The following is a 57,671-nucleotide window of genomic DNA, read 5'->3' as shown; positions in this document are numbered from 1 at the left end:
GCCATTGCCGGTACGATGATGTTCGTCGGCATATGGCCGGTCGCGCACATGTTCCCGCCGCTGGCCCCGTCCATGCCCGCTGCGGAAGTGGCCGCCTATTATCGCAGCCACCAGATCGGCATATTGGCGGGCGCCATCCTGATCGCCTCCTCCTCCGTGCTGTTCTTCCCCTTTCTGGCAGCGGTCGCCACCTTCATGAAGAAGATCGAAGGCCCGGTATCGCCTTTGACCTGGGCCTTTGTGATGGTCGTGGCCTTTGGCTTCGTCACTCTATTCTTCGCCGGGCTGATCTTCACGGCGGCCGCCTATCGGCCCGACCGGCCGGACGCCGTCGTCGGTGCGCTGAGTGATATCGCCTTTCTGCTGTTCGTCATGCCGGCGGTGCCCGCCTTCGTGCAGAATCTGCTGACCGGCTTCGTCATTCTGGGCGACCGCCGCGCACGGCCCATCCTGCCACGCTGGCTCGGTTATATGAACCTGTGGACCGGCGTGCTGCTGCTGCCCGGATTGGCGATCGGCCTGTTCAAGACCGGCCCCTTTGCCTGGAACGGTGCCCTGGCTTTCTGGATGCCCGCCGTCGTGTTCGGCATCTGGTTCAACCTGATGATCTTCGCCATGCTCGGCGCGATCAAGCGCGACGCGCTGGGCGGCGAATAATGGCTGCTTCGCAAGCCGCCGCTTCGCCTCCGCGCGGCCATGTGCCGGGAGAGGAAGGCGTATGGGTGTTCATCGGCGGCGATCTTGTCGTCTTTGCCGTCTTCTTCATCACCTATGCGCTCGCCCGGCAGCAGGAACTGGCGCTGTTCGAAAGCTCGCAGGCGCTGCTCGACCGGAGCCTTGGCCTTCTCAACACGCTTTTGCTGCTGACCAGCAGTCTCCTTGTCGCACAGGCCGTCGCGGCGGTTCGCCGGGACGACGACAAGGCGCGACCGCTGCTGCTGGGCGCGATCCTGCTCGGCAGCGGCTTCGTCATCGTCAAGGCGTTCGAATATTCAGCGAAGATCGCACAGGGCTTCACGCTCAACAGCAACAGTTTTTCGATCTATTATTATATGTTTACCGGCATCCATCTGGTGCATGTGCTGATCGGATTGGGGGTGCTGTGCTTTACCCTGTCGCGCTTCGACCGGACCGGCCGGATGCAGGGCGGCGTCGCCCTGATCGAGGGGAGCGGTGCCTTCTGGCATCTGGTGGACCTGCTCTGGATCATCCTCTTCGCCCTGCTCTATCTGCTTTAGGGAATCCGTTTCATGGCCATGATCTGGCGTAGCCGCATCACACTGGTCTGGGCGACGTTGATCGCCGCGACCTTTCTGTCGTTCGAGACGATGGCATTGGGCAACGCCTTTCTGCTTCGTTCCGTGATCCTCGTCATCGCCTTCACGAAGGTTCTGCTCGTCGGGCGCGAGTTCATGGAGTTGCGGCACGCGCCGCACTGGCTGCTCTGGGGATTTCAGGCTTGGGCGGTCCTGACCTGCGCGGTCCTGATCGCCCTGTTCCATGCCTGACGCGAGATTGCAGCGGGGAGACGCAATCAGGCCGGCACTTCCGTCCCGCCTGCCGCGGCTTCGTCTATGCCCATCTTGCGCGTAAGGTCCGCCATATCGAGATATTCGCGCCAGCGTGAAATCAGCCCGGCACCGTCAAACTCATAGATGGCGACCATCTGATGCGGACAGGGCCGTCCCATGATGATGGCGGTATCGGACCTCTCCTGCATCACCATCCGATCGCTGGAGAGGATGTTCACCTCGTTGCATTTATTGTTGGTGGCGAAGGCCATTTGCCGCTCAATCTCTGCGCGCAACGCCGCCTTGCCCTTCACGACGGGACCGCCGGGAACCCAGAGCTGCCATTCGGCATCCTCCGCCATCATCGACAGGATCTTCTCGACGTCCGGTCTGCTGGCATCGCTGCCGTCGCCCCAGGCATCGCAAAATTCCCGTACCTTCTGTTCCAGTTCGACGCCCATCATCCTCTCCTCTTCTGTTTTCCTCAAATCTGGGATTGCTGCATTCAGCCTCGGGAAAGCGCCCGCGTCACGCTGATGAACGGCACGGTGCAGCTCTGACCGCCATCGACAGGATACAGCATGCCGTTGACGTAGCGGGACTCGTCGGACGCAAGGAAAAGCGCCATGGCCGCAATGTCTTCCGGCTCGCCGATAAAGGGGGTGTTGAGTACCTCCAGAAACAGTCGGTCCATTTCCGGCGTGGACCATTGCAGTTTGGCGGGCGTCTGCGTCGGACCGGGAAGGATCGCATTGCTGCGGATGCCCTGTTTGCCATAGGTGGCGGCGATCGCCTGCACGAACCAGTTGAGTGCGGCTTTGGACGATCCATAGCTGTAGGCGGTAATATCCCCACCCATGGAACTGCCGGACGAGGTGGAGATGATCGACCCCACCCCGCGCTCCAGCATGTGCGGAATGACGAGCTTGCTCGCCAGAACCGCGCCCAATACGTTGACCCGCACATTGGCAAGGAAGATGTCGGGGTCGAAAGCCAGGAAATCCATGTCACGCATGGCGTGGTCCTGATTGACATAAAGGGCATTGTTGAAGAGCACGTCGATGCGGCCGAAGTCCGCGACGGTCTGGCCGATCATATGTTCCAGATCGGCCTGTTCGCTGACGTCAACGGTCATCGCGCGCGCCAATCCGCCGGCGTCGACAATGGCCTGCGCGGTCGCCTCAGACGCTTCGGCACGAATGTCCGCGACGATCACCGTCGCGCCTTCCCGTGCGAACATCAACGCGCTGGCTCGTCCGATGCCGCTCCCGCTTCCGGTGATGATGCAAATCTTTTCTGCAAGGCGGGCCATGCTGCTTCCTCTCCCTTTTGGTTCATTGCCGATGCCGCGGACCGGGCGCCCCGCTCAGCGGAGATCGCGTTTCAAGCCGGCTTCCTGATGGACAGGATCAGGATGAAGGCACGGCTACGCTGCGGATCTGCCTCGACCCGATCCGCCACACGCTGCACCAGACTGGCCAGCAACGCTGCCTGATCGCGGGACGCATCGACGCGTGCAAGGAAGTTGGGGCCGTTGGCCGCGCCCATCATGGCCGCCCACTGCCGCCCCAGTTCGGCCGCATCGCCGGTCTGTTGATAGCCCTCCCAATAGGGATCGGGGGACGGGATCGCGGCCAGATGCTCCAGCACCAGATCGGGCACCAGCCCGGCATCGAAAGGCGCCCTCACCTGATCCAGCGAGCGGCCCGCCGAGGGCGCTGTCATCTTCAGCGTTTCGTCGGCGCTGAGCAGTCCTTCGCCTTCCATGTCGACGATCGATTGCCAGAAATTCCCGGCCATCCATTCGAATCCGTGGCTGTCGGGTCCCCGGCCCATGAACTGGCAGATCAGGCGCCCCCCCGGCCGCAACTCGATGGCGCGCGCCTTCAGGAAGGAAAGCCAGTCCTCCGCCAGCACCGCGTCGACGGCGGCACGCGCCTGCGCGGACCGGCTGAAGATCGCCCAGCCATGATCCGCGACGTCGACCGGATTGCGGCTCATCCAGTGCAGCGCATTGGAAGACCAACTCAGATCCACGCTGCCGGGTGGCAGAATCGCATCGAAATAGGATCGGCCTATGGCGGAAGGAAAGACGCCCTGCCGGCCGTTAAGATAGCTGGCCGGGTCCTGATCCAGCAAGCCGAACAGCGACGTGAAATCGTTGGAGGGCAGGTCCGTATGCACGATCTGAACCGGCCGCTGCGCATTTTTCGCACGAACCAGATCGATGGCCGTCGCCATCGGCGCCATCGAATTACGTCCCTGCGATGCGCCATAGTCGACAATAGTGACAGGACCGGCGGAGGCATCGCCAATGGCCCGCGCCGCCTCCTCCAGCAGGGGGAGCGCGGATTGCAGATTGGCCTGTTGCAGGCCCGAATGCCGGTTGTAAAGCCCGCCCCCCGCCATGGCCGCGACAGCGGTGGAATCAGCCATAAAATGTCTCCGCTATACGCTGCGTGTAGATCGCGCTTTTTTCGGGCGACAGGCCATAATGAGGGATGACCGGCGTAATCGCGTCGGCCAGCGCGGCGCGCCGCGCAACCCGGACCCGCACTTCATCGGCCGTTCCGACCACGGCGATGCTTTCCACCATGGCGTCGGTGCAGGCAGCCGCCATCCCCGCCATGTCCCCCTGCGCGAAGGCGGCCTGAATCGCCGATGCCTCGCGGCCGAAACCGATTTCCTCGAAATAGCGCAGATATTGGGGCGACTGGCTGTAATAAGCCACAGTCCCCCGGCAATCCTCGATCGCCTCTCGCCTGTCGTCAGAAATCGCCGTGAATATCGAAATGTTGAGCGAGAAGTCCTTGCGCGCCCGGCCGGCCCGATCCAGCCCAGCCTTCATATGGGCGGCCACTTCCCGCTCAATCCAGGCATCGTTCCACAGGGGGTGCCCAAGCAGCCCGTCGGCAATTTCCGCCGCCTGCGCGCAGGCCTTCTGGAACACCGCCGGCAGCACGATGGGAATGTCGCCGCGCACCGGCTTGTGCAGCAAGCGGAAGTGCGAAAGGTCGAGACGGTGATAGTCTCCCGCCAGTTCGGTCAGCTCGCCTGTATGCCCGCGGGCCACGACAGCGCGGATCATGCCCACGATCTCGCGCATATGGGCGAGCGGCTTGCCATAGGCGCTGCCGAATGATCCCTCGATCTGGCTCTGCGCGCTCGACCCCAGCCCCAGCACCATCCGGCCGTTGCTGATGAGGTCCAGGTCGATGGCGCTGCACGCGGTTTCCAGCGGACTGCGCACGAACGCCAGCGCGATGCCGGTCCCCAGCTTGATGCGCTGCGTGGCGGGCGCGACGGCGGCCAGCGTCGTGAAGGGCGCGCCGAACATTTGCGGCGCCCAGACCCCTTCCACGCCCGCCGCTTCATAACTCTGTGCCAGCGCCGACAGATTGGCCCCCGGCATCGGGACGATCTGCGCCCAGACAGCCTTGCGATCGGTCATAGCATCCCCCTTCAAAAGCCGCTTGTGTCGAAATAGTCGCGCCAGGCGACGATATGGGGGCCGTCCATTTCCAGGGCGCCCATCAGCCGCAGCGAGAGCATTTCCTGCCCATCCGGCCCATAGAAAATATCGCTGCGCTCGGTCAGGACGATATTACCTGCGGCGGCCGCATGATGGACCATGACCGCGCAGCGTTCGAACGGAATCCGGCCCAGAAAGCCGTCGATGAACTGCCTCGCCTGATCGACCCCGACGGTTGTCGCCACGCCGACATTTTCCCAGCGCGTCTCCGCCGTAAACCGGCGCTCCATGGCGGACAGCATGTCTTCGCGCGAGCCGCTGCTTTCCCGAAAAAACGCCAATACTTCGTCCAGTGGACCGGGCATGTCACCCCCTGCTCCTGTGTTGCGCCGGCATCATGGCGCGGGGAGTCCGCCTTCTGCCCTGCCGAAAGATAGCAGCCTTGTTTTGGCAGGGGGATCGGCACACCATCGGTCGGAAAGGTCATGCTGAGAATAGTATGTCCTACCCATAACAGTGAATCGAGCGGCCAAATATCGGGCGTCGCCTATACTTCCCGGCAAAGCTGAGAGGAGTTTTCACTGATGAGCGCCGTTGACGAATTGATCGCCCTTGCCCGGTCGCCCGATCCGTTCCGAAATGCCCCGGACAATCTGGCCGAACTGCAACTGGAAGCGGCTCGCGAGCGCTTCGCGGAGCGGCGCCAGCAGATCCGGGTGCTCGACAAGCGGGCGAAAGAAGCCGGTATCGACAGCATCGACAGCCTGGCCGACCTCGTCCCGCTCCTGTTCGCCCACACCAATTATAAAAGCTATCCTGAGGCTTTTGTCGACAATGGCCAGTGGAAGCATATGAACATGTGGCTCGGCACGCTGAGCAGCTATCCGACGGACAATATCGACGTTGCGGATGTGCGCGACATTGACGAATGGCTGGACCGCGCCAAGTCTGCGGGCCACCATGTCTTCGCGTCGAGCGGGACGTCGGGCAAATCCTCCTTCCTCAACCAGTCGACGCAGGACCGCAACCTGTCGCTCGCCGCCTGTCTGGCGGCGGCCGACCTGTCGACACCGGCCTATGTGCCCGATCACGGCCGCTCGGTCTTCACCATGATGCCGCCGCGCGGCACCCACAAGATGATCGAATTCTGCAATGTCCATTTCCCGCGCTGGGCTGCGCCCGGCGAATTTCATCGCCTGAGCGAATATCCGATGCGCGCCTTCGACGCCATGCGCCCCGCGCAGCTGCGCCGCCTGCTGGCTGCCGGCAAGGTCGGTCCCGGCGAGATCGCCGCCTATGAGGCGGAGGTCGAGGCCCGCCAGCAGACGCGGGCAGGCGAGTTCGACGCATGGATGGACCTGCTTGTCAGCCGCCGGGATCGCCCGCTCTATATCGGCGTCATGTATGGCGTCGCCTGGCAGATCGTGCAGGCTCTACGCGCGCGCGGGATCAGGGACGGCGATTTCCATCCCGACACGCTGATGAGCTTTGGCGGCGGCACCAAGGGAGCGGCTGTCCCGGCCGACTATAAGGAACAAATTATGGGCTTTTTCGGCGTCACGCCGGACCGCATCACCAGTTCCTATGCGATGGTCGAAATGAGCGGCTTCTGCGCCAAGATCCAGCCGACCGAATCCTATGCGGTGCCGCCATGGATCATCCCGCTCATCCTCGACAAGCCGGGCGAAAAGCTGCTGGGCACGACGAAGGATGTTGGCCGGATCGAAGGCCGCATGGCGTTTTTCGACATATTGGCGGACGGCCGCTGGGGCGGCATCATTTCCGGCGACAAGGTGCAGGTGGAGTTCGGCTCCGGCCTGGAAGGCGTGAAGACGCCGGTCGTTCACGCGATCGCCCGTTACGCCGATCTGGAAGAAGGTGAGGACAAGCTCAGCTGCGCCGGATCGATCGATTCCTATGTGCGCGGATCGATTACCGCACCCCAGCCGGTAGCGGCCTGAACGACAGGAGGGAGACATGCTGCATGAAATCATCGCCGATAATGACCGGCTGCTCGTTCCCCATGTGATCAAGGGCGTGGTCCAGCTCGACGCCGCCGTCGAGCACCGTTCGCGGGCCAGCGGCACGACGGTCATGACCCCTTCGATCGATCTGGACTCGTTGATCTGGCCGCGAAGCCAGCCCGGCCCCGCCTTCGACACGCCGCTTGCGGAGATCGTGGATTTCCTCGTCGAAGTCGGCAAGGCGCTCGATTTCGACCGGAACATCTATCTTCAGGAAGCCGCGGCCTATAATCTGCGCTGCAACACTCTTGGCGCGCGCATCCTGGAGAATTGCTACCGCGATATCGCCTGGTTCTTCACCCGCGAGGCGGTCGAGGCGGAAGCCGAACAGTCGCTGGGATCGCTCGACGTGCTGGATGGGTGGGCGCGGCGCGACATTCAGGGCACGGCCTTCGACATCCGCGCCTTCCCGCCGCGCATGGTGCATGTTCTGGCCGGCAACGCCCCGATCGTGCCGCCGGTCACGATTGTCCGAGGGGCGATCAGCAAGGGCGTCCACCTGCTCAAAATGCCGTCCAACGACATGTTCACGGCGACCGCCCTGCTGCGGACGATGGCGGATGTCGGCCCCAACCATCCAGTGACGCGCTCCTTCTCCGCCGCTTACTGGCGCGGCGGCGATGCCAACATCGAAAATCACATCCTGCGCTCGCAATATTTCGACAAGCTCGCCGTCTGGGGTGGCGAGGCGGCGGTACGCCACGCCATGCAATATGCCGCGCCGGGCTTCGAGATCATGTCCTTCGATCCCAAGGTCTCGATTTCGCTGATCGGCCGCGAAGCCTTTGATGACGTCCCCCTCGCGACCATTGCCGAACGGAGCGCGGCCGACATCATCGCCTTCAATCAGGATGCATGCAGCTGCGCCCGTTTCCAGTTTGTTGAAGGATCGGGCGAGCAGGTCGACCGCTATTGCGAAGCGCTGGTGGAGGCGATGGGCAAGGATATCCGCTATGGCGCCGGCCCCGACGGCCCGCTGCCGCCCGCCATGCTGATCGACGAACTGGACATGCTGGGCAATCTGGAGCCGGTCTACCGCCTGTTCGGACGCCCCGACGGCCGGGGCATGGTCATCCGCTCCAGCGAACCGGTGTCGTTCAATCCCGGCGGAAAGCTCGTCAATGTCGTCGCGGTCGACCGGCTTGCCGACGCGATCCAGCATGTCACCGTCGCCACCCAGTCGGTCGGCGTCTATCCCCCCTCCCGCATTGCCGAGGTGCGCGATGGGCTTTCCTCGGCGGGCGCCCAGCGTATCGTCGGTCTCGGCAACATCAACAACGGAAAATTCGGCGGCCTGCCGCACGATGGGGGATGGCCGGTGCACAAGATGATGCACTGGGTCGTCACCGAAGCAGCGAAAGATTGAAAACGACCATGACACAGACGAACATTCAGACGCTGTCGCTCGACAGCTATCGCCTGCTCGGCCGCTCGGGCCTGCGGGTTTCCCCGCTGGCGCTCGGTACCATGACCTTTGGCGAGGAATGGGGCGCGGACGAGCAGGAATCCCGCCGGATTTTCGACAGCTATGTCGACCAGGGCGGCAATTTCATCGACACGGCGGGCTATTATGCCGACGGCGCGTCAGAAATACTGACCGGCAAGTTCGCGGAAGCCAAGCGCGAACGGCTGGTCCTGTCGACCAAATATTCGCTGACCCGATCGGTCGGCGATCCCAATGCCGCAGGCAACAGCCGCCGGAACATGATGCAGACGGTCGAAACCAGCCTCAAACGCCTGCGCACGGACCGGATCGATCTGCTCTTCCTGCACGCCTGGGACGATACGACGCCCGCGGATGAGATCATGCGCGCGTTCGACGACCTCGTGACGCAGGGCAAGATCCTCTATCTGGGCCTGTCGGACACGCCTGCATGGCAGATGGCCCGGCTGCAAACCGTGGCGGAATTGCGGGGATGGTCCCAGTTGGCGGCCTTGCAGGTCGAATATAATCTGGTCGAGCGCACGGCGGAACGCGAACTCATCCCCGCCGCCAAGGCGCTGGGTATCGGCGTCATGCCCTGGTCGCCGCTGGCGAGCGGCATGCTGTCGGGCAAATATGCAACCGGCGGCAGCGCCCATGCCGGCGAGGCCGGCGGTCGCGGTGCCCTGCTCGAAGCGGCAGGCCGTGTTGACGCGCGCGTGGTCACCATCGCCGACGCGGTGAAGGGCATCGCCGACGAGATGGGCGTCACCTCGGCTCAGGTGGCGATCGCCTGGACCCTCGCCAATCCGGCGGTCGTCTCGCCGCTGGTGGGCGCACGGACGATGCGGCAATATGAGGATAATGTCGCCGCACTTGGCGTCACGCTGGAGCCCGCGCAATTGGAACGTCTGGATGCGTTGAGCCGCACGCCGCTCGGTTTTCCGCATGATTTCCTCGCCTCACCCTTCATCCGCCATGGACTGACGGGCGGCACGACCATCCAGCCACGCGCCTGATCAGGCAGCGCGGATCAGCCTTCCGGGACGCGCGCCAGTATCGGCGCCGTCCCGCCGGGTGATCACGCCGCTGACCATCGTGGCGCGATAGCCGGTGGCCTGCTGCGCCAGACGGCGCCCACCGCCGGGCAGGTCATGGACGACATGGGGGGCATGCAACCTCAGCGCGCCATGATCGATCAGGTTGATGTCGGCCTTCATCCCCGGCTTCAGCCGCCCCCTGTCCCGCAGCCCCAGGAAATCGGCGTTGTTCGCGCTCAGCGCCTTGACTGCCGCAGGGATCGTCAGTTGCTCGCCGGCCCGATCGCGGGTCCAGTAGGACAGCATCGTCGTCGGATAGCTGGCATCGCAGATGATGCCATAATGCGCGCCGCCATCACCCAGTCCGACGATGCTGTAGGGATCGCGCATCATTGCGAGCGCAGGGTCCAGCGACTTTTCCGCATAATTGGAAAAGGGCATCAGGATCAGCGCATGGCCCTCCTGCTCCAGCATCAGATCATAGACCAGTTCGACAGGACCGACGCGGCGCTTTGCGGCCAGCGCGGCGATGCTCCGGTCCGGTGAAGGTTCATAGTCCGGCTCGGCTCCGAGCGGATAGATATTGTCCCATGTGCGCAGCAAGCGATGCAGCGGCGTCGGCGTCTCATCCGGCTCCTCCGCGATCAGTCGCGCGCGGAAGGCGGGATCGCGCATGATGGCGACCTTTTCAGCCAGCGGTCGGTCCGCAATCGCACGATAGCTTGCACAATGGCTGAACGCGTTGGCCGACGTCGACAGGCCGCACATCGCGCCCATCGGCCGGGGAAAAACCTGCGCCAGCACCGGCGCCGCGCTGGTGCGATTATGCTCGGCCAGCGCATCCATGGTGCGCCGCCAGCCCTGCGGATCGGTCGACCATTGGGCGAGCGAATAGGTCAGCGGACGCCCCGAGGCGCTGGCCATGCGCTTCATCAGATCGATGTCGCTGTCCCAGTCGGCGGTATCGAGATTCGGGATCATCTGAAGCACGCCGCGCCCCGCATCACCCACCGATCGGGCGATCGCCACCAGTTCATCGCTTTCCGCCTGAAAGGACGGGATGAAAGCGCCATCGCCGCGCCGATGCACCAGCGAACGCGATGTCGCGAAACCAAGCGCGCCGGCCGCCATCCCCTCCGCCACGAGCTGCGCCATCCGCGCGACATCCGCCGCGGTCGCCGGCTCGCGGTCCAGCCCGCGCTGGCCCATCGCATAGACCCGCAGGGGCGAATGGGGAATATAGGCACCCACATCCGCGTCCCAGGCGCGCGCCTCGAGCGATCGCAGATAATCCGGGAAGCTCTCCCAATTCCAGGGCAGGCCCTTCGCCATCACCGCTTCGGGAATGTCCTCCACGCCCTCCATGACATTGACCAGCGCCTCGCGGTCCTCCGGCCGGCACGGCGCGAAACCGACGCCGCAATTGCCGATGACGACGGTGGTGACGCCATGTTCGGCGGAAGGCACCAGACTGTCCGACCAGGTGACCTGCCCGTCATAATGGGTATGAACATCGACGAAGCCAGGCGTGACGAGGAGGCCACGGGCATCGATCTCCTCGCGGCCTTGACCGACATCAGCACCGATCGCCGCGATACGGCCGTCGGCAATGGCGATGTCCGCCTCGAACGGATCGCCGCCTTGCCCGTCGACGATCGTTCCGCCCCGGATCACCAGATCAGCTTCCACCATGTCCTTGGCTCCCCTCAGCCTGCCAGCGCGGCCAGCATCTCGCCGGATGCCTGTTCTTCGGTCACCCACTTCAGCATGCGGCGCACCGGCTCGATCGCATCCTGCCTTTCCATATTATGCTGCATCGTCGCCGCTCCGCCCAGCGACACGATCCGCTGCGCGCCCTGGAAAGCGAGGCGGTCGCGCAGCTCGTCCTTGAGGCTTTCGGGAAAGATGCCGATCGTCTGGGTATAGGCGTTGACTGCGCTGACGGCCGTTTCCCTGCTGTCGATGGGCACGATATTGCCCACCCGGCAGGCGAGCGTGCGGGAAAAGTCGACCGGATAATCCTCCTGGCTGACGATCACCGCGCCCTCGTTGGTCCGACCGCCGAAGATGCGATAATCTTCGTCATTGAGGCGGATGCCGTCGATCTCGGCCTTGAGCGCGCCGTCGAATGCCTTGTGCGGCGTGCTCAGATGATCGGGCAGACGCTGGAGTGCATCGAAGGTCATCTGCCCCAGCCGATTGGCGCGCTCCAGCCCGGCTTCGTCCGTGCCGCATTCGACATAGATGACGCGCGCGGACACGCAGCCTTCCTGATTCTGGGCGCCGATGTCGAGCGCCAGACGGCGCGCCACCTGACCCAGCGTCGCTTCATCGGCGAAGGCTTCGCGACCGATGATCGTTCCCGACAGCTTGGGGTCCTGGGTGATGAGGTCGATGCCCGGTTGCAGATAGCGGGTGATATGCTTGACCGAATCGAACCCACCCCAGGCGACGATCTTTTCGATGCCACGCGGATCATAAATCGCCGATTCCACCTGATCGTCGCCGCCCTTCCAATAGGCGACGGAGACATGTTTCGACAGCGGATGGTCAGGGTCCATCTCGACCATGGTTCGCACCAGCGCGGCCGCCGTCAGCGGATCGTTGGACGGCAGCTTGATGATCGCGTCCGATCGGGTCAGCGCATTGCGGATCACCGTCAGGATCGACACGATGGGCGCATTGCCGGCAATGACATGCACGGTCCGCGCACCGAAGGCGCGCGTGCGGGCGGTCAGGCCCGGAAATCTGCCAGCCCCCTGATCCACCCAACCTTCCAGATAGTCGACGCCGCAGGAGCGCTCCATCATCCGCCGCATTTCGGTGCGATCGAAGGCGGCGCCGATATGCTGGAAGTGGACGCGCAATATGCTCTCCGACAGGCCGGAGGTCAGGCAGGACAGGCGAAACGCTTCCTGCAAATGCCGGTTCTGCCCGAAATCCAGCCGCTCCCCCAGGGCGACGAGGAAATCCAGTATCTCATCGAAGCTGAGCGAATAAAGGTCGGCCATGGCCGAGGGGGTGCGCAGGGGCAGGCGCGCGACATGCTTGGCGATGTCGGGCGCCGAGAAGCTGACGCCACCCCGGCGGCCGCCATAATCGACTTCAGCATCATCGATAATCTGACCCCGGATGATCAGAGGAACGCGGAATTGATCAGTCATGGCTCTACTCACATCGACAGTTCGGCAAGAAATTCGAGGGCGCGATCATGCGCTTCGGGGGCGCCGGCGCAGACGATGCGATCATCGCCGCCTTCCTTCTCGCTGTAGCGGCGAACCGGCGGAATGACGTGCGGCCCGGTGCGGCCACAGGCGCAGGGTTTTTCCCAGCCCGCCAGCGTGATCTCATCCCCCGTCACCAGCCCGGCCCAATAGGTGTTGGGCATCAGGTCGAACGAGGCAAAGCGGCCGGTCAGGCCGTCCTTGCGCGGCAAAGGCTTGCCGGTCGCCGGGTCGAGCAGGAACGGGATCTGGATCGGCGGGATGTGATAATGGCCATGCTCGCACATCATCGACAGACCCATCTGTTCGGACGTGGCGTACATTTCATAGATGGTATCGAAACCCAGAAACTCGAGTACGCGCTTGCGCCAGTCGTCGGGCAGTTCCTTGCCCTTCTTGCCACCGCCGGTCAGCAGCACGCTGCCCTTGCCGAAGACATTCTTGAGGCCGCGCTTCAGCCCCTCCTCCGCCCAGTCGTAGAGGATCGCCCACATCGCCGTCACATAGACGTCGCGCCCGCCGAAGCGCCGCTGCGCCTCGCTGAAGAAATGCTTGAGGTCGTCGGGCCGGCGGCGCTCCAGTTCCAGCAGAGCCTCCCGCCGTTCCAGCAGGACTGGCGGAATGTCGATCATGCCGGCCTCACCCCGCGCCTCCGCCGCGCGCAGGCGGCCGCCAAGCGAGGCGATGTCCGCGCTGAAGCGGGCGTCGGGGTAGAGGAACAGGGTGTTTTCCTCGCCCTTGGCATAAAGATCGACCTGGATGCCATTGCCGCGCTGCATCGCCGCGGCGCCATAGCGATAGCCCGGAATGATGATCGGCATCCCGTCCTTCAATATGTCCGGGCCGCGATCCGGCCACCAGTCGCGGATGACGACCGCCGAATGGACGATCGTCTCGCGCCACTGTTTCTTGGTGCGGGGGACGAAGCTCAGCTTGCCGGTCGTGCCCGACGTATGCTGGATAGTGAGGTCGGTTTCCGCGTCGAGCAGGTCGATCCAGTCGTCGATCGTCTCGATACCGCTGGCATCGACATGGGAAATGTCGCTGGTCGTCAGGCCCGCAAGCCATTTGGTCAGCTTGTCGAAGCGGCTGCGCTCCAGATAGCTGATCGGATAGGATTTGTAGACGGTATGCGGAAACAGCAGCGGCGCCAGATCGTCGATCGTCTCGATCGTGTCGATGCCCTGCTCGCGCGCCAGCTTGTCCAGCACCGACAGGCCAGGACGAAGTTCGGCAAAGCGTTTGCGCGCGCCCTCCAGATGCAGCCTGTCGAGCTCGTCGCGGCTGAGCGTGAAGGCCTGCGCATAGGGCGCGTCGTGGAAACTGGTGGGATCGGCGATCAGTCGATCGAGATAGCTGGTCATGGAGAGAATCCGCCTTTCTGTCGGAGACGGATTGTGGCGGCGACAACGCAATCCCCGCAATGCCGATGCCTACAGCCGGAACGCCCAAACATCGTCAGGCGGACATGAAGCGCATGGGTTCGGGCCGGCAGGGCCGCCGCAGCATTGCGCTGCCATCGCGGCCGCAGCATGGTGCAGGGGACGTGGCCGCTTGGCGCCCGCGAAAGGCGGGGCCTGCGGCCAATGCCATCTCTATGCAGACAAGGAGGATGAACCGATGGGACTGAGCGTAGAGGACCGGCTCGACATTTACGATCTGTTCGCGCGCTATTGCCAATATGTGGATAACGGCAGGGCGGCCGAATGGGTGAACCTATTCGCAGAGGATGGCTGCTTCGAGATTATCGGCCAGATGACCCTCCAGGGTGCAAGGCAACTGGGCGGAATGCCCGCGATGCTCGCGGAAAGGAGCGGCGGCAAATGGCGCCACCAGATCACCGACATCATGATCGACGCAAGCCCATCCGATGACGCCGCCCATGTCGGCGCCTCCGGCCTCGTGACGGACTGGAACGATGGCGGCCGGGCCATCATGTTCGCCAATTATCAAGGCGCGCTGAGCAAAATCGACGGACGCTGGAGGATCGCCAGATTGACCGCAGCCATGTTGACGGACTGAACGGCAAAAGCAGCCTATCGACCGGCGCCGCGTTCTTCCCGAAATTCGCGTGGAGTCATGCCGGTGGCCTTGCGGAAAGCGGCGGAAAAGGCTGCGGCGCTCTGGAAGCCGCAATTGCCGGCAATCACCTTGATCAGCACATCGTCCCGCGCGAGCTGTTGCTGCGCATGGGCGATCCTGCGACCGGCGATATAATCGGACAGGGTAGTGCCGGTGGTCGCTTTGAACGTCCGGATCAGGTGCCGGGGGCTGGTGCGAATTTCCGCCGCAAGGTCCGCGACCGACAAATCTCCTGACAGTTCGGCTTCGATCCTGTCCTTGATCCGGCGCAACCGCCAGCCCGGCATTTGTCCATAGCCGCTGCGGTCGTCCTCCGGGGCCTGCCGGAAATGCCGGCACAGCTCGACGACCAGCAGCAGAGCCATGCTCTCCAGCACTATGTCCTGTCCGAAACCGGGGTTGCGCAACTCTTCCAGCAGGCGCGCAAGCCCCTGACGCACCCGACCGATCTGCACATCGTGGCAGGGCGTCAAATCAGCCAAACTGTCATCCTCGAACAGTTGCATCGCCCGTTCATTTTCAAATGTCAGGCACAGCAGGCTGTGTTCGCCCGGTTCGCTCAACGCCGAAAAGGCGCCGCCCTTGGGCAGGAAAACAATATCGCCCGGCGGGTCGGCAAGCCGGCGGTCGGCGCTGAAAAAGCGCGAATTGGTACAGCGCGGACCGATGGAAAAGTCCAGATAATAGGAATCGGGCTGGTAAACCGCGCGGCTGCTCTGGGTCCAGCCGAAGTGCCGAATGTCGGCAAAAATTCCGTTGGCGTGAACTTGTCGTTCGACATGAAAATGCGACGCCGTGCGCGGCGCGCACAGGGGCAGATCAGTGCCGATTGCATTCTGCATCCTCAACCTCCTTGCCATCGGTCGAGTCTGGTCCCGACCTGGAAGGGCCGGGCTATTATTTGCCAGTTGGCCGCGGATGGCAAGTCAGGGTTGATCATGATCGTTCACATCGGCCAACATCCATCGGCCCGCCAGCGCGAACAGGCCGGCGGCAAGGATGAAGAAGCAGGATCCGAAGCTGAGCGACAAGCGCAACCCCTGCGCGCTGGCGGCCTCACAGGCCGCGACCGGCCGCTTTACGCAGTCGGCGAGGCTGAGGCCTGCGGACACCCGTGCGGCTTCCCCCAATATGTCGCTGACAAGGCCGATCAGCGGCGGCCCCAGACCATAGCCCAACAGGGAACTTGTGGCGATGATGATGGCCGACGCCGTGGCCCGCATATGCGGGGGCGCGACGTCCTGCCCGTGCGCATACATGGCGGGCATGTAGAAATGCTGCCCCATCGAGGCGAACACCATCAGCGCGACGGCAAGACCGACCGTCGGCAGTTGGAAAGCGACGGCATAGAGCGACCCGCACCAGAGCAAGCCGACGGACGGCAGCCACGCCTTGATCCGTGGATAGCGCCGCCTTCCGAAATCCATCAACGGTCCGCCGATAAGCGTGAAGATAATGCCCACGCCCCCGATCACCAGCCCCATCAGCAGCGATGCGGTTGCCAGGGATAGGCCATGTCCGCGCATGAGGAAGGACACCATATATTGTTGGTTGGCATAGCTGCCGATCCCGGCAATGCCACCCGCGATCGCCACCAGGGCAAAGCTGCGCCGGACGAGCAACTGGCGGACCGTAGCGATGAAAGATGCCGCATGGACGGCACGCGGCTGGCTCCGCTGCGGTTCCGGCACTGTGGCGCGAAACAGCAGGGCCAGGACTATGCCGGCCATCCCGCAGAGGAGGAAGGCTGTGCGCCAGCCATAGGCGGCAATGAGAGCGCCCCCGGCCACTGCGGCGACAATGGCGCCGACCGGGCCGGCCACCCCGAAAATGGCAATGACAGTCGTCCGGCGCTGTGCGGGGAATGCATCGGAAATCAGGGAGTGGGACGCTGGTGTGCATCCCGCTTCGCCGATGCTGACGGCGGCTCTCCCGACAAGCATCTGGAGGAAATTGGCCGCTATCCCGCAAAAGCCCGTCATGACGCTCCACAGCATCAGCGAAAAGGCAATGATCCCGACCCGTCGGCCACGGTCCGCCGCCCGTGCGATCGGGAAGCTGAAAAGCGTATAGAGTATGGCGAAAGCCGGTCCGCCAATCAGGCCCAGTTGAAAATCGCTGAGGTGCAGGTCAACCTTGATCATTTCCTGCGCGACCGAAAACAGCAGGCGATCGATATAATTCAGACAATTCAGAAGAAACAGCGCGACAATTGTCCAGGACAAAAGCGATCGACTGTTCGCCGAAGACGTCATTTCATAGGGTGTGGCCCGCTGCGTAGCATCCATGGATGAAGGATTGTGCATCACTCGTCCAAATCCGTTATAACGACCTTCCTGAGGACTATGCCAATGCAGCGTCGCATGCCGCCGTCAGCACTATCGCCGGCAGGACAGATGTCGCGCTGTGGACATATTCGCCCGGTGCCGCTGGGGGTGGATCAAGGATTTGTCGAACTGCCCGTCACAGGCAGCGACGCCGTTTCCCACCATATCGCTTGCCACAATATTCATCCAGATCGCGCATGTCCTTTGCCGCGGCCACCGCCTGCCCCCGATCACAGGGCAATTCCTTTTCGATATAGGAACGCGCTTCCACTCGCTCGCACAATTCTTCGATATCGCACCGCGAAAGAATGTTCTTTTCCCGCAAGTAACAGATCAGGCTTTGCAATATCACCAAAGCCTTGTCTCCATTATCGACCGATTGATTGACATCCATTCCACGATCCTGAATTTTCGCAATAATGGAATAATTGCGCATCTCTTCATCTGGCAGTTACACAGAAAAAGGGCCATCAGCCCCCTGACGAAAGATAGGGTTCCGTCCCCTACGAGTAGATTGCGATGACCGGATCATATCGGTCAGGTGAGGCGGACATCGCCGCCTCACCTGATCGGCGCTTATGTCAAAAACGGTAAGAGACCGTTGCCCCCCATGTGCGCGGCGCCGCGGTAAAACCGATCGCGGTACCGAACGTGCCATAGCCGTTGAAGATGGCGTTGTAATATTTCTCCCGGGTCAAGTTACGCCCCCACAGGGTGAACTCCATGCCGTCCTCCAGCTTGAAGCTGAGACTGCCGTTCAACACGCCATAGGCCTTGAGCCGGCTGAAGCTGTTCTGCGTGTTGATAAAGCTGACAGCCGCGGCGCGCTCTGCGGCGTCGTTGACACCGTCGTTAAGCGCCGGAGCCGTCAGATCAGCGGTGGCATAGTCCTGATAGACGGCTGAGGTATAGGCATAGTCGGCATGCAACGCGATTTCGCCGCCTCTGACTGGAATGCGCTGTGTGGCGCCGACGTTCCAGGTCCATCTGGGCGCGCGCGGAACAATTTCACCGCTCCGATCAACCGTGCCGCCCAGCCCTGCCGCAGTGAATGATCCCGCGGCATATTTCGCCTTCAGCCAGGATATGGCACCGCTGACTTCCATGCCCTGCCAGGGAATGAGAGTGCCTTCGAACTCGACGCCATAAGCTCTCACATCGCCCGCATTCTGAACAAACTGCGTCAGATTGCCGCCGACCAGAGCATTGACGATATTCTGCGCACCGTTCCGCCAGATATAGAAGCCTGCAAGGTTGGTCCGCAAATGCCTGTCGAGAAAGTCGCCCTTGAACCCGATTTCGGCATCCTTGACCTTTTCCGGCGCAAAGGAACTGGCGTCGGGCGGAGTCGGCCGTGAATTAAGACCGCCAGCCAATGCGGCACCGCCCGTCTTCGCATAGACGAATTTGCCATTCCCCAGTTCATAGTCGATGCTGACCAGCCATGCGGGATAATCAAATTTGGCGGCCACGGGGTCCGTACAATTGGGGCCGGGCGGGACGAGATTGGCGTTGGCGCCCACGGCGCACAGACCCGTCGGCGGAAGCGTGATCAACCGGCCGTTCGACACGAACGAACCGGAAAAGCCTGGTATCCCACCAATATAGCCCATGCGGTTGATAGAGCGTTTGTCCCAAGTATAGCGAAATCCGCCCGTCACCCGCAACCGTTCGGTGAGGTTGTAATTGGCTTGGGCGAACAAGGCCTTGGACTCTGATTTATAGGTGGCGAGATTGGTGTTGGCGGGCGCAAGGTTGAATCCGAAATCGGTGTCCTGGAAAACGAGGGACTGGGATTGTTCGTCGCCCGATTCCTTGAAATAGAATGCACCAAGAATGAATTCCAATTCCCCCAACGTACCCGAGAATTGAAGTTCCTCGCTGCGCTGTTTCTGGGAATAGTCGCTGGCATAGGACGCGATCTTGGCGGGCGTACCGTCCAGATCGGTGCCGTCCCCGGTTTCCGCCTCCCGATAGGCTGTTATCGACTTTACCTTAAAATCCCCCAGATCATATTCTATCGTCGCACGAAGCCCCCATGTCTTGTTGTAATTGAAGGGCGTATCGATGTTGGGGTTACCCGTGTTGGGGTCATTATATGTAGTGTAGAAACGACTTTGGGTTTGCAGGAAGCTGGCAAGATCAAATTGATTGGAATAAAGAGCGAGGCCCGGACCTGCCGGATTGATACCAAGCAGAGCGACATTATTGTAAGTATCCTTGATGTCAGCCCAGTCGGCCGACAGGGAGACCGTCAGCGGGACCGCCGAAGGTTCCCAGTTCAGCGTGGCGCGGGCCGCGATGTCATGATCGATACGCGCCGCATCAACTCCTCTGATGGGGTTCGGGCCGAAGCCTTTACCTCGCTCACCATAGCGCCCCGCCAGACGTAACGACAATTCGTCGCCGGCGATCGGCAAAGTCAGCGCGGATTCGATCGACCAGCTCTCATAATTGCCGATACGACCGGTAATATAGCCGCCGAAATGTCCGTCCGGCTGAACGGTTGTCATGTTCAGGGCGCCGCCTGTCGTATTGCGTCCGAACAATGTTCCCTGGGTACCGCGCAGGACTTCGACGGACGCCAGGTCGAGAAGGCCCAGATTGCCGGCAATGGGTCGTCCATAATAAACGCCATCGACATAGATGCCGACCGCAGGATCGGAAAATGAGTTGGGACTGTTCTGAGCGTTACCCCGGATGGCGAGATATATCAGGGACGCGTTCCCGGTGCCGCCAGACTGAACCGACAAACCCGGCGCGGCCCGGCCCACATCCGCGACTTCCACAATCTGGCGTTCAAGCAGGGCGGTCGGATCAAGCGCCGTGACGGCCACGGGAACTGTTTGAAGATTCTCCGAAGTCCGGCGCGCCGTCACGATGATATCGCGCACCACGCTATTGTCGTCGCCACTGGAGCTTTGCTCAACCGCTTCTGCCGCCTGGCTTATAGCAACACCGCACGCGCTCCACGCGGCGCCGGTCATAAGGATTACCCGGAACATCTTACCCATTTCATCCCCTCCTGTGGTGACTATATTTAATTCATGACGACCTGTTTCTATTTATTGACCGAAATGATCTATTTTTATATTATTATATTTTCAGATAATATTTTATCTTAGTACGATCCGTAGATACTGATTGGGCAGGCCCATACTGATTGCCCAGACCAGCTACTCCCTGATCGCTCAATCTGCGGGACGAAGCACATATCGTCGGATAGGTGCCGCCCCTTTGGCTGGCCAAACTCTCCTGCCGGGATGCTCGATTTACCAGGGAAGGGCACACGCCTAATCCCGCCGCAACGGCTCCATGGGCACCAGAACCAGATGATCGGCGGGCGCGTCAGGCCCCGCGATGACCAGGCAATGTCGCAGCGTCCTTCGGTGGAAAAAACGCGCCAGGGCGACGTCATCGGCAGGCGTGCTCTTTTCGATGAAGCGCATCAATGCGGCCTCACCCTGGGCCGGATCGACATAGGCTGTACCGAGCAGCGCCTCGATATCCTTGCCATCCTCGTCCCGCAGCCAGTCCCGATAGCGAAGCTGATCCCGGAGATAGTGCGGTATGGAGGCGAGGATGTTGCGTTGCCAACCCTGTAACGATGCGCTTTCCGGCAGGCGCTCGATCTCCGCCTGCAATTTCTGGAGCGCCAGATCGTTCTGATCGACGGCGGCGGGCGGTGGGAGCACGATGTCATCGAGCGTCACACCCATTATCTCGGCAAGCGCCTCCATACAGCGCCGTCCGATCATCGGCACCTGCACCGCCGCCTCGACCCAATCGCCGCCGCGTCCCGTTTCGTGAAGCCCGAACAGGGGGCCATAAATGGCTTCGGCCAGGAAAGAGACGGTGTGATAAGCGATTGCGTCATAATCGAGCGGCACACCGATCACGCGTTCATAGTGACGGAACAATGCGGCGACGTCTCCCATATTCTCGATCGGATGGCGCCCCCGGAAGCAGGCGAGATCGCGCATGGGATCGCCCAGATGACCGATTTCCACATCCAATATGCCGGTGACCTGGGCGCCGTCCGAAAGGAACTGGCCGCAATCGCCCGTGACGAAGGAGATGGATTCCCGATGTCGGGGATAGTTGCGGCGCAGCCAGCGTGCGCAAAATTCCAGCAGCGGATCGGTGATGCCCTGCTCTGCCGTCATGGCATGAAAGCGTTCGAAATTGTGCAGGGCAATCTCCCGCGGCCCCTGCGGCAAATAGGCTCCCCCTTCGACGAAGGGGCGACTTGGAAGACGATGTATGTCCGCCAATATCTCCATATAGCGCAGGGATGCGGCCCACCGATCTTCGGTCATGACCGATGCGCTTTCGATCGCCTGCTGAACCAGGCCGGGGTCCCGCCCACCTTCTATCCATTCCATCACGATGGTGTTGGGCTGGTCGCACATGCCCAATATGGCGGGAATGGGGACGCCATTTTCATGCAGCGCCCGCTGCATGCGCATTTCATAATCGAGCGGATAGGGATGGGTCGGCCAGGTGCGGTCGCCTTTGAGCAGAAAGTCGCGCTTCACACCGTTCTGCTGAGCGCTGGCACGCCAGACCGGGCGCCAGCGCCGTTGCTTTTCCAGCACGACCTCAGAACAGCCCAGCACATCCTCAAGCCATCGGCTGAGCTGTTCGCGGCTTTCGGCCTGATCCTGATCGGCTTCGGTCTGCGCCATCGATGGTCCTCCCCATAATCCTGCCCTGTCCATTATGGCCGGTGCGTCATCCGCCTTCGTTGGGCCGCGCTGGCCTTTGCGGACAGGACGAGACTGACGCACCGTCCTCAACTCTTGCGGTCAGTCGCCGAACCGATAGCGAACCTCCACGCCATAGGTGCGCGGGACTCCATAAAACCCGCTGAATATGCCAAGCGCGGCTGATCCGACATTGCTCGAAGCCAGATATTTCTTGTCGAACAGGTTGCGCACGAAAAAGCTGATGTCGGCATTGCTGCCGCCCACGCCGTTCAGGTCCAGCCGTCCGTTGACCAGATCATAGGCGGGCAGAACCTGATCGGAGGAGCGGACTTTACTCGAATGGTAATAGTCCATGCTGACCACCGTTTCCGCAAGCGAGCGCGGTACGGGCAGCGTCCAGCGCAGCCCGGCGGTCACCGTCGTCTTCGCGACCAGATTGAACGGCACCTTGAGCGCTGCGAGATAGGATTGCAGTGCGGCAGGCACCGTCAGCGACCGCGACTTGAGGTCGAGGAAGGTCGCCCCCGCGTCGAAGGACAATGTCGACGTCGGCTGAATCCGGGTCGAAAGGTCGATGCCCGCAACACGGGTCTTGCCGGCATTGACGAGCAGCGTCCCGCCGCTCGGATCATTGCTGGCATCGCAATCGCCGTCCGGTGATTTTGGCGGGTTCGTGCCACCGGCGGCCGTCGTGCTGCAACTTGCCTGCGTATTGAGGCCGGAAATCGGCACCTGCACATTATTATACCAGCCGACAAAAGGCGACGCGTTGAGCTGGAACTTGACGTCGCCCATGGTGAAGTCGGAGCGGATACCGACCTCCACATCCGTCACCTTTCCCGGGGCGAAGGACTGGAACGGCGCCAGCCTGCCGGCCAGCGTGGGACTGTTGATTCCGCCCGCGCGATAGCCCCGGCGCGTGACCGCATAGAGGAAGATCGCATCCGACGCCTTCCAGTCGACGCCCAGCTGCCAGGTCAGCGCCTTGGACGAAGTCTTGTTGACGCTCGAATTGCGGATAGTTGCCCCCCCCGTCCGCGCATTCTTCGGGCGAGACGACGGGCTGGTTATTAAGTCCGCCGCCGACGCAGGCCTCGATCTTGTCCCAGGTGTGGCGCACGCCCAGATTGACGTGCAGCCCGTCCGCGATCTCATAATTGACATTGCCGAACAGCGCCCGGCTCTTTTCGCTGTAGAAACTGTAGTTGAAGCGCGCATCGGTAATACCGGGCAGGATGAAGACGGGAATATAGGTGCCCGACGGCCCGAGCGGCTTGCTGTCAAGGTAGAAGGCGCCGACCAGCCAGTCGAGGCGATTGCCGAGTGCCGATCCCTTCACCTGCACTTCGTCGCTGATCTGCCGAACATCGGATGTCTGACGGCCGCCGACGATTGTCACCGGAAGCCCGGCGGGGATCGCGCCGCTGCCGTCGGCGATCAATGTCGGCAATCCGTCGACACTGGAATAATAGTCGATCTTGGTGTGCCGATAGCCGAAGATATTGAGGAAAGTGATGTCGTCGGACAGATCGAATTCAGTCCGGTTGGTAATACCGAAACGCTTCACCCTTTCAAACGCATCGACGTCCGAATTGATCACGCGCGGGCCGCGTGCGCGCTGCAACGCCAACTGGACCAGCGCTGCATTGGCCGTGCCCGTCGCCGTCAGCCCGTTGGGACCGGGCAGGACATCGGTCAACACGGACGCGCCGCCGACCGCGTCATTGTGATAATAGTCGACAATGGCCGTGTTGCGAAACGCGGCGCTCGGCTCGAACAGGATCGATCCGCGGATCGCACGCGAGTTGAGATCGTCGGGATCGCCGCCGATACCAATATTCTTGGTCCAGCCGTCGCGCTTCTGGATCTGACCGGCAATGCGGATGGCCAGCGTATCCGATGTCAGCGGTATATTGACCGCAGCTTCCAACAGCCGGGCGTCGTAATTGCCGTAGGACGCCTTGGCATATCCCCCTAGCTTGTAGTCCGGCGCAGTCGGATAATAGAGGATCGCGCCGCCGGTCGTGTTGCGGCCGAACAACGTCCCCTGCGGCCCCTTGAGCACCTGAACCGAGGACAGGTCGTAGGTCGGGATACTGGAACCTGTGGTGGGGGAAGGCACTTCGGCGAAATAGCTGATGACGCCCGGCGCACTGTTGCCGGCCAGCGCCTTGGACTGACCCCGGATGGAGAAATTGGTGTTTTCGCGCCCGCCCGACCCGGCCAGAAAAACGCCCGGCGTCTTGATCAACAGATCCTGTGTATCGCGGATATTGGCCTGCCGCAGCGAATCCGCCCCGAAAGCCACGACGGAAACCGGCGTCTCCTGAATATTCTCGGCGGTGCGGCGCGCGGTCACCACGATGTCGCTGGTAGCGCCTTCCTGCGGCGCGGCGGTGGACGACTGCGCCAATGCCGCCTCGGATGTCGTCAGCAACAGGCCCAATGGCAGTATGAAACCCCGTATTCCCTTCATTCTTCTTCTCCCTGATGGCCAATGGATGACCGTACTGTTTGAGAGCCGGTCTGTTGCCGGCCTTCCGCTTCTGTAGGTTGGCAATATGGTCGTTGCCGCCTGCCGCCGGTCAGTTCCTGCCGCCGACCGCGCTTTCCGGATTGTCGCCTATGCAAATCTGCCTGCGAGCCACGTCGCTATCCCCTCGGCATTTTCCCCGTGGATCGGGTATGCGGCGGATAAGACGCCAATTCGCGCCTTCAATTACCTGTCGAAAGGTGGGTCCGATGTCCGATCATGCCAATATCCATCAGATTTGAGGGTGGCGCACGGTCCGCAGATGCCGTCGGTCATAATGGGAGAGGACGAGATGACCTGTTTTGCAAGCGGACTGCTGATGCCCGAGGGACCGATCGCGCAGCCCGATGGCGGCCTGATATTGGTGGAGGTGCTCGGCGGCCGCCTGTCCCGCCTTGGCCCGGACGGCGCACGCACCACCATGGCCGATCTGGGCGGCGGTCCCAATGGTGCGGCGATCGGTCCTGACGGGCGCATCTATGTCTGCAACAATGGCGGCTTCGGCACAATGACCCTGCCAGATGGCGGGCTTCTGCCGATCGAGGCGCCTCTCGATACGCCGCCCGGCATGATCCAGGTCGTCGATCCGGCCAGCGGCGCTTTCGAAACCTTGTACGCATCCACCGAAGCAACGCCCTTCTGGGGACCGAATGATCTTGTCTTCGATGCAGAGGGGGGCTTCTGGTTTACCGATTTCGGCAGGGATCGCGGCGCGGCGCGAATGCGGGGCGCGCTTTATTACGCCAGGGCGGACGGGTCGGAGATCCGGCTGGCCGCCGGACCATTGGACGGGGCGAATGGCGTCGGCCTCTCGCCCGATGGACGCACTCTCTATGTCGCCCTCACCTATGAGGCGCATCTGCTGCGCTATCGGTTGTCGGCACCCGGCGTGATCGATAAATCGGCGTCGCCCTCCCCGGACGGGCACAGCATCGTCGGCCGGGCCGGTCCCGGTCAATATCTCGACAGTCTGGCCGTGGACAGCGCAGGGCGCATCTGCTGCGCCTCGCCGGGCAAGGGCGCGATACTGATCTTCCCGCCGGAAGGCGGAACGCCCGAGCAGATCGAAACCGGTGACTTCCTGACGACCAATATCTGCTTTGGCGGCGCGGACGGGCGCGTGGCCTTCGTCACGCTGGGCAGTTCCGGCAAGGTCATATGCTTCGATTGGGACGTGCCCGGCCTGCCGTTGGCTTTCGGCTGACTCTCACCTCCGACAACGCCACCCTGCCGTCCGGCAGGTCATCCAGGGCCAGCATTGCTGTTCCATCGCGGCATGCCCGACAAAAGAGCGAATATGCCGGCTGATTGCTATGACTATATCATCGTGGGAGCGGGTTCTTCCGGCTGCGTGCTGGCCAATCGTCTGTCGGCCGACTCGACCGTCAGGGTTCTGCTGGTGGAGGCGGGACCGGACGACAGCAGCCCGTTGATCGCCATGCCCCGCGGCATCGGCAAGCTGCTGGCGCCGGGCAATCCCCATGTGTGGGATTACGCCGTTTCGCCCGGCGGGAACGCACCCCAGGAAATATGGCTGAAGGGCCGCGCGGTGGGTGGGTCCAGTTCGGTCAACGGCATGGTCTATGTCCGGGGCGCTCCGGCCGATTACGACGGCTGGGAAGCGGCAGGCTGCACCGGCTGGGGCTGGCAGAGGATGGGCCAACATTTCGTCACGCTGGAGGACCATGCGCTGGGCGCCAAGGCATGGCGCGGCGCCGGCGGCCCGCTCAAGATCAGCGTCCACCCTTCCGGCGACCCGCTTTGCGAAGCGTTCCTGACCGCCGCCGAGCAGGCCGGGACGCAACGGGTGGATGACATGAACGACATGCCGGCCGTGTCCGAGGGCGGCACGGCCTATCAGCCGACATCTACCTATCGCGGCAAGCGCTTCTCCGCTTCCCGCGCCTTTCTCAAGCCCGTGCGAGGCCGGCCGAATCTGGACGTCGTGCCGCGTACCGACGTCCTGCGCATCCTGTTCGACGGGCAGCGGGCGAGCGGCATCCTGCTGCGCAACAAGGATGGCGTGCATGAGGTCGCGGCACGGCAGGAGATCATCCTCTCCGCAGGCGCGGTGCAGAGCCCCAAGCTGCTGCAATTGTCGGGCATCGGTCCCCGCGCCCTGCTCGAATCGCTCGGCATCCCGATCGTCTTCGATGCGCCCAGCGTCGGCGCCAACCTTCGCGAACATCGCTATCTGGGCTTCAATTACAGGGTTCGGGGGAACAGCCTGAACCAGAAACTGTCCGGCCTGGGCCTCATCATGTCGGCTTTGCGCTATGCCTTCGGGTCGAAAGGTCCGCTGACCCATGCGGCGCATGAAGTGGGCGGTTTCGTCAAGACCGATGCCACGCTCGACCGGCCCGACGCGCAGATCGGCATGGGCCTCTATTCCTTTCACACGGACGACAAGGGGGCGGTGGCTCTTGACCCCTATCCCGGCATGACCGTCATCGCCTATTATATGCGGCCCGACAGCCAGGGCCATGTCAGGATAAGCTCGGCCGATCCGGATGTCCCGCCGGTCATCGACGCCAATCATCTGGCCACCGATGCCGACCGGCGCCATTTCGTCGCCCTGTTTCGCTGGCTCCGCCGCCTTGCGCAACAGCCCGCGCTCAAGGACTGGATCGTCGAGGAAACAGGCAAGACCGTCGGCATAGAGGCGGACGAGGACATTCTGGCCAACGCCATGGCCCTGGGCGGCACATCCTTCCACATTTGCGGGACGTGCCGCATGGGCGCGGATGAAGCCTCCGTCGTCGACCCGCAACTTCGCGTGCGCGGCGTCACCGGCCTGCGCGTGGTCGATACCTCCATCATGCCGACCATCGTGTCGGGCAACACCAATGCGCCGGCCATGGCCATCGCGCTCAACGCCGCGGACATGATCCTGCGGCCCAGTCAGGACCCTGCCATATGACCGTGCCTTTCACCGCATTCGACAAGCTGTATATCGATGGCGCCTGGGTCGATGGCGGGAGCGAACGCGACGCTATCATCAATCCCGCCACCGAAGCGGTCATCGGCCGCGCGCCGGTGGGCAATGCCGCCGCCGTGCAGGCCGCGATCGCGGCCGCGCGCAATGCGTTCGACACGGGCATCTGGCCGCGCATGGCCATGTCCGAACGCGCGACATGTCTGCGCCGGATGCATGCCGCACTGGATGCGCGCAGACAGCAGATCGCGGCGCTGATCGTCGCGGAAGTCGGCTGTTCGCAGGGCATCACCCAGGGCATGCAGGTCGCCAATCCGCTCGACCATCTGCTGGCCGCCGTCGAACATTCGACGCGCGACGACAGCGTCCGCCTGCCCATCGACATCACCCCCGATCCCTTCAACCTCGACGGGCCGAAGAAAATAGGCGGGACCACCGTGGTTCGCGAGCCGGTGGGCGTCGTCGCAGCCATCACCGGCTATAATTTCCCTTTCCTCATCAATCTGGCGAAGATCGTGCCCGCGTTGCTCGCCGGCAATACGATGGTGCTGAAGCCGTCGCCCTTCACGCCCTTTTCCGCGCTGTTGTTTGGGGAGATTGCCGAAGAGATCGGCCTGCCCAAAGGCGTGCTCAACATCGTGACCGGTGGACCGGAGGTTGGCACGACCCTGACCAGCGATCCGCGCGTCGACCTCGTCACCTTCACAGGTTCCGAAGGGGTCGGCGCCGCGATCATGGCGCAAGCCGCACCCACATTGAAGCGCGTGCACCTCGAACTGGGTGGCAAGTCCGCGCTGATCGTCCGTCAGGATGCCGACGTCGCCCGCGCCGCGGGCATGGCGGTCGCGGTGCTGTCGGTCAATGCGGGCCAGGGTTGCGCCCTGCTCACGCGCCTCGTCGTCCATAACAGCATCAGGAAGGCGTTCGTCGAAACCGCCTGCGCCATCGCCAGCCAGTTCAGGATCGGCGATCCTGCCGATCCCGGCGTGGCGATGGGGCCGCTGATCCGCGAGTCCCAGCGGGAAAAGGTCGAAAGGCTGATCGCCATCGGCCGCGACGAGGGGGCGAGGATCGTGCATGGCGGCGGGCGTCCGGTGGGCCTCGACAAGGGTTTCTTCACGGACATCACGATCTTCGACGATGTCGACAACAGCATGACGATTGCCCAGGAAGAGGTGTTCGGTCCGGTTGGCTGTGTCATCGGTTTCGATAGCGACGAAGAGGCGATCCGCATCGCCAACGATTCCCGCTATGGCCTGAATGGCGGCATCGAAACCGCCGACGCCGCCAAGGGCTATGAGATGGCGATGCAAATCCGTGCGGGCAGCGTCATGCTCAATGGCGGGACCGGGCGGATGACCTATGCACCGATCGGCGGCTACAAGCGCTCCGGCATCGGACGGGAATATGGTCCGGACTGGCTGCACGAATATCAAAATCAAAAGTCGGTCTTCTATCCCATCGGCGGATAGAGCCGCTGCCTAGCCGGCGGTAATGCCGCCGTCGACCGCCCAGCAGGCGCCATGCACATGACGCGCGCGATCGGACGCAAGGAACAGAAGCGGCTCGGCCACATCCTCTGGCGGACAGGGCGGCCGCATGCCCGTGTAGCGCGCGAGCAGCCGGGGATCGGCGAAATCGGGGAAGGACATGCCCTGCGTCATTTCCGTCCGCATCGGGCCGGGCGAGAGGATGTTGATCCTGACGGGACTGTCCATCATCTCCATCGCGAGCGACAGCGTCAGACCGACCAGTCCGAATTTGGAGGCGGTATAAGGCGCCAGATAGGCCTGCCCCATGAAACCGGCGGTCGAGGCCACACAGACGATATTACCCCTGCTCTCGATGAGGTGCGGCATGGCCGCCTGCATGAGAAAGAAGGGACCGGACAGGTTCGAGGCGATGGTCCGGTGCCATTCCTCCTCCTTGATGTCGGACAAGCGGTGAAACATGACATCGGCGGCGATATTGCACAGAACGTCCAGCCGGCCGAATGCCGTCATCGCCGCTTCGATGGCCTCCCTACAGCCACGCGGCTCGCCAAGATCGCAAGCCAGTTCGGCACATCGGCCACCCGCGTCGCGGATCAACCGCCCGGTCTCTTCCAGCTTGGCCCGGCTGCGCCCGACAAGGCACAGTGCCGCGCCTTCCCGCGCGAAGGCTAGACTCGCCGCGCGGCCCAGGCCCGACCCGGCGCCGGTGACCAGTACGACCTTGCCTGCGAAGTCCATCCGCATATTCTTTCCAAAACGGGGCGTCGGCGGGATCAAAAAATGCCGCGCTGAACGCCTGTCATATCGGTGATTACGACGCGGCCAACCTTTCGCCGGATGGGGTCGATCCCGTCACCAGCGCCGCCGCCATTGCGCGCCACGCCGGCGGTGACGGATCGTCTCGTCCCGCTGCTCCGGCGTGACCAGCGGCGTGTCGCCGGGAAGATGCGACCGAAGCTCTGCCGCGGGCACGATCCTGAGCGTTGGCTCCGGCCCGGAACTCGCGCCGGTCCAGCGCAGCATCAGCGACCCTTCGTTGCGGCCTGCCGGATCGAGCCAGTTGGGCACGCCCGGATCGTCCAGTGCGATGACGGCGCGGAAGCGGCCGTCGCCGTCGAGCCGCGCCTGCGCTGCGTTGAGGCTGCTCTGATGGTTGATCCAGTCGATCGTGTTCCACAGCGGATCGTTGAGCTGCACGTTCCAGTAGCGCACCTGATCGGGCACCGCCGTGTCGATGATCATCGCCTCCCCCGGTTCCAGCCGGAAGATGCCCTGATAATAATGCTGCCCGGCAACGCCGCCGCGACCGGCCCAGTCGTCATATTCCAGCCTGTTGACGAAGCCCTGCGCCCGCTGCCGCTGGCCATAGCCCAGGGCAAATGCGGCATAGCGTTCGACGAAGGCCGACAGGCGATCGAGCCGAAGGGCGATCTCGGCCGCGGGCACCGGACCGCCGCCGACGCGCCGGTCGACCCGTTCGATCGCGATGCGCAGATCGCGCCCCGCGCCCCAGTCATAATAGGCATGGCGCAGGCCGATGGTGACTGCGCGCGGGTCGAGCGGGAACCAGTCGCCCGCATGCCCCTCCGGCCGCTCGCCGCCCAACAGGATGTCGAACACTCCGTCGGGGCCCAATGTGCAGGCATCCAGATCGATCATGCCCACCGAAGGCCCCAGATCCTCCATCGGTCCCAGACCGCCCGCGACCAGATCAAGGAACACGAAAACCCCGTCCCCGCGCGTGCCAGACAATCTGTAGACGCCGCTGCCGTCGATCCGCGCCGCGCCATAGATGAAGTCGGGATTGACTCCTACCGTGTTGAGGATGCTGCTGACCGACGGCACGAAATCGGGATGATCGGGATCGGCGAAGGCCGTCTGATAGCCGGTGGCGAGGATGGCGAAGAACAGCCGATGGACCTCGGCCCGGGCCTGCGGGTCGCCGGGATCGGCCAGCCTGTCCAGCACGCTTTCCGCCCCCGCCATCCGCTCCAGCCACGCGCGCCATGGAGAGGTTTCAGAGATAGGCATGGTAGGTCTCGATATATTCGGCGAACCTGTCGCTCACCTGTTCGGCGGTCAGGCCATAATCGGCCAGCGTGTAGCTGCGATGTCCATGCTTGCCCGCCGGATTCTCCCGCAGCCAGCCCAGAATGCCTTTTTCCGAGTCCGGCGTGAAATCCCAGCCGAAATGGTGATAGGCGGCCCGGATGGTCGCGACCGGGTCGGCGACGAGATCCTTGTAGCGCATGTCGTAAATCGGCAGGTCCGGATGCGCCTTGCGATAATCCATGCAGCACTTCACCCCGTCCCACCAGAGTTGCAGGAATTCGGCGCCCAGCGCATGCAGGTCGAGCTGGTCGTAGGATGGCCCACGGATGACGCTGATCAGTTGGGAGATGGAGGCGATGACGGTGGTCGGGTCGCGATGCGGCTGGATGAAGACCGCATCGGGATAGACGCTACGCAGCGCCGGGAGCTTATACATATGCTCCTGAATCTTGAGTACCCAATGCCTGCCGGGATGCCGCCAGCCCAGATGCTGAAGCCACATCTTGTGGACCTCGTAGCGAAAGGTCGCGTCGATGCCCTTGAACCAGTCTTAGAAGCGCGGGAGATGCTGGAACATGCACGGATTGCTGCTCTGAAAGGAGGTCGTCATGAACGATCCGCATTCCTGCGGGATTTTGGCGCCGAGCGGATGGGCTTTGAGCAATTCGTCGGCATCACCGCCGAGTTGCGCGCGCAGATGCTCATCGAACCGGGCGATGCGCGGGTCCGTATCGGCGGTTGCGGCTTCGGGCGGGGGCGATGGCTCGGCCACTTCCCACATCAGCGGCGTGCGAATCTGCAGGTCGCCTTCCATCAGGGCATGCAGGAAACTGGTGCCGCATCGGGGGAGGCCGAGGATGAAAAGCGGCTGCCTGATTTCGACATCGGCAATGTCGGGATAACGCGCCCGGTCGTCGGCGATCGCCTTCAGCCGGGACAAGTCATCGGCGATGATATGCAGCGCCCGGGCATTGCCATTGGCGTTAAGTGCCCGGTCTTCCGCCATCGAGGCGAGCAGTTGCTCCAGCCCCGGCCTCACATTGTCCCGTAAATAATCGGGCAGCGGATATTGCGCCAGCAGCGCGTCCGCGTCCGGAAATCCAAATGTCATTGCCATCCTCTCTCAAACCGATCTGACGACTGTTCTGGGCAGGATGACTGGTCCGGACACCGATGAAAAGCGCAGGCGGCCTCGATGTCGCCTATCGCAAACAGATGTCGAAAATTGCGGCTAAACTAATGGGCGCTCAGTGGATCAAGAGCCGGTCACGGAACTGCTGCGGCGAACACCCTTCTATCTGGCGGAAGGCCACACTGAAGCTTGCCGTATTGGCAAAACCGCAGCGATAGGCAATCTCCTTGACCAGAAGCGATCGGTCCATCAGCAGGTCCTTCGCCAGAGCGAGCATATGACGGCGACAAAAGGCTGCGGGACTTTCACCCGTCGCGGCGCGGAACAGGCGTTCATAATGACGGACGCTGATGCCGCGTTCCGCCGCCAACTGCCCGATCTCGACCCTGCCGGGCTGCTCCCGGATATGTGCGACAAGGCCGGCCAGATAGCGCTGGTCGAACGTCCGGCGACTGGTGAATTCGGCTTGCGTTTCCGGGCCGAATTGCTGCACCATTTCGGCTGCAAGCCCGACGCTGATCGAATCCAGAACGAGTTGCGAACACAGCCCCGGCGCCACCAGTTCCTGCTGCGCCCTTAGAAGCAGTGCCCTGACGTGGGGATTGCGCATGTCTATGGTGTCGCGCAGTTGCTGATCGGAAAGTTCCATCGGCAATCCGGTAATCGCGGGAATATCTATTCTGCAAAATAGCGATCTTTGCTCGCGTTCCTGCCAATGCATTTGGAACGGACGCGCGGCCGGATAAAAGCGCACTTCGCCCTGCTCGCAAAAGTCGCAGGCAGAAGCGAGATATCGGCCCACGGACGAGAAGCGGGTCAACTCGAAATAGCTGCACGGCGGCGTGAAGACTATCTCGTTCCGTTCCCGCCAGAAAAACCGCCGGACTTCAAAGCGCGCACCAACTGTAGCCTTGGCCGCTTCGAGAGACGTTTCGAATTCCTGCGGGAATATGAAGTCCAGGCTTGTGCCCTCAGCATGGCGGGCAGCATCATAAGGTCTTATCGACATATCGGCCCTTGCCCTGCGCTCTCTTTTCTCCGGATTATCGTGATGATAAGCGATCAACCTTATCAGGAGAAGCTGATTTATCGGAGGATCTCTTCTGGTTCCAAAAATATAATCAGATGATTTCCCTGATACACGATTGCGAAAAATATTCATATTTTTGACGATAGATACCCAAGATGTTACTGTTACCATCACTCGGACCGGCTACGAGCGTACCAGCCTGTCCATGACGGAATCGCTATCCATTTGGCACTTTGAATGCTGATCGATAGCTCGGAATCGACACCTTATATTGCTACCGAGCAGATAGTGTCCATTTGCTATCGGCAGGAAATTCATGATCAAAGAGCCACGGATAGGGCTGACGCATTTGGAGCGTCTTGAGGCGGAGAGCATTCACATCTTGCGGGAGGTTGTAGCGGAGGCTGAGAAGCCGGTGATGCTTTATTCGGTGGGCAAGGACAGCGCGGTGATGCTGCATCTGGCGCGCAAGGCTTTCTACCCTTCGCCGCCACCCTTCCCGCTGTTGCATGTCGACACGACCTGGAAGTTCCAGGCGATGTACGAGCTGCGCGACCGGATGGCGCGCGAGAGCGGCATGGAACTGCTGGTCTATCACAATCCCGAGGCGCAGGAACGCGGCATCAACCCGTTCGACCATGGCCCGCTGCACACCGACATGTGGAAGACCGAAGGCTTGAAACAGGCGCTCAACCTCTATGGCTTCGACGCGGCCTTCGGCGGCGCGCGCCGCGACGAGGAGAAGAGCCGGGCCAAGGAGCGCATCTTCTCCTTCCGTACCGCTTCGCATGGCTGGGACCCCAAGAACCAGCGGCCGGAGCTGTGGAATCTCTACAACGCCCGCAAGAACAAGGGCGAGAGCATCCGCGTCTTCCCGATCAGCAACTGGACCGAACTCGACATCTGGCAGTACATCCATCTGAACGACGTGCCGATCGTGCCGCTCTACTTCGCCGCGAAGCGCCCGACCGTGGAGCGTGACGGTATGCTGCTGATGGTCGATGATGAGCGCTTCCCGCTCGCGCCCGGTGAGGTGCCAGTGGAACGCTCGATCCGCTTCGGCACGCTCGGCTGCTATCCGCTGACCGGGGCGGTCGAGAGCGAGGCCAAGACGCTGCCTGAGGTGATTCAGGAGACGCTGCTCACCACCACATCGGAACGGCAGGGCCGCGCCATCGACAAGGATGCTGGCGGTGCCGGCATGGAAAAGAAGAAGCAGGAGGGCTATTTCTGATGTCGGACGCAGATGTCATCTACAAGACCGACGCCCTCATCGCCGAGGACATCGACCAGTATCTCAAGGTGCATGAGCACAAGACGATGCTGCGCTTCATCACCTGCGGCTCGGTGGACGACGGCAAGTCGACGCTGATCGGCCGCCTGCTCTATGACAGCAAGATGATCTTCGAGGATCAGCTGGCTGCGCTGGAGGCCGACAGCAAGCGCGTGGGCACCCAGGGGCAGGAGATCGATTTCGCCCTGCTGGTCGACGGCCTCGCCGCCGAGCGCGAACAGGGCATCACCATCGACGTCGCCTATCGCTTCTTCGCCACCGAAAAGCGCAAGTTCATCGTCGCCGACACGCCGGGCCATGAGCAATATACCCGCAACATGGTGACCGGCGCGTCCACCGCCGACCTCGCCGTCATCCTGATCGACGCGCGCAAGGGCGTGCTGACGCAGACCCGCCGGCACAGCTATCTCGCCCATCTGATCGGCATCAGGAACATCGTGCTGGCCATCAACAAGATGGACCTGATCGACTATGATCAGGCGGTCTATGACGGCATCGTCAAGGATTATACCGAGTTCGCCAATTCGATCGGCATCAAGGCCTTCACGGCCATGCCCATTTCCGGGTTCAAGGGCGACAATATCACCGGCCCGTCGGCCAACACCCCCTGGTATAAGGGACCGGCGCTGATCGAGCATCTGGAGACCGTCGAGGTCGATCAGGTTTCCGATCAGGAAAAGCCGTTCCGCATGGCCGTGCAGTGGGTCAACCGCCCCAATCTCGACTTCCGCGGTTTCAGTGGCCAGATCGCGAGCGGCACGGTGCGCAAGGGCGACGCCATCCGCGTGCTGCCCTCGGGCAAGACCAGCACGGTCAGCCGCATCGTGACGCTGGGCGGCGATCTCGACGAAGCGATCGCGGGCCAGTCGGTGACGCTCTGCTTTGCCGATGAGGTCGACTGCTCGCGCGGCGATGTGATCGCGGCGTCGGACAATCCGCCCCAGGCCGCCGACCAGTTCGAGGCCACCATCGTCTGGATGGCGGATGAGGAGATGCTGCCCGGCCGCCCCTATTGGCTCAAGATCGGCACGCAGATGGTGACAGCCACCGTCCAGCACCCCAAATATCAGGTCAATGTCAACACAATGGAGCATCTGGCGGCCAAGACGCTGGAGCTGAACGCCATCGGCGTCGCCAACCTGTCGACCGACAGGCAGATCGTGTTCGAAGCCTATGAGACGAACCGCGCGCTGGGCGGCTTCATCCTGATCGACAAGATCACCAACGCCACGGTGGCGGCGGGGATGCTGCACTTCTCGCTGCGGCGGGCGCAGAATGTCCATTGGCAGGCGACCGACGTCAGCCGCGACTTCCACGCCAACCTCAAGAACCAGAAGCCGGCCGTGCTGTGGTTCACGGGGCTGTCGGGCGCGGGCAAGTCGACCATCGCCAATCTGGTCGAGAAGAAACTCGCCAGAATGAACCGCCACACCTTCCTGCTCGACGGCGACAATGTGCGCCATGGGCTGAACAAGGACCTGGGCTTCACCGATGCCGACCGGGTGGAGAATATCCGCCGCGTGGGCGAGGTGGCCAGGCTGATGACCGATGCGGGGCTGATCGTGATCACCGCCTTCATCTCGCCCTTCCGCGCCGAGCGCGAGATGGTGCGCCAGATGATGCAGCCGGGCGAGTTTGTCGAAGTGCATATCGACACGCCGCTGGCCGATGCCGAGGCGCGCGACGTCAAGGGCCTTTACAAGAAGGCGCGGGCCGGCGACCTCAAGAACTTCACCGGCATCGACAGCCCCTATGAAGCGCCGCACGACCCCGAGATCCACATCGACACCACCAACATGTCGGCTGAACAGGCTGCCGATGCCATCATCGCAAGGCTGATCCCATGAGCACTCCGCTTGATCCGAAAACCATGAGTGATGCCGATCTCGCCTCGCATCTGGCAGAGGTTACCGGACGCATTCTGCTGGAGGTACGCGCCTCGGGCCTGTTCAGCGCCAAGGCGCTGGGCAAGGCCGGGGACCAGACCGCCAACCAGTTCGTCTGCCACGCGCTGCGCGAAGTGCGGGGCGAGGACGGGCTGCTGTCGGAGGAAGAGAAGGACAATCCCGACCGTCTCGCGATGAGCCGGGTATGGATCGTCGACCCGGTCGACGGCACCCGCGAATATGGCGAAGCGCGGGCCGACTGGGCGGTGCATGTGGGCCTGGCGATCGACGGCCAGCCCGCGATCGGCGCGGTGGCGCTTCCGGGTCTGGAGGGCGGCACGCTGCTGCGTTCCGACCAGCCGCGCCCGGTTCCACCCGCGCCGGACAAGCTGCGCATGGTGATCAGCCGCACCCGCCCCGCCGCCGAAGCGGTCGCGGTGGCGGAACGGCTGGGCGCCGAGTTGGTCCCCATGGGCAGCGCCGGGGCCAAGGCCATGGCCATCGTCCTGGGCAAGGCTGACATCTACCTCCATTCGGGCGGGCAATATGAATGGGACTCCATGGCACCCGTGGCAGTCGCGCTCGGCCATGGCCTCCACTGCTCGCGCATCGATGGGTCGCCGCTCATCTATAACCAGGCCGATGTCTATCTCCCCGACCTCCTCATCTGCCGTAAGGAGCATGCGGGGCAGATTCTCGAACTGATCGCGGAGGTCACGCAGGTCGCCGACTGAAACGGCCGATCCCGCTAGAGCGGGCCATATGCCCGGTAAAGATGGCAGGGCGGCAGGTTGCGCCATTCGAAATCCTTCTCGACCCGCGCAAAGCAATAGGCCGAAAGAGGCGGCGACCAAGCGGCACGCTGGCCAACTCGTTCATGCGCCGAATTCGCTGGTTTATTGGCCCTGGTATGATAGCCGACGCGATGCGCTCCGTCGCGTGCCGGCCCGGTTCGACGCATGGGAACTGCATGGCTGGGCGGTCGAGGTGAGCATGACGGGCCGGTGTTTGTGGACTGCCGCGTCGCGAAACGCGACAATTGTTATCCGATGATCGCACCGGGCGCCGCGCATACAGACATGCTCTTCGGCGCCGGCGACATGATCGACGGGGGCGAGGAAGCCTCTACGATGGTGTGATGTTGAATGACCGAGTACGCGCACTACAGACCGCCAAAAATCAAAATCTGCCAGAGGCAAGAAAATGTCATGAGCACTAGCCAGGAGTTGCGCGGTAGCGCCCATAGCCGACCTTCACGAGTAATCCTTCGTCACACATTCGAGCCAAGTAGTAGCGATGGACACCAATATTCGCGAAGTTTTTGGTCCGAATTTCGTCGCCTTTTTTGGCGAGCGCTACAGCCCGCTCCCTTAGCGAAAGTTTTGCCCCCCGCAATTTGGCTCTTTCCGCGCGATCACGATCTCGCTTCCCCACCCCATGATTCGGTGGCCACAGAGTCTCATCAGAAGCGACATTGCTTACCTACGACACGCGGCCCGTGTTCCATCAATCCGACGCAGCCATCCGCGGCCATGTCTTCTGCTCGTTCATGGCCTTGCTACTATCCCATGAATTGTCCCGGCTCTGCGCGGCCCGCGACCTGAAGCCGGAATGGCAGCCGCTGCTCAACGATCTCGACCGTCTGCAGAAAGTGACCCTCCACAAGGACGGCAAGGACATCACAATCTGGACACCTACGGCCGGCATGGTCGGCGCGGTGTTCCAGGCCGCCGGCGTCGCTCTGCCAGCCAACATCCACGAAAATCCAACCGCATAAGCTGCCCTCACGCGCAAAGCTCCCATGTGGCGCTAAGGATCTTGCTCGTTCGAACAACCTATTGATTATGAATATATTTATGGAATGCGGTGTTCAAGTTGGGCCAAGGCATTCTCGCGCCTCACCGTTTCGAATTCTACCTGCAGCAGATCAGGTCGGCCTCCATGATCGCCATGCGTGGGCGCCTGTAGAAGGAGGGCGAGGTCAGCCTGCTACAGCGCCATAAATGGCGCGCAAGACTTCAGGTTCGCGTTGATTGACAGCGCCTGCCTCTTCGATCGTGCGGACCGCATCCAGACCGCGCAAGCCAATCAGCGTAGGACGTCCTTGCTCCACCATCAGATAGCGTTCATCGGTTCGATAGCAGGCGATCCGGCCCAAGCTGACCCGGACAGCATCGGCAAGCGCGGCGCGAGCGAGAGCCAAGTCGGACCACCAGCATTGAATGACGGCGCCGAACAGCCGGCTGGCTCCCCCCTCTTCGACATCGGTATCGTTCCAGCCGGCCGGATCGGCTCCAGATAAATCATGGAACGCCACCATGATAGCTCCATCGCGCGTCAGACCTTTCGCGACCTCGATACCCCCCACCTCCAGAGGCAAAACGAGGAAATAGCTGTCCAACGCCAATCGATCGGCATCGCCGAAAATCGATGTCGCATCCGCCTCCAAATTATAAAGCAGGGCGCGGCGGAAGACATTCTGCTCGTCACGGTGAATATGGCTGGTGACGGGGCTGTGGATCAGCCCGTCGCGGTCGCCGGGATTGGCGAAGGTGACGACGGCGATCCCCTCAAAGGGTTCGACGATGGCTGACCCCATGTCCTCCAGCGGCGCCACATGATGCTGGACATAGCTTTCGAAGCCGGGGATGCGCGCCGCCATCACACCATGCACGTCGCGCCAGTAACGCGAGAAGAGATCGCGCGAGATGTCGGGCCTGCGTTCCAGCAGCGCGATGGTGGTCGCTTTGCTCATGCTTGCCACAGCGCGCCCTCCACCGGCAGCACGGTCCCCGAAACATAGGCGCCCGCGCGTGATGCAAGGTACAGCACCGCGCCGCCGATATCCTCCTGCGCGCCCAGCCGTCCGGCGGGAATGCCCGCCACCACCTGATCCTTCAGCCCCGGCACCGCCGCGAAGAAGCCGTCGGTCATGTCGCTGGGGAAGAAACCCGGCGCGATGGCGTTCACGGTGATCCCCTGTGCGGTCAGGTCCGACGCCATCATGCGGGTCAGTTGATGGATCGCCGCCTTGCTCGCGCCATAGGCATAGGCGCCGTTGCTGCTGCGACCCCAGAGGGCGCCAATCGAGCCGATGGAAATGATGCGCGCCGGATCGCCCGGGATCGCCGCCGCCTTGAGCTGCGGCAGCAACGCCTGTCCCAGAAAGAAGGGCGCCCTCAGATTGAGTCCCAGTTCGCGGTCCCATTGATCGGCGCTGGCATCCTCCATCGCGCCAGCGCTGAACATCCCCGCATTGTTGACGAGGATGTTGAGCGTGGAAATACGCCCGGCAATGTCAGCAGCAGCAGTCTCCACCCCGGCTGCGGTGCCCAGATCATGGGCCAGAAAGGTCGCCTGACCTGCTCCTTCCAGACCTTGCGCAAATGCCTGCCCCGCTTTCGCCTCGCGTCCGACGATCAGCACCTGAGCACCGGCCTCGACCAGAGTGCGGCTGATCATCGCGCCCACCCCTTTCGCCCCGCCAGTGACGACGGCGGTCTTCCCCGCAACGGAAAACAGCGTTTCGAGGATGCTCATGCCGGCTTCGCGATGTTGAGGGTCTGAAGCGCGGTGTAGGGATACAGGCCTTCCAGCCCACCCTCGACGCCGTAGCCCGACTGTTTGTTCGCCGGGAAGGGGATGGCCGGATCGAGCGCGCAATGCTGGTTCACCCAGACGCTACCGCTTTCCAGCCGCAGCGCGACCTTCGCCGCCGCTTCGGGATCGCTCGACCAGACCGATCCCCCCAGCGCATAGGAGGAGGCATTGGCGCGGGCGACGACATCATCGATGTCGCTGTAGCGGATGATCGGCAGGATCGGACCGAAGGGTTCTTCGTCGACGATCGCGTCGCCTTCCGCCACGTCGCGCACGACCGTCAGCGGCACGAAATAGCCCCGGCCCTCGGGCAATTCACCCCCGGCTATGATCGTGCCGCTGGCCCTGGCCCCCGCCAGATAGTCCAGCACCTTGTCATATTGCGCCTTGTTCTGAACCGGCCCGAATTGCGCTTCGGGGTCGCGGCCGCCGACGACCGTCGATCCGCCCGCATAGGCCGCGATCTCCGCGCACATGGCGTCGTACAGACTGTCATGCACATAAAGCCGCTTGATGATCGCGCAGACCTGCCCGCTGTTGAAAAAGGCAAAGGCGAATATGGCGGGCGCGATCGCCTTCACATCGGCATCGGGCAGCACGATCGCCGCGTCATTGCCGCCCAACTCCAGCGTCAGGCGCTTCAGGGTCGGTGACGCCGCCTCCATGATCTTGCGGCCGGTGCCGGTCGATCCGGTGAAGGTGACCTTGGCGACATCGGGATGGGACACCAGATGCGCGCCCGCCTCATTGCCGCCCGACAGGATGTTGACGACGCCGGCCGGCACGACATCCTTGAACAATTCACCCAGCCGCAGCGTGGTGAGCGGGGTCGAGGGTGCCGTCTTGACGACGATGCTGTTGCCCGCCGCCAATGCCGGCGCGATCTTGTTGCAGGCGATGAACACCGGCGCATTCCATGGCACCACGGCGGCCACGACGCCCAGCGGCTTGCGGTGCAGTTCAACCCGGCGCGTCTCGTCCTCGATCAGCACTTCCGGTTCGATCCGCAGGCCAGCATAGTAATTCAGATAGCCCGCGGCGAGATGCGCGATCTCGAACTGGGCGAGCGCCATCGGGCGGCCGGTTTCCTGAATGAGCAGCCCGGCCAGCTCCTCGACATTGTCGGTGACCACCTTTGCCATGGCCGCCAGCACCGCGCCGCGCGCTTCGGGCGTGGCGTCGCGCCAGGCGGGATAGGCGCGCTTCGCGGCGGCGACCGCCTGTTCAACTTCCGCCACGCCGGCGTCGGGCACCTGCGCCACGACGCTCTCGTCGCTCGGATCGATGACGTCCATGTGGCGCGCGGTATCGACCAGCGCCCCGTCGATCAGCATCTTGACCATGTTCTTACCTCTCCGCTGTCTTGCTTATTCTGTCAGGCGTTCTGGAGCAGCGGCGCGGGCGCGCCGGCGGCGAGGATGACGGCATCCTCGAATTTCTTGACGACCATCGGTTCGAGTACCCGGACCTTTTCGACATTGGCCTCCTTCACATGGCCGTAGCCACGGATCTGCGCCGGCAGCGAGGCCAGCTCGACCGCCGCGGCATGATTGGCAGGCGTCAACCTAGCCGCGACCATCTGCATCTGCGCTTCATAATGGTCGATCAGGCCGCGCTCCATCTTGCGCTCCTGCGTATAGCCGAAAATGTCGAAGGCGGTGCCGCGCAGCCCCTTGAAGCGGGCGAGGAAAGCGAACGCCTTGTCCATCCACGGCCCGAACTCGCGCTTGATCAGATGCCCATCCGCATCGCGCTTCGAAAAGAGCGGCGGGGCGAGATTGTAGCGCAGCTTCGCGCCATCCTCGAACGCATCCTTCAACTGCTGCTTGAACGCCGGGTCGGCGTGCAGCCGGGCGACCTCATATTCGTCCTTATAGGCCATGAGCTTGGCGAAGTTACGCGCGACCATGACGGACAGGCCGTCCTTGCCGGGCGTGGCGATCGATTCCGCCTTCACCACGATATCGACCAGATCCCGATAGCGCTGCGCCCAGGCCGCATTCTGATAATCGGTCAGCAGTTGCGTGCGATGCGCAACAATGTCCTCAAGGCTGGTGAGCGGCGTGAAATCCAATTCCTGCACATGGGCCACCACCGCCTTTTCGATGCGGGCGGGGTCGACCGCCTGCAAGCGCCCAAGCGCGAAGGCGGCCTTGTTGAAGGGGATGGCAACGCCGTTAATCTCCACCGCGCGCTCGATGGCTTGCGGAGAGACCGGCAGCAGACCAAGCTGGCAGGCATAGCCCAGCATGAACAGGTTGGCCGCGATCGTGTCCCCCAGCAAGGCGAGACCAAGGCCAGTGGCATCGACCCCATGGAGATCGACCGACAGCGCCTTGAGCCGATGGACGAGCAGACCCTGATCCAGCGTCAGGTCGGGATTGCGCTGGAAGGCCGGTGTCGGCGTGATGCGGGCGTTGACGACCGTCTTCGTCCGCTCGGCCGACAGCGTCATCGCCGGCTCCTTGGCAAGGCCTGCGACCGCGTCGAACGCCAGCGCCAGGTCCGCCTCTCCAATGCCCAGCTTCTGCGCGCCCAGATCGTCATTATCTGCCGCGATGCGCAAATGGCTGAACACCGCGCCATTTTTCTGGCTGAGGCCGGTCATGTCGAACACCGATGTCGACTTGCCCTCCAGATGCGCGGCCATGGCGAGCAGCGCGCCGATGGTGACGACGCCGGTACCGCCGATACCGGAGATCATGATATTATAGGCGCCGTCATGCAGCGGCACGATGGTCGGATCAGGCAGCGCCATGTCGGCCTCGCCGTCCAGTTGCGCCTTCTTCGGCTTGCGCGGTTCGGCGTCGAGTACGGTGACGAAGCTCGGGCAGAAGCCCTTCACGCAGCTATAGTCCTTGTTGCAGTTGGACTGATCGATCTGGCGCTTGCGGCCCAGTTCGGTTTCCTTGGGCCAGACGCTGACGCAATTGGACTGGACCGAACAGTCGCCGCACCCTTCGCACACCGCCGCGTTGATGAACATCCGCTTGGCCGGATCGGGGAATTTGCCGCGCTTGCGGCGGCGGCGCTTTTCTGCCGCGCAGGTCTGTTCATAGACGATGACGGTGACGCCCGGAACGTCGCGCAATTGCTTTTGGACCGCATCATAAGTGTCGCGATGGTGGACCGTCACCCCCTCGCCCAGCCCACTATGCGCGCCGTAAAGGTCGGGCCGGTCGGTCACGACGACGCAGCGCCCCGCGCCTTCGGCCAGCACCTGCCGCGTGATGTCGCCCGGCGTCAGCGGGCCGTCGACCGGCTGGCCGCCGGTCATGGCGACGGCATCGTTGAACAGGATCTTAAAGGTCATGTTGACCTTGGCCGCCACCGCGCCCCGCACCGCGAGCAGGCCGCTATGATAATAGGTGCCGTCGCCCATATTCTGAAAAATATGGTTCATGTCGCTGAAGTAGGCGAGGCTGTACCAATGCGCGCCCTCGCCGCCCATCTGGGCGTTGGGCATCATCTCCGGCCCCGAATACATCGCCATGGCGTGGCAGCCGATGCCGCCCGCCGCGATCGATCCTTCGGGAAAGCGGGTGCCGGTATTGTGCGGGCAGCCCGAGCAGAAATAGGGCGATCGCGCCGCATCGGCGGGCTTCAATGCCGCCACCGTCGCCATCTGGCGCGACAGCCGCTGCGCCCGCTCCGCCAGCGCCGCGTCCCCGACGCCCAGCCGCCGCAGCCGTTCGGCGATGACGAGCGCGAGTTGCACGGGTTCCAGCTGCTCGTCGGACGGGATCATGAAGACACCGTCCTCGTCCAGCTTGCCGACGATGCGCGGCATGTCGGGGCCGCCGTAGAGGATTGCCTTGGCCTGATTCTCGGTCAGCGGATCCTTTTCCTCGATAAAGAGGAGTTCGGACTGACCCTTGGCAAATTCGGCCAGGCCCTGCCGCTCGACCGGATACATGCAGCCCAGCTTGTAGACGCTGATGCCATGGGCCGCCGCGTCGGCGTCATCCAGCCCGAGCAGCTTGAGCGCCTGGCGCACGTCCTGCACCGCCTTGCCGGTCGACACGATGCCCAGCTTGCGGACGGGCGCGTCGACCAGCAGACGGTCGATACGGTTGGCGCGCACGAACTTCTCGATCAGCGGCCAGCGATAGCGCTTGACCACCGTCTCCGACGCGATGCGGTCGAGATGGGTGGGGTAATTGTGGAAGCCATTGGCCGGGGCCGGTCCGCGATCCGGCGTGACCGGGCCGTTGTCGCCGACGCGAACATCGACCGTCATGGTCTGCTCCAGCGTCTCGTTCGTCAGCTTGAAGCCGGTGTAGAGGCCGGTATAACGCGACATGGCGATGCCCAGCAGGCCCAGGTCGATGACGTCCTGCACATTGGACGGCGCCAGGATCGGCATGCCCGCGTGCATCAGCGCCATCTCGCTCTGATGCGACACGGTGGAGGACTTGCCCGAATGATCATCGCCCGCGACGATCAGCACGCCGCCGTTGGGGTGGGTTCCCGCGAAATTGCCATGCTTGAACGGATCGCCCGAACGGTCGACGCCCGGTCCCTTGCCATACCAGATGGCGAAGACGCCGTCTTTGTTCGCGCCCGGCGTGGTCGCCAGCATCTGCGTGCCCCACACCGCCGTCGCCGCCAGATCCTCGTTCACGCCGGGCTGGAACAGGATATCATGGCTTTCGAGCAGCTTCTTGGCCCGCCACAATTCCATGTCGTAGGACCCAAGCGGCGACCCGCGATAGCCCGAGATAAAGCCGCCGGTGTTAAGGCCGTTGCGCTGGTCGATCTCCCTTTGCAGTAGCGGCACGCGGATCAGCGCATGGGTACCGCTCATGATCACCCGGCCGTCATCGACCGTATATTTGTCGTCGAGTTTCACATCACGCATGGGCATTGTCTTTCGGCTCCGGCTCGTGCCAGGCAGCCGCCTTGTCGCGGAGGTAGGCAGCAAAGGCGGGGGTAAAATCGGCAAGGACGGTGCGGCTGGACGGGCGCGTCACCATCATGGCGTACCAGTCGCGCAGGCCCGCAATGGAATCGAGCAGCGAGGCGCCGTAGCTGAACTGCATGACGCGTTCGCCCACGTCGAAGGTATAGAAGGCGAACAGGTCCGCATGGGTCAGCCCGGCCCCCAGCAGGAAGGGGTTCGGCCGCACCAGATGCGCCAGCGCGCGCATCGCGCGCTCGACGACCGGCTGGACGGCGGCGATCGTCTCCGGCGCATTGACACCCCCCATGAAGACGCCGGGAAAGAGCGAGCGCAACGGCGCTTCGACATAGAGCTGGACGATATTGATGACCTGCCGCGCGCGGGCGCGCTCAAAGGCATCGGACGGATAGAGCGGAACGCCGGGAACGGCCTCCTCGATATATTCAAGGATCGCGACGGTTTCGGCGATGCAGCCCTCGTCCGTCCGCAGATAGGGAATCTTGCCCATCGCGCTCTGCGCCAGAAACGCGTCATCCTGGGCCGCGCGGGTCGGGACGACCGTGAAGGCCGCGCCCTTTTCGATCAGCGCCGCCCGCGCCGCGTTGAAATAATTGCTGACCGGATAGCCGTGCAGGGCCAGGGTTCCGGGCGCAGGATCGAACGACGGATCGGTCATGTCATGCCGAAACCTGGGAAACGAGGATGTCGTTACCCTCCACCGTCACGTCGTACCGCTTGATCAGAAGGTCGGGATCTTCCTCACATTCGCCCGTGACCAGGTCGAAGCTCCAGCCGTGCCAGGGACAGGTCAGCACCGTGCCGCACAATTCGCCCTGATGCAGCGGCCCCTGCGCGTGCGGGCAGCGCGCCTGGGTGGCGACGGGCGTACCCTTCACCAAAAAGATCAGGATCTTTTCCGATCCCAGCGACGCGCGGAGCGGCTTGTCTGCCGTCAGCTCCGACATTTCACCCACTTTCATCATATCCGCTCCCTTGCCCCGTCATACATCGGGGTCTGTGCATCCTGTCCTAGCGCATCCTGCCCCAACACAGCAGGGCGAGCGACGCCATATCCGGGCAAAAGGTGACAGCCGGTGACGTTCGGCTCTTCCCGACCGACATGGACGGCCGCGCTCATCCTTTTTCCTCGGCGAAGATCTTGCCCGGATTGAGGATGCCCTTGGGGTCCAGCAGTTTCTTGATGTCGCGCATCAAACCGCGCTCCAACGGGTTCCGCGTGATCGGCAACCAGGGCTTCTTTTCCAGACCGATGCCATGTTCGGCGGACACCGACCCCCCGATCGGACGGAGCGGTTCATAGACGCAGGTTTCCACCTGCTCCCGGTCCTCGGACGTTCCCGCGCCGATGGCGATGTGCAGATTGCCGTCGCCGACATGGCCCAGAAATGCGATGCCGCCATCGGGCCAGATCGCCTTCAACCGGCGCCTGACCTCGCCCATATAGGCTTCCATTGCGCCGACTGGCAGGCTGACGTCGAAGGCGTAGAAAGGCTGGAAGTCATGGACGATATGTTCCAGATCCTCCCTTATGCCCCAGATCGCAGCGCGATCCTTTTCCGACCGTGCGACGATGGCGTCGTCGAACAGCCCTTTTTCCGCAGCGTCTGCCAGCACCGCCTCGAACAGGTCGCGGTCGCGCTCATGGTCGGAACCCAGCGCCTCGATCATCGCATAATAGGGCTTGTCAGACCCGAGCGGCGCGGCGTGGCGCCCCTCCCCGGTGTTGACGCGGTAGAAACTGTTGTCGACCAGCTCGAACGCACTCAGCAGGCCACCGAGCGCGCCGTCGACATGGCGCAGCAATTTGGCGATGCGATCGAAACTGTCGGCGCAGACCAAAGCGGTATTGCTGCTGACCGGCCGCTCCCGCAGGCGCAGGACCAGGCGGGTGATGACGCCCAGCGTCCCCTCGCTGCCGATGAACAGCTGCTTCAGGTCATAGCCTGTATTATTCTTGATCATCTGGTTCATGGAACACAGCACCCGGCCATCGGCCAGCACCACTTCCATGCCAAGAACCTGCTCTCGCATCATACCGTAGCGGATGACGCGCATCCCGCCCGCATTGGTCGCCGCATTGCCGCCGAGCTGGCACGATCCCCGTCCGCCCAGGTCCAGCGGAAAGCTGAGGCCATGGGCTTCCAGATGATCCTGAAACTGCTCCAGGATCACGCCCGCCTGGACGATGGCGGTGCGGTTGGCGGGATCGACGCTCTCGATCCGGTTCATCCGTTCTAGCGACAATATGACCTCGCCCGGCCGCGTCTGGGTCGCGCGGACCCAGCCGGACATGCCGCCCTGGATCACCACCGGCTGACCGGCCGCATGGCACAATGCCATGACCTGCGACACCTGCTCGGTGGTTTCGGGACGCAACAGCACGTCCGCCTCGATCCGCGCCATGAAATAGCCGGGATGGCGGCCGGAAACGTCCTCGCCAGTCAGCACGCCGCCCTCGCCTAAAATGGCGCGGAACTGGTCGATCAATGGGGTCAAGGGCGCACCGGCAGCCGAAGGATCGCCGCTCATCGGGCCTTGAACCTGACCGGCAGCGTCTTGGGGCCGCGCGCGAAATAGGAATCGGACCATTTGACCGTGTCGCCGATCGCCTCGATACTTTCAAAGCGCGCAGTCAATATCTCCAGCGCGCTCTTCGCCTCCATGCGCGACAGATAGGAGCCAAGGCAGAAATGCGGCCCCTGCCCGAAGGACATGATCTCCTTGGGGTTGCGGTCCAGCACCAATTCCTCGGATCGGTCGAACTTGCGCTCGTCATGATTGGCCGAACCCAGCAGCGGTAGCACCAGCGACCCCTTGGGGATGGCGACCCCCGCCAGCTCGGTGTCGCAGGTCGTGTGCCGGAACAGCATCTGCACCGGCCCGTCGAAGCGCAGCATTTCCTCCAGCAGAACCGGAATCTTCTCGGAATCGGCCCAGATGGCGGCGGCGATATCGGGATGGGTCTTCAGATGCGCGAAGGTGATGCCCAGCAGGTTGGTGGTCGTTTCGACCCCGCCGATCAGCAGCAATATCGCCATGTTCAGCACTTCGCTGCGGGTCAGGCGCTCGCCATTGACCTCCGCCTGGATGAAGCCGCTGATCAGGTCGTCGCCGGGATTGGCCGACCGTTCGTCATAGACCTGCTCGAAATAGGCGCGGATCGCCTTCGAACTGCGCTCGATCTCGGCAAGGCGTTCGGGGCCATAGGCCGCGCGGTTGCCCGCCGCGAGCAGATCATCGACCCACGTCTTGAAATCCACCCGGCGGGCAATGTCCACGCCCAGCACTTCGGCAATCACGCTGACCGGGAACAGCCCGGAAAACTCCCAGACGAAATCGAACTCGCCTTCGCTGCCATGTTTGGCAAAGATGTCGTCGATCAACTCGTGCGTCACGCTGCGAATACGATCCTGCAAAGCGCCCACCCGGCTCGGCACGAACGCCTTGTTGGCGAGCTTGCGGATGCGGACATGGCCCGGCGGGTCGAGCGAGATCATCGGCTGCACTTCGGGCACCGGATCATATTCGCCGAGCAACGCCGGCCAGAATTGCGCGGAGGAGAAAGTCTTGCCGTCGCTCAGCACTTCCTCGACATCGTCCCAGCGGGAAATGGCGAAGCCCTGCATCATGTCCAGCCATTTGACCGGCTCTTCGGCCCGCAGCTGGGCATAATGCGGATAGGGATTGGCGGTGACCGCCGGGTCCAGGGGATTATAGGTCATTGCGCTTTCAAGCCTGAGCCGTGTCGAACGCCGGGATGACGCCCAGTTGCTGGAAGACCGGAACCGCATCCCAGATGCTGCGCTCCAGCACGATCTTGCCATTCTCGTCCCAGCCCATGACCGTGACGCCGCGGGTCTTGGTGATCTTGCCCTTGGCGGGCACGCCCAGGAAATCGCCGGCATGCTTGGTTTCCCAGGTCCATTGGAAGGACCCCAGCCGGTTGTCGCCGACATAGTCGAACACGTCGAACCTGTTATAGCTCTGGGTCGGGTCCTCGATGATGAAGCCTTCGAAGAATTTGCGCAGCGCCGGGAGATCATTGTTGATCCGAAGGTCGAAATTGACATCCTCGAACTGGAACTGCGGATTGTAGAGCGTCATCAGCTCGTCTGTACCGTCGGCGAACAGGCCGATCCAATATTGCGCCCAATCCTTGTTCATCTGCTCTCTCCTCTGCGGCGCGCCTGCTTGCGCGTCTGTCGGGCAACTTATGCGGCGCGCCCATGACCTGATTGATAATGCTGCTCCAAAAAGCAGCCATGGCCAAGCGCGCATGCGATTTGCTTTTCGTGCCAAAATCTGGGCAATTTCGCGCCAGCGCCGCTTATGCTGCATCGCAAAATGGCGGAAATCCGCGATTGCCGCTTGTAATCTATTGTCCCGCTAGGTCATGCCTTGTCACGCTGGGGCATTTTCTTCGACACCATATCGGCGTCTTTAAGGGGCCACTCTGAATTCACGTCCAACAGAAGCCGAGACAATCGGCAACGCATGATCAGGGAAGGAGAGATGTTTTGAAGGCCATCACCCATTTACCGCTTATGAGCCTTATCCTGTCGGCGGGTCTTGCCCTGCCGGCGATGGCTCAGGAGCCCGCGCCCGAGCAACCACCGCAGCGCGGCAATACGCTCGAAGAGATTGTCGTCACCGCGACCAAGCGCAACGAGAATTTGGTCAAGGTGCCGATCTCCGTCAGCGTCGTCACGGAAGCGGCGATCGCGGAACGGGGCATCACCCGCCCTGCCGATTTCCTGGCTTCCACCCCCAACGTCACCTTCGTCGAGGATAATGCGGGCGAAGCCTATATCAACATCCGCGGCCAGACGTCGGTGCGCAATTCCGACCCGAACGTCGCGATCGTCATCGACGGCGTCACCCTGTCGAGCGTCAAGCCGTTCAACCAGGATCTGTTCGGCATCCAGCAGATCGAAGTGCTGAAAGGACCGCAGAGCGCCCTTTACGGCCGCAACGCGGCTGCCGGCGCCATCGTCATCACCACCAAGAAGCCGGGCGACACGTTCGAGGGGAATGTCGTCGCCGCCTATGGCAATTTCAACACCGCCCGCGCCAGCGCATCGGTCAGCGGCCCGCTCGCGCCGGGCTTCGGCTTCAGCGTCGCCGGCGCGTTCCGCGACACCGACGGTCCCTTCACCAACATCACCACGGGGGAGAAGGTGCAGCGGTTCCAGAACAGCAGCGGCCGCGCCCGGCTGGTCTATGACAATGACGGGCCGTTCACCGCCGACCTCAAGGTCACGGCGCTCCGGTCCAAGGGGGGCGGCAGCGCCTATAATGCGCAGTTTGTCGGCCTGCCGATCGGTGGCTTCCCCGGCACTGCGCTGGACGCGAACAATACCGACATGCCGTTCGTCTCCAACGTCACCGGCGCGTTCAGCGAAAAGTTCATCGATGCCACCTTCAAGGCGGAATATGACATGGGCTGGGCGAAGTTCACGTCCATCTCCAGCTACAACCATCTGAACCAATATTTCGGCAGCGACAGCCCGCCCTATATTCCGCAGGACACCGGCCTCGCAGGCGGGGGCACCGTGCAGCAATATACCTATTCCGACACCAATTATTCGCAGGAAGTGCGCCTGACATCGGACAGCGCCAATCGCTTCCGCTGGCAGCTCGGATTCTACATCCTGCGGTTCGAACGCGACCAGACCAGCAAGATCGGCCTGGACACCAATGGCTCGCTTCCCGCCGATCGCGACACGATCGACCCGGCGACCACGGTTTCCTTCAGCAATCCGCTGTATCGCACGACCAGCTACGCGCCGTTCGCCAGCGTGCAGTTCGACCTGACCGACCAGTTCCATATCAACCTGGCCGGACGCTACGACACGGAAAAGCGGTCGATCCGCGAAGCCGCCTCCCCCGCGATCAATCCGCTGACCGGCGTCAGCTATAATAATTGCGTGGCGCAGGGACAGGCATTCGACACCTGCAAATTGTCGCGGACCTTCAAGCAGTTCCAGCCCAAGGCCAGCCTGTCCTACGACCTGGCGCCGACCGCCAGCGTCTATGCCAGCTACGGCAAGGGCTTCAAGTCGGGCGGCTTCAACCCGATCGGTTCGCGCCAGGCGCTGATCGACGCGGCCGGCGGCAATGCGGCCAATATCTATGTGCAGGACGGCTATAACAAGGAAGTCTCCACCTCCTACGAGATCGGCGCGAAGGCCCGCTTCTTCAATCGTCGCCTGTCGATCAACGCCGCCGTCTTCAAAACCGACATTTCCGGCGCGCAGCAGTTCCAGTTCCAGCCGTCCGCCGGCCTGCAAACGACGGTCAGCATCGACAAAGTCAAGCTCAAGGGCTTCGACGTGGACTTCGACGCAATGCTGCCGATGGGCCTCCATCTGTTCGGCGGCTACGGCTATACGCACGGGCGGGTTGCGGCCTTTGCCGGTAACCCGGCGGCGGTCGGCAATGTTGCGCCGGGCGCGTTCAAATATACGCTGAACCTGGGCGCCAGCCAGAATATCGACCTGACCGACGACTTGCGGCTGGTACCACGGGTCGAGATGAACCGCTATGGCTCCATCTGGTGGGACGTCGACAATTTCGCGGGCACGAAGCGCAACCCGCTGACCCTGCTGAAGGCCCGCCTGTCGCTCAAGAGCGCGCATGGCTGGGAAATCTCGGCCTATGGCGACAATCTCACCAACAGGAAATATTATCAGGAAGTCGTGCCTTTGCTGTCGGTCTTCACCGTCAACTATCGCGGTCCGACCCGCAGTTATGGCCTAGAAGCACGCGTCGATTTCTGAAACCTCTCCCTGGGACCCGGCATCGCGCCGGGTCCCTTTTTTGCGATCGCGGAGGGACGACATGAACCTGGAATGGGAACAGGACTGGCTGGAACAGTTCGACAATCGGCTGGAAGAGCTGATGGCCAATTATCCCGAAGAATTTGAATATGAGGATTTGAACTTCGGCGTCCGCATCGACAATGATCGCGAAAAGCTGCGCCGCTGGTTCACGACCTTCGAAAATGCCGATCCCGACAAGTCCAGACATTATTTTAACGCCACCCGCTATCATGGCGACGAAAAGGGCGGCTGCCTGGAATGGACGTGGGAGATCCATCACAGTTCCGACTTCCTGGGCCTTCCCTCGACGGGCAAGACCACCCTGGTGCAGGGCATGACCATCCACGCCTTCAAGGATGGCAAGATCGTACTGGAACGCAGTCTTTGGGACACCGCCGCACTGATGCGGCAATTGGGCCTTCAGGCGCCCGTCGAAGTGGAGTTTCATTGATGTTCGACCTCACTGGCAAGGCCGCGATCGTCACCGGCGCGGGATCGGGCATCGGCGCCGCCATCGCCCAGCGGTTTCGCGCGGCGGGCGCCGACGTGCTGGTGGCGGACATCAGCCCCAACGCCGAAGCGCTTGCCCATGAATGGGGCTGCGCCTTCCGCCGCACCGATGTCGGCCAGCCCGGCGAGATGGAGGCGCTGTGCGAGGACGCGGTGGCGCGCTTCGGCAAGCTCGACATATTGGTCAATAATGCCGGCATCGCCGCCGCCGCGCCGATCGCGGACGCGGACGAGGCGCGATCGCAGCGTTTCTGGCGCGTCCATATATTGGGCGTGCAGATGGGCATCAGGCACGCGGCGGCGCGAATGACCGCTGGCGGATCGATCGTCAACATCTCGTCGATCACGGCGGTGCGCGGCTTCCTGCAATGGGGTGAATATGCCGCGACCAAGGCCGGGATCATCTCGCTGACCCAGACCGCCGCGGTCGAATATGGCCCGCGCGGCATCCGCGTGAACTGCATCGCGCCCGGCATCATCGACACGCCGCTGGCGATGGACGAAGCGCCCGACATGGTGACACGCAACGCCAATGTCTTCACCCTGCTCGGCCGGATCGGCCGCCCCGAAGAACTGGCCGCCGCCGTCCATTTCATGGCGAGCGACGATGCAAGCTATGTCACCGGCCAGACCTTGCTGGTCGACGGCGGCTGGAGCACGGGCACGTCGATCAAGGGCATCGAACTGGCGCTGTCGACGGCGGATTAGCCATGGGTGGCCGCCGCGCATCTCTCGTGCGGCCCCCATCGCCTCATGCCAGGAAATGCAGCCCCAGGATGATCGCCCCGCTCACCCCCACCAGGCCGTCGAAGACCAGTCGCCAGGCCAGCGGGGCGATGCGCAACTCCATATAATGGCGCACGATCAGCTGCGCCTTGACCGTCGCAGCCAGCATCACCAGCGCAAAGCCCCATCCCGCCGCGCCAGCGCCGCCGAACCCTGCCAGCGTTGCCAGCATCAGCAGCGCCCAGATCGCCGTCTGCCTGGACGGCCGCGTCATCGTGCGCCCTGCAAATAGAGCATCGCGAACAGGAACACCCACAGCAGGTCGACCATGTGCCAGAACAGCGCGCAGGATTCGATCCAGCCCATGAAGCCGGCTCCGACCCGCTCGGCCCGCGCTCGGACAAGCGTCGCGACCAGCAGGGCGATGCCGATACCGTAATGGAGCAGATGGATGCCCGTGAAGACATAGTAGAAGGTGAAGAAGGCGTCGGTCTGCGGCGTCAGGCCCTGCGCGATCTTGTCGGCATATTCGATGGTCTTGACGACGCCAAAGCCCAGGCCGACAGCGATGGCGCACAGCAGGCGGCGGCACACCCTATTCATCTCCCCCGCCCGCGCCGCTTCCACCGCCAGCGCCACCAGCCAGCCGCTGGTGATCAGGATGAGCGTGTTGAGCAGCCCCAGCCGGATATCGAGCATCGCCGCCGACCGCGCGAACAGAGCAGGCTGCGCCATGCGCTCGACCATGAAATAGCCGAAGAACAGGATGAAATTGGCCGTATCCGCCGCGATGAAGGTCAAGATGCCAGGAACGGCGGTCGGGCGGCGCGTTGCGGCCTCACCCATCCGCATGATCGCGTTGCAACCGGGTGAGGGCGCGCAGCGTGAAGATCGACAGGATCAGCATCGCCCAGAAGAAGAGGGAGAATTCCACCCAATAGTTGAAGAAGCCGCTGCGCGAGAAGGGACCATCGCGGAAGAAGGGCAGGAAGCAGAAACCCATGAACGCGATCGCCACCCAGATCGCGAACCAGCACACCGGCTTGGGGATCAGTGGCACGGCGCGCCAGTCGTTGAGGAAACAGATGGCGAAGGCCGTGATCTGGAGCATCGTCAGCGAAAAGGCCATGTCGAACATGATCCATCCGGTGTCGTAAAGCGTCATCAGGATCGCGGGATCCGCCTCGGGCCGGAAGGCGGCGGTCAGCCAGAAGGCGGGCGGAAAGACCAACACCAATGTCGTGAAACCCGCGCCCCACAGTTGCAGGCGGGAAAGCACGTCATTGTCCCGCTCGGCCGCCTCCATCACCTTCGTAATGCCCATGCCCCAGACGAGATAGAGGACGCCCGAAACCATCATGCCGATCATGCCGATCCGCGCTGACGTGGTATGCTGGCGAAAATGCGCCGCAATCTCGTCGGCCGAAAGCGCCGCCGAATAGGGCGGAACATTGTGGCCGAGCAGCGCGAAGAAGATGATCAGGAGGACAAGCAGCGCCGGCCCCATCCATAGGCAGAACCGCACATAGCGCATGGGGTTGGGAGCAGGTGCGACCCGATAGGCTTCCCGTACCTCCATGTCCGGGGACAGATGATCGACAGCCGCGCTGCGTACACTGGATGCCGTCACAGATCCCCACTCCTGGCTTTCCGGTCACTGGCCGGTTTCCGCCAGAATAGGCGATCGCGCCGGCCGTCACGATGGCCCAGGGTGCCGCGACCCGGCTTATCGTGCCAAAGTCGGCGGGTCGATCAGTCTTCGGCCAGGCTGCGGTCTTCGATCGACCGCCCTTCCCGCCACACGCTCGGCCGCTGCGCGGTCCAGCGCATGAAGGCGCGGGAAAAGGTGCTGCTGCTGGAAAAGCCCAGCAGATAGGCGATATTCTCGACGGTCAAATCTGGCCGGCGCAGATAATCATAGGCCAATTCCTCGCGCAGTCGGTCGAGCACCTCCTGAAAGGTCGTATTCTCCTCCCGCAGGCGGCGCAGCAGGGTCCGTTCCGTCATAGCGAGCAGGCGCGCTGTCTCCTGCTTGCTGGGCTCACCATTGGGCAGCTGTCCGATCAGCGCGTCGCGCACTTTGCGGGAAAAGCGGCTGGCAAACCGGAAGGCGAGATATTTGGCCGCCATCTCATCCAGCATCGTCGCCAGTTCCTCGTTCGCGGACGGGACGGGCCGTTCCAGCACCTCTCCCGGAAAAAGGATGCTGTTGATCGGCTGGCCGTAGCGGATCGGACAGCGGAAGACATCGCGATAGGCTTGGTCATCGGCAGGCTTGCGATGGCGGAAACTCACTTCGATCGGTGTGATCGGCGCCGACAATATCCATTCGCACAGCAGGAAGAAGCCGGCGAGCATCGTGTCGATCGTCTGGTAGATCGGCTGGCGGCCGCCGGTGTTGAGGTCGACCGTCAGCCGATAGCCTTCCTCCTCGCGCTGGAACGACACCGCCGCCGAATCCGAGATCAGCCGGGCGGAATGGGAAAAGCGTTCGGCGGCACGGCGCAGGGTCGCGCTGCACGACATGGCATAGCCCACGACATGAAAGGTCGACGGGCGGATATGGCGCGCGACCTTCAATCCGAAATTGGGATCGCCGGTCGCATCGACCGCGGCGATCCACAGGCTCGTCACCTGATCCTGCGAATAGCGATGGGCAAGATCGCCGACGCGGCTGGCGTCCATGTCGATACCGCGCATCAGCGCGCCCGGATCGACGCCCGCATCCTCCAGCGCCTTCACGATCGCCAGAATCCACGCCGACAAGCCGGTTTGCACGCTATACCCCTCCCTCGCCGGGACTGTCCCGTCCGGGCCATAATGCAGAGGCGTGGCGCGAAAGGCAAATGGATGCGGGGACGCGTCCCGAAGAAAAGGCCGCAGCCCTGATATCCGGCTGCGGCCCAGTATCCCACAGAGGATGGCAGGATCAGTCAAACTTGAACTTCAGCGTCGCGCCATAGGTGATGGGCTTGGCCGCGTAACGCACGACCACGTCCTGAGTGACGAACTGGTTGGTCCAATAATAGCTGTTGGTGACGTTGCGGCCCCAGATGCTGAAGCTCCAGCGGTCGTCCAGCCCCTTGACCCCGGCGCGCAGATCGAGCGTCGCGAAGCTCTGGATGACGGAGGCAGGCGCGTTGCCCAGCGTCGAACTGGTCTTGCTGTTGAGCAGCATGTTGGCGCCGACGAATGCGCCCAGCCTTTCGGTCAGCGGAAAGCTGTAATCGACGTCCGAGACGATGTGCCATTTGGGCGAGAAGGGCAGCGCCGACCCCGCATAATCGGCCAGCACGCGCTCATTATTGATGCCGGTGAAGGTGAGAACCTTGGAATCGACATAGGCGACCGCATTGCGGAAGGTGAGGCCCTCGGTCGGGCGGGCGGTGATCTCCAGCTCGAAACCGTTGATCCGCGCCTTGGGAATGTTCACCAGTTGCTCCAACTGGTTGAAAATGGGATCGACGATCAGGCCGCGCACCTGCTTGTCGCGATAGATATAGTGGAAACCGGCAAGATTGACCTGCAACGCCCGGTCAAGCGCGGTGATCTTGGCGCCGACCTCATAGGCGGTCACCGATTCCTGCGTCACCGGCGCGAACTGCCCGGTGGTAGATGCGGGGACGGTCGGGAAACCGCCCGACTTGTAGCCGCGCGAGGCCAGCACATAAATCAGCACGTTCCGGCTCGGCTTGCAATTGACGCCCACACGCCAGGAGAAATTATCCTCCTTCAGCCTATCGGCAAAGGGGGCACGGATCAGTTCGAAGGTCGCCGCGTCCATATTAAGGCAGGTGCCACCATCGGCCAGCGCACCGGGCGAGCCCGACAGGATATCGGACAGGACGGTGAAGGTCGTCTGCGTGCCGATATCGCCGGGCATGCAGGAGGTGAAGGCGTTCCTGCTCCTAGTTGAGGTGACATGGGGAAAGTGGTCCACACGCAAAGTTAGTTTTTCCGGCGCATTTTCCATTTGAGGGAGATACGTCGATGAAGAGGCAAAGGTTTTCCACAGAGCAGATCGTAGCGGTCTTGAAGCAGGCCGAGCTGGGCATGCCGATAGCGGATTTGATCCGCCGGGTTGGGATCACCGAGCAGACGTTTTACCGTTGGAAGAAGCAGTATGCCGGCCTGGAATCGGATCAGGTCCGTGAGCTCAAGCAGGTGGTTGAGGAGAATGCGCGGCTGAAGAGGTTGGTCGCGGAATTGAGCCTGGACAAGGCGGTCCTTCAGGATGTGCTATCAAAAAAGTTTCCAGGCCAGCGCTCATGAAACAGGTTGTAGACTACGTCGTGGCGTCCCACGGCTACAGCCAGCGCCGAGCCTGTCGGTTGACGCAGCAACATCGTTCAACGCAGCGCAAGCCGAGTACGCGGGATCCGCGCACCGCAGTTCGTCAGCGGATGCATGAGATCGTGGCGACGCGAATCCGCTATGGCTATCGGCGGGTCCATGTGATGCTGAAGCGTGAAGGCTGGTCGGTCGGGCGCAACGTCGTCTATCGCTTGTACCGCGAGGAAGGCTTGGTTTTGCGTACGAAACAGCCGCGCCGGCGCAAGATGCTGGTCCATCGCGAAGCGCGGTGCAGGCCGCAGCGGCCCAACGAGGCGTGGAGCCTGGACTTCGTCCACGACCAGCTCAGCGGCGGAGAAAAGTTCCGGATGTTGACAGTCGTCGACATTTTCAGCCGCGAAGCGCTTGCCATCGAGGTCGGGCAACGGCTTCGCGGCGAGCATGTTGCCGAGGTGCTCAATCGGCTGGTGCGTCAGCGGGGAGCGCCACGATATCTATTTGCCGACAATGGTGGCGAATTTACCGGCAGGGTGGTGGACCTGTGGTGATCTGATCCCGGAAAACTGGATCGCTTGGAGTTAGAGTTTTTCGCCGTAATCTCCCTGGCTGGGAGGAGCGAAAGACGATGAA

Annotated in this window: 49 protein-coding genes and 3 pseudogenes (1 of these 52 running past the window's edge); 18 read left to right on the top strand and 34 right to left on the bottom strand. The window is 62.7% G+C overall.

Going from position 1 to position 57,671, the window contains the following annotated elements; genetic code table 11:
* The 3 genes in view from K7W03_RS09410 to K7W03_RS09400 are tightly spaced (at most 12 nt apart) and all read left to right on the top strand, a layout consistent with a single transcriptional unit that may run on beyond the window.
* Positions 1-657: the 3' portion of a hypothetical protein gene (locus K7W03_RS09410; RefSeq protein WP_222886154.1), read on the top strand. Its footprint begins 45 nt before the window's first position; 657 of the gene's 702 nt are visible here — the last part of the coding sequence; its start codon lies off the left edge, out of view; the stop codon is at positions 655-657.
* The gene (locus K7W03_RS09405) at positions 657-1,238 is read left to right on the top strand and encodes a cytochrome c oxidase subunit 3 (protein ID WP_222886153.1); all 582 of its coding nucleotides are present in this window, start codon (positions 657-659) and stop codon (positions 1,236-1,238) included. Before K7W03_RS09410 ends, K7W03_RS09405 begins: the two co-directional genes overlap by 1 nt.
* Before the next feature lie 12 nt (positions 1,239-1,250).
* The gene (locus K7W03_RS09400) at positions 1,251-1,508 is read left to right on the top strand and encodes a cytochrome C oxidase subunit IV family protein (RefSeq protein ID WP_222886152.1); all 258 of its coding nucleotides are present in this window, start codon (positions 1,251-1,253) and stop codon (positions 1,506-1,508) included.
* A gap of 26 nt (positions 1,509-1,534) precedes the next feature.
* Here K7W03_RS09400 and K7W03_RS09395 read toward each other — a convergent pair whose 3' ends face one another.
* The 5 genes from K7W03_RS09395 to K7W03_RS09375 all read right to left on the bottom strand — a co-directional run bounded on the left by K7W03_RS09395 (position 1,535) and on the right by K7W03_RS09375 (position 5,348).
* Positions 1,535-1,975 (bottom strand): nuclear transport factor 2 family protein, encoded by a 441-nt coding sequence (locus tag K7W03_RS09395; RefSeq protein WP_222886151.1) that lies wholly within the window; start codon positions 1,973-1,975, stop codon positions 1,535-1,537.
* A 41-nt stretch (positions 1,976-2,016) separates the two neighbouring features.
* Entirely contained in the window at positions 2,017-2,823 is an 807-nt protein-coding gene (locus K7W03_RS09390) for an SDR family NAD(P)-dependent oxidoreductase (protein ID WP_222886150.1), read from the bottom strand.
* 71 nt (positions 2,824-2,894) lie between these two features.
* On the bottom strand, positions 2,895-3,947 hold the full coding sequence (locus K7W03_RS09385) for a class I SAM-dependent methyltransferase (RefSeq protein ID WP_222886149.1): 1,053 nt from the start codon (positions 3,945-3,947) through the stop codon (positions 2,895-2,897).
* The gene (locus K7W03_RS09380; protein ID WP_222886148.1) at positions 3,940-4,962 is read right to left on the bottom strand and encodes an LLM class flavin-dependent oxidoreductase; all 1,023 of its coding nucleotides are present in this window, start codon (positions 4,960-4,962) and stop codon (positions 3,940-3,942) included. The genes K7W03_RS09385 and K7W03_RS09380 overlap by 8 nt, the downstream gene beginning before the upstream one ends.
* 11 nt (positions 4,963-4,973) lie before the next feature.
* On the bottom strand, positions 4,974-5,348 hold the full coding sequence (locus K7W03_RS09375; RefSeq protein WP_226869980.1) for a limonene-1,2-epoxide hydrolase family protein: 375 nt from the start codon (positions 5,346-5,348) through the stop codon (positions 4,974-4,976).
* A 219-nt stretch (positions 5,349-5,567) separates the two neighbouring features.
* On the opposite strand from K7W03_RS09375, the gene K7W03_RS09370 reads away from it, so the two are divergent.
* Genes K7W03_RS09370 through K7W03_RS09360 form a run of 3 tightly spaced genes read left to right on the top strand, consistent with a single transcriptional unit; the run spans position 5,568 to position 9,449 of the window.
* Positions 5,568-6,944, top strand: coding sequence for a hypothetical protein (locus K7W03_RS09370; RefSeq protein ID WP_222886147.1), 1,377 nt, complete (start codon positions 5,568-5,570; stop codon positions 6,942-6,944).
* A 16-nt stretch (positions 6,945-6,960) separates the two neighbouring features.
* Positions 6,961-8,373: an acyl-CoA reductase gene (locus K7W03_RS09365; protein ID WP_222886146.1), complete on the top strand. Its 1,413-nt coding sequence runs from the start codon at positions 6,961-6,963 to the stop codon at positions 8,371-8,373.
* Complete coding sequence (locus K7W03_RS09360) at positions 8,370-9,449, top strand: aldo/keto reductase (RefSeq protein WP_222886145.1); 1,080 nt, start codon at positions 8,370-8,372, stop codon at positions 9,447-9,449. Before K7W03_RS09365 ends, K7W03_RS09360 begins: the two co-directional genes overlap by 4 nt.
* On the opposite strand, the gene K7W03_RS09355 is transcribed toward K7W03_RS09360, so the two are convergent.
* From K7W03_RS09355 to K7W03_RS09345, 3 genes are read right to left on the bottom strand one after another with little or no spacing between them, the layout of a single operon-like run.
* Positions 9,450-11,162 carry an N-acyl-D-amino-acid deacylase family protein gene (locus tag K7W03_RS09355; RefSeq protein ID WP_222886144.1) on the bottom strand — a complete coding sequence of 571 codons (1,713 nt, stop codon included), beginning with the start codon at positions 11,160-11,162 and terminating at the stop codon, positions 9,450-9,452.
* Between the two features lie 14 nt (positions 11,163-11,176).
* Positions 11,177-12,634, bottom strand: coding sequence for an acyl-CoA reductase (locus K7W03_RS09350; protein WP_222886143.1), 1,458 nt, complete (start codon positions 12,632-12,634; stop codon positions 11,177-11,179).
* A gap of 8 nt (positions 12,635-12,642) precedes the next feature.
* A complete protein-coding gene (locus K7W03_RS09345) occupies positions 12,643-14,058 on the bottom strand; it encodes a hypothetical protein (protein ID WP_222886142.1) in 1,416 nt (471 codons plus the stop codon).
* Between the two features lie 190 nt (positions 14,059-14,248).
* Here K7W03_RS09345 and K7W03_RS09340 point away from each other — a divergent pair, with 190 nt between their 5' ends.
* Complete coding sequence (locus K7W03_RS09340) at positions 14,249-14,716, top strand: nuclear transport factor 2 family protein (RefSeq protein WP_222886141.1); 468 nt, start codon at positions 14,249-14,251, stop codon at positions 14,714-14,716.
* Between the two features lie 14 nt (positions 14,717-14,730).
* On the opposite strand, the gene K7W03_RS09335 is transcribed toward K7W03_RS09340, so the two are convergent.
* The 7 genes and pseudogenes from K7W03_RS09335 to K7W03_RS28330 form a co-directional block, all read right to left on the bottom strand.
* Positions 14,731-15,618 (bottom strand): AraC family transcriptional regulator, encoded by an 888-nt coding sequence (locus K7W03_RS09335; RefSeq protein WP_222886140.1) that lies wholly within the window; start codon positions 15,616-15,618, stop codon positions 14,731-14,733.
* 84 nt (positions 15,619-15,702) lie between these two features.
* Positions 15,703-17,031, bottom strand: a complete 1,329-nt coding sequence (locus K7W03_RS09330; protein WP_222886139.1) for a spinster family MFS transporter — start codon at positions 17,029-17,031, stop codon at positions 15,703-15,705.
* 208 nt (positions 17,032-17,239) lie between these two features.
* Positions 17,240-17,539 (bottom strand): hypothetical protein, encoded by a 300-nt coding sequence (locus K7W03_RS09325; RefSeq protein WP_226869976.1) that lies wholly within the window; start codon positions 17,537-17,539, stop codon positions 17,240-17,242.
* A gap of 145 nt (positions 17,540-17,684) precedes the next feature.
* The gene (locus tag K7W03_RS09320) at positions 17,685-20,117 is read right to left on the bottom strand and encodes a TonB-dependent receptor (protein ID WP_222886138.1); all 2,433 of its coding nucleotides are present in this window, start codon (positions 20,115-20,117) and stop codon (positions 17,685-17,687) included.
* Positions 20,118-20,396: 279 nt separating this feature from the next.
* Positions 20,397-21,791 (bottom strand): phosphotransferase, encoded by a 1,395-nt coding sequence (locus tag K7W03_RS09315; protein ID WP_222886137.1) that lies wholly within the window; start codon positions 21,789-21,791, stop codon positions 20,397-20,399.
* A 120-nt stretch (positions 21,792-21,911) separates the two neighbouring features.
* On the bottom strand, positions 21,912-22,967 hold the full coding sequence (locus K7W03_RS28075; protein WP_264319053.1) for a TonB-dependent receptor domain-containing protein: 1,056 nt from the start codon (positions 22,965-22,967) through the stop codon (positions 21,912-21,914).
* A pseudogene (locus K7W03_RS28330) lies at positions 22,966-24,288 on the bottom strand (TonB-dependent receptor); the annotation flags it as partial. The pseudogene K7W03_RS28330 and the gene K7W03_RS28075, both read right to left, overlap by 2 nt.
* 349 nt (positions 24,289-24,637) lie before the next feature.
* Between K7W03_RS28330 and K7W03_RS09305 the strand changes: the two are divergent.
* The 3 genes from K7W03_RS09305 to K7W03_RS09295 all read left to right on the top strand — a co-directional run bounded on the left by K7W03_RS09305 (position 24,638) and on the right by K7W03_RS09295 (position 28,752).
* Complete coding sequence (locus K7W03_RS09305; RefSeq protein ID WP_222886136.1) at positions 24,638-25,549, top strand: SMP-30/gluconolactonase/LRE family protein; 912 nt, start codon at positions 24,638-24,640, stop codon at positions 25,547-25,549.
* Positions 25,550-25,642: 93 nt separating this feature from the next.
* A complete protein-coding gene (locus K7W03_RS09300; RefSeq protein ID WP_222886135.1) occupies positions 25,643-27,265 on the top strand; it encodes a GMC family oxidoreductase in 1,623 nt (540 codons plus the stop codon).
* Positions 27,262-28,752, top strand: coding sequence for an aldehyde dehydrogenase family protein (locus K7W03_RS09295; RefSeq protein WP_222886134.1), 1,491 nt, complete (start codon positions 27,262-27,264; stop codon positions 28,750-28,752). The genes K7W03_RS09300 and K7W03_RS09295 overlap by 4 nt, the downstream gene beginning before the upstream one ends.
* Positions 28,753-28,761: 9 nt before the next feature.
* Here K7W03_RS09295 and K7W03_RS09290 read toward each other — a convergent pair whose 3' ends face one another.
* The 4 genes and pseudogenes from K7W03_RS09290 to K7W03_RS27765 form a co-directional block, all read right to left on the bottom strand.
* Positions 28,762-29,517 carry an SDR family NAD(P)-dependent oxidoreductase gene (locus K7W03_RS09290; RefSeq protein ID WP_226869973.1) on the bottom strand — a complete coding sequence of 252 codons (756 nt, stop codon included), beginning with the start codon at positions 29,515-29,517 and terminating at the stop codon, positions 28,762-28,764.
* 108 nt (positions 29,518-29,625) lie between these two features.
* Complete coding sequence (locus tag K7W03_RS09285) at positions 29,626-30,804, bottom strand: hypothetical protein (protein WP_226869970.1); 1,179 nt, start codon at positions 30,802-30,804, stop codon at positions 29,626-29,628.
* Positions 30,791-31,831: pseudogene (locus K7W03_RS09280) on the bottom strand (sulfotransferase family protein). Before K7W03_RS09280 ends, K7W03_RS09285 begins: the two are co-directional and overlap by 14 nt.
* Positions 31,832-32,072: 241 nt before the next feature.
* Positions 32,073-33,119, bottom strand: a complete 1,047-nt coding sequence (locus K7W03_RS27765; RefSeq protein WP_226869966.1) for an AraC family transcriptional regulator — start codon at positions 33,117-33,119, stop codon at positions 32,073-32,075.
* A gap of 184 nt (positions 33,120-33,303) precedes the next feature.
* On the opposite strand from K7W03_RS27765, the gene cysD reads away from it, so the two are divergent.
* The 3 genes from cysD to K7W03_RS09260 are packed head-to-tail and all read left to right on the top strand — an operon-like array spanning position 33,304 to position 36,901.
* The gene (gene cysD / locus K7W03_RS09270) at positions 33,304-34,221 is read left to right on the top strand and encodes a sulfate adenylyltransferase subunit CysD (RefSeq protein WP_222886133.1); all 918 of its coding nucleotides are present in this window, start codon (positions 33,304-33,306) and stop codon (positions 34,219-34,221) included.
* Positions 34,221-36,128, top strand: coding sequence for a sulfate adenylyltransferase subunit CysN (gene cysN / locus K7W03_RS09265; protein ID WP_222886132.1), 1,908 nt, complete (start codon positions 34,221-34,223; stop codon positions 36,126-36,128). Before cysD ends, cysN begins: the two co-directional genes overlap by 1 nt.
* A gap of 23 nt (positions 36,129-36,151) precedes the next feature.
* On the top strand, positions 36,152-36,901 hold the full coding sequence (locus K7W03_RS09260; RefSeq protein ID WP_222886161.1) for a 3'(2'),5'-bisphosphate nucleotidase CysQ: 750 nt from the start codon (positions 36,152-36,154) through the stop codon (positions 36,899-36,901).
* A gap of 481 nt (positions 36,902-37,382) precedes the next feature.
* Here the strand turns inward: K7W03_RS09260 and K7W03_RS28325 are convergent, their stop codons facing one another.
* Entirely contained in the window at positions 37,383-37,601 is a 219-nt protein-coding gene (locus K7W03_RS28325; protein WP_369806000.1) for a type IV toxin-antitoxin system AbiEi family antitoxin domain-containing protein, read from the bottom strand.
* A 40-nt stretch (positions 37,602-37,641) separates the two neighbouring features.
* On the opposite strand from K7W03_RS28325, the gene K7W03_RS09255 reads away from it, so the two are divergent.
* A complete protein-coding gene (locus tag K7W03_RS09255; RefSeq protein WP_226869964.1) occupies positions 37,642-37,944 on the top strand; it encodes a ubiquitin-like domain-containing protein in 303 nt (100 codons plus the stop codon).
* 204 nt (positions 37,945-38,148) lie between these two features.
* On the opposite strand, the gene K7W03_RS09250 is transcribed toward K7W03_RS09255, so the two are convergent.
* The 9 genes from K7W03_RS09250 to K7W03_RS09210 form a co-directional block, all read right to left on the bottom strand.
* Complete coding sequence (locus K7W03_RS09250) at positions 38,149-38,922, bottom strand: EthD domain-containing protein (protein WP_176597932.1); 774 nt, start codon at positions 38,920-38,922, stop codon at positions 38,149-38,151.
* Positions 38,919-39,707 (bottom strand): SDR family oxidoreductase, encoded by a 789-nt coding sequence (locus K7W03_RS09245; RefSeq protein ID WP_176597931.1) that lies wholly within the window; start codon positions 39,705-39,707, stop codon positions 38,919-38,921. Before K7W03_RS09245 ends, K7W03_RS09250 begins: the two co-directional genes overlap by 4 nt.
* On the bottom strand, positions 39,704-41,110 hold the full coding sequence (locus K7W03_RS09240; protein WP_176597930.1) for an aldehyde dehydrogenase family protein: 1,407 nt from the start codon (positions 41,108-41,110) through the stop codon (positions 39,704-39,706). The genes K7W03_RS09245 and K7W03_RS09240 overlap by 4 nt, the downstream gene beginning before the upstream one ends.
* Positions 41,111-41,142: 32 nt before the next feature.
* Positions 41,143-44,628, bottom strand: coding sequence for an indolepyruvate ferredoxin oxidoreductase family protein (locus K7W03_RS09235; protein ID WP_176597929.1), 3,486 nt, complete (start codon positions 44,626-44,628; stop codon positions 41,143-41,145).
* Complete coding sequence (locus tag K7W03_RS09230) at positions 44,621-45,346, bottom strand: glutathione S-transferase family protein (protein WP_222886131.1); 726 nt, start codon at positions 45,344-45,346, stop codon at positions 44,621-44,623. The genes K7W03_RS09235 and K7W03_RS09230 overlap by 8 nt, the downstream gene beginning before the upstream one ends.
* Position 45,347: 1 nt before the next feature.
* Entirely contained in the window at positions 45,348-45,653 is a 306-nt protein-coding gene (locus K7W03_RS09225; RefSeq protein ID WP_222886130.1) for a Rieske (2Fe-2S) protein, read from the bottom strand.
* Between the two features lie 151 nt (positions 45,654-45,804).
* The gene (locus K7W03_RS09220; protein WP_176597925.1) at positions 45,805-47,220 is read right to left on the bottom strand and encodes an FAD-binding oxidoreductase; all 1,416 of its coding nucleotides are present in this window, start codon (positions 47,218-47,220) and stop codon (positions 45,805-45,807) included.
* The gene (locus K7W03_RS09215; protein ID WP_176597924.1) at positions 47,217-48,413 is read right to left on the bottom strand and encodes a cytochrome P450; all 1,197 of its coding nucleotides are present in this window, start codon (positions 48,411-48,413) and stop codon (positions 47,217-47,219) included. The genes K7W03_RS09220 and K7W03_RS09215 overlap by 4 nt, the downstream gene beginning before the upstream one ends.
* Positions 48,414-48,420: 7 nt before the next feature.
* On the bottom strand, positions 48,421-48,855 hold the full coding sequence (locus tag K7W03_RS09210; RefSeq protein ID WP_176597923.1) for an ester cyclase: 435 nt from the start codon (positions 48,853-48,855) through the stop codon (positions 48,421-48,423).
* A gap of 353 nt (positions 48,856-49,208) precedes the next feature.
* On the opposite strand from K7W03_RS09210, the gene K7W03_RS09205 reads away from it, so the two are divergent.
* The 3 genes from K7W03_RS09205 to K7W03_RS09195 all read left to right on the top strand — a co-directional run bounded on the left by K7W03_RS09205 (position 49,209) and on the right by K7W03_RS09195 (position 52,730).
* On the top strand, positions 49,209-51,470 hold the full coding sequence (locus K7W03_RS09205; RefSeq protein WP_222886129.1) for a TonB-dependent receptor: 2,262 nt from the start codon (positions 49,209-49,211) through the stop codon (positions 51,468-51,470).
* Between the two features lie 61 nt (positions 51,471-51,531).
* Positions 51,532-51,963, top strand: coding sequence for an ester cyclase (locus K7W03_RS09200; protein WP_176597921.1), 432 nt, complete (start codon positions 51,532-51,534; stop codon positions 51,961-51,963).
* Entirely contained in the window at positions 51,963-52,730 is a 768-nt protein-coding gene (locus K7W03_RS09195) for an SDR family NAD(P)-dependent oxidoreductase (RefSeq protein WP_176597920.1), read from the top strand. The genes K7W03_RS09200 and K7W03_RS09195 overlap by 1 nt, the downstream gene beginning before the upstream one ends.
* 43 nt (positions 52,731-52,773) lie before the next feature.
* On the opposite strand, the gene K7W03_RS09190 is transcribed toward K7W03_RS09195, so the two are convergent.
* The 5 genes from K7W03_RS09190 to K7W03_RS09170 all read right to left on the bottom strand — a co-directional run bounded on the left by K7W03_RS09190 (position 52,774) and on the right by K7W03_RS09170 (position 56,631).
* Positions 52,774-53,022, bottom strand: coding sequence for a cytochrome C oxidase subunit IV family protein (locus K7W03_RS09190; protein WP_176597919.1), 249 nt, complete (start codon positions 53,020-53,022; stop codon positions 52,774-52,776).
* Positions 53,019-53,594 carry a cytochrome c oxidase subunit 3 gene (locus K7W03_RS09185; RefSeq protein WP_226869962.1) on the bottom strand — a complete coding sequence of 192 codons (576 nt, stop codon included), beginning with the start codon at positions 53,592-53,594 and terminating at the stop codon, positions 53,019-53,021. Before K7W03_RS09185 ends, K7W03_RS09190 begins: the two co-directional genes overlap by 4 nt.
* Positions 53,587-54,378, bottom strand: a complete 792-nt coding sequence (locus K7W03_RS09180) for a hypothetical protein (protein WP_176597918.1) — start codon at positions 54,376-54,378, stop codon at positions 53,587-53,589. Before K7W03_RS09180 ends, K7W03_RS09185 begins: the two co-directional genes overlap by 8 nt.
* A gap of 122 nt (positions 54,379-54,500) precedes the next feature.
* Positions 54,501-55,526: an AraC family transcriptional regulator gene (locus tag K7W03_RS09175; RefSeq protein WP_176597917.1), complete on the bottom strand. Its 1,026-nt coding sequence runs from the start codon at positions 55,524-55,526 to the stop codon at positions 54,501-54,503.
* 151 nt (positions 55,527-55,677) lie between these two features.
* Positions 55,678-56,631, bottom strand: coding sequence for a TonB-dependent receptor (locus K7W03_RS09170; protein ID WP_226869960.1), 954 nt, complete (start codon positions 56,629-56,631; stop codon positions 55,678-55,680).
* A gap of 107 nt (positions 56,632-56,738) precedes the next feature.
* Between K7W03_RS09170 and K7W03_RS09160 the strand changes: the two are divergent.
* Positions 56,739-57,586: pseudogene (locus K7W03_RS09160) on the top strand (IS3 family transposase); the annotation flags it as partial.
* Positions 57,587-57,671: the final 85 nt, after the last annotated feature.

Source organism: Sphingobium sp. PNB (assembly GCF_019873065.1).
GTDB classification, from domain to species: domain Bacteria; phylum Pseudomonadota; class Alphaproteobacteria; order Sphingomonadales; family Sphingomonadaceae; genus Sphingobium; species Sphingobium fuliginis.
Note: the sequence above shows the minus strand (reverse complement) of the source record. Positions and strands in the feature narration are given on the sequence as shown.

What these genes read in the sequence shown, in the direction of transcription:
- K7W03_RS27765 (WP_226869966.1), bottom strand. Translation starts at nt 33,119, where the DNA reads ATGAATATTTTTCGCAATCGTGTATCAGGGAAATCATCTGATTATATT.
- K7W03_RS09220 (WP_176597925.1), bottom strand. Translation starts at nt 47,220, where the DNA reads ATGAGCGGCGATCCTTCGGCTGCCGGTGCGCCCTTGACCCCATTGATC.
- K7W03_RS09225 (WP_222886130.1), bottom strand. Translation starts at nt 45,653, where the DNA reads ATGATGAAAGTGGGTGAAATGTCGGAGCTGACGGCAGACAAGCCGCTC.
- K7W03_RS09210 (WP_176597923.1), bottom strand. Translation starts at nt 48,855, where the DNA reads ATGAACAAGGATTGGGCGCAATATTGGATCGGCCTGTTCGCCGACGGT.
- K7W03_RS09235 (WP_176597929.1), bottom strand. Translation starts at nt 44,628, where the DNA reads ATGCGTGATGTGAAACTCGACGACAAATATACGGTCGATGACGGCCGG.
- K7W03_RS09215 (WP_176597924.1), bottom strand. Translation starts at nt 48,413, where the DNA reads ATGACCTATAATCCCCTGGACCCGGCGGTCACCGCCAATCCCTATCCG.
- K7W03_RS09300 (WP_222886135.1), top strand. Translation starts at nt 25,643, where the DNA reads ATGCCGGCTGATTGCTATGACTATATCATCGTGGGAGCGGGTTCTTCC.
- K7W03_RS09390 (WP_222886150.1), bottom strand. Translation starts at nt 2,823, where the DNA reads ATGGCCCGCCTTGCAGAAAAGATTTGCATCATCACCGGAAGCGGGAGC.
- K7W03_RS09260 (WP_222886161.1), top strand. Translation starts at nt 36,152, where the DNA reads ATGAGTGATGCCGATCTCGCCTCGCATCTGGCAGAGGTTACCGGACGC.
- K7W03_RS09230 (WP_222886131.1), bottom strand. Translation starts at nt 45,346, where the DNA reads ATGACCGATCCGTCGTTCGATCCTGCGCCCGGAACCCTGGCCCTGCAC.
- cysD (WP_222886133.1), top strand. Translation starts at nt 33,304, where the DNA reads ATGATCAAAGAGCCACGGATAGGGCTGACGCATTTGGAGCGTCTTGAG.
- cysN (WP_222886132.1), top strand. Translation starts at nt 34,221, where the DNA reads ATGTCGGACGCAGATGTCATCTACAAGACCGACGCCCTCATCGCCGAG.
- K7W03_RS09345 (WP_222886142.1), bottom strand. Translation starts at nt 14,058, where the DNA reads ATGACCAGCTATCTCGATCGACTGATCGCCGATCCCACCAGTTTCCAC.
- K7W03_RS09380 (WP_222886148.1), bottom strand. Translation starts at nt 4,962, where the DNA reads ATGACCGATCGCAAGGCTGTCTGGGCGCAGATCGTCCCGATGCCGGGG.
- K7W03_RS09295 (WP_222886134.1), top strand. Translation starts at nt 27,262, where the DNA reads ATGACCGTGCCTTTCACCGCATTCGACAAGCTGTATATCGATGGCGCC.
- K7W03_RS09315 (WP_222886137.1), bottom strand. Translation starts at nt 21,791, where the DNA reads ATGGCGCAGACCGAAGCCGATCAGGATCAGGCCGAAAGCCGCGAACAG.
- K7W03_RS09245 (WP_176597931.1), bottom strand. Translation starts at nt 39,707, where the DNA reads ATGAGCATCCTCGAAACGCTGTTTTCCGTTGCGGGGAAGACCGCCGTC.
- K7W03_RS09195 (WP_176597920.1), top strand. Translation starts at nt 51,963, where the DNA reads ATGTTCGACCTCACTGGCAAGGCCGCGATCGTCACCGGCGCGGGATCG.
- K7W03_RS09240 (WP_176597930.1), bottom strand. Translation starts at nt 41,110, where the DNA reads ATGGTCAAGATGCTGATCGACGGGGCGCTGGTCGATACCGCGCGCCAC.
- K7W03_RS09320 (WP_222886138.1), bottom strand. Translation starts at nt 20,117, where the DNA reads ATGGGTAAGATGTTCCGGGTAATCCTTATGACCGGCGCCGCGTGGAGC.
- K7W03_RS09395 (WP_222886151.1), bottom strand. Translation starts at nt 1,975, where the DNA reads ATGATGGGCGTCGAACTGGAACAGAAGGTACGGGAATTTTGCGATGCC.
- K7W03_RS09335 (WP_222886140.1), bottom strand. Translation starts at nt 15,618, where the DNA reads ATGCAGAATGCAATCGGCACTGATCTGCCCCTGTGCGCGCCGCGCACG.
- K7W03_RS09330 (WP_222886139.1), bottom strand. Translation starts at nt 17,031, where the DNA reads ATGACGTCTTCGGCGAACAGTCGATCGCTTTTGTCCTGGACAATTGTC.
- K7W03_RS09325 (WP_226869976.1), bottom strand. Translation starts at nt 17,539, where the DNA reads ATGCGCAATTATTCCATTATTGCGAAAATTCAGGATCGTGGAATGGAT.
- K7W03_RS09355 (WP_222886144.1), bottom strand. Translation starts at nt 11,162, where the DNA reads ATGGTGGAAGCTGATCTGGTGATCCGGGGCGGAACGATCGTCGACGGG.
- K7W03_RS09370 (WP_222886147.1), top strand. Translation starts at nt 5,568, where the DNA reads ATGAGCGCCGTTGACGAATTGATCGCCCTTGCCCGGTCGCCCGATCCG.
- K7W03_RS09375 (WP_226869980.1), bottom strand. Translation starts at nt 5,348, where the DNA reads ATGCCCGGTCCACTGGACGAAGTATTGGCGTTTTTTCGGGAAAGCAGC.
- K7W03_RS09190 (WP_176597919.1), bottom strand. Translation starts at nt 53,022, where the DNA reads ATGACGCGGCCGTCCAGGCAGACGGCGATCTGGGCGCTGCTGATGCTG.
- K7W03_RS09170 (WP_226869960.1), bottom strand. Translation starts at nt 56,631, where the DNA reads ATGCCCGGCGATATCGGCACGCAGACGACCTTCACCGTCCTGTCCGAT.
- K7W03_RS28075 (WP_264319053.1), bottom strand. Translation starts at nt 22,967, where the DNA reads ATGAGATCGCGGACGGGCTGCACGTCAATCTGGGCGTGCGCCACACCT.
- K7W03_RS09290 (WP_226869973.1), bottom strand. Translation starts at nt 29,517, where the DNA reads ATGCGGATGGACTTCGCAGGCAAGGTCGTACTGGTCACCGGCGCCGGG.
- K7W03_RS09200 (WP_176597921.1), top strand. Translation starts at nt 51,532, where the DNA reads ATGAACCTGGAATGGGAACAGGACTGGCTGGAACAGTTCGACAATCGG.
- K7W03_RS09305 (WP_222886136.1), top strand. Translation starts at nt 24,638, where the DNA reads ATGACCTGTTTTGCAAGCGGACTGCTGATGCCCGAGGGACCGATCGCG.
- K7W03_RS09350 (WP_222886143.1), bottom strand. Translation starts at nt 12,634, where the DNA reads ATGACTGATCAATTCCGCGTTCCTCTGATCATCCGGGGTCAGATTATC.
- K7W03_RS09405 (WP_222886153.1), top strand. Translation starts at nt 657, where the DNA reads ATGGCTGCTTCGCAAGCCGCCGCTTCGCCTCCGCGCGGCCATGTGCCG.
- K7W03_RS09365 (WP_222886146.1), top strand. Translation starts at nt 6,961, where the DNA reads ATGCTGCATGAAATCATCGCCGATAATGACCGGCTGCTCGTTCCCCAT.
- K7W03_RS09185 (WP_226869962.1), bottom strand. Translation starts at nt 53,594, where the DNA reads ATGGGTGAGGCCGCAACGCGCCGCCCGACCGCCGTTCCTGGCATCTTG.
- K7W03_RS09250 (WP_176597932.1), bottom strand. Translation starts at nt 38,922, where the DNA reads ATGAGCAAAGCGACCACCATCGCGCTGCTGGAACGCAGGCCCGACATC.
- K7W03_RS09285 (WP_226869970.1), bottom strand. Translation starts at nt 30,804, where the DNA reads ATGCCTATCTCTGAAACCTCTCCATGGCGCGCGTGGCTGGAGCGGATG.
- K7W03_RS09400 (WP_222886152.1), top strand. Translation starts at nt 1,251, where the DNA reads ATGGCCATGATCTGGCGTAGCCGCATCACACTGGTCTGGGCGACGTTG.
- K7W03_RS09385 (WP_222886149.1), bottom strand. Translation starts at nt 3,947, where the DNA reads ATGGCTGATTCCACCGCTGTCGCGGCCATGGCGGGGGGCGGGCTTTAC.